Here is a 50,712-nt window from a genome sequence, read left to right as displayed (position 1 = left end):
TGCAGCAGCTTGTCAATGAGCACCGTGGCCATGAAGCGAATGTCTAATTTTTTAGAAGGGGGCGAAATCGTAGAAAAGCGGTTCGGCTTGCCGTAATCAAATTGATTCGATTGAGATCAAGTTAAATTGCTGATTCGGACAGCGGTGGCTGCGAAGCCCGCTTTGACATAGGGAATGAATAAAAAAGTTCGATCGATAAGGACGCCGCGAAGAAAAAGAATAATTGCGGCGGTGACTCCATTATCACACGTGATTGCTCGCATTCAAAGAATTCACCTGTTTTGACAGGCGTGGTATCAAAAACGCGATCCGGCGAATTGCACTGAGGGCGGTCTGCCTACCGCTACTTGAGCGGCAAGGGGAACAACCCTACCGGGTGGATAGACCGTATGCGATCGAGCCGTCGAGCAACGCTTGCGGTCGCCGCCACCGATCCCTGACAAAACGCCCAAAATCGACTCGCGAACGAGCCGAGATGCAAGCAATCAAGAGTGATCAGAGTGATGCCAATTCCTTGGTAATGTGAGCCAGCGCGACATCCTCGAGCTCGGTCCGTTTGGCGACCCGATTGACCTCTTCAAATGTCGTCACGCCGCGGATTACCTTCAGCATGCCATCGGCGTAAAGTGTTGACATACCGTTTCTTATGGCGGCGTTACGCAGCTCCAACGTGCTCGCACCTTTGAACATCAATTCGCGTAACTTCGAGTTCACCAACATCAGTTCGTAGATACCAATTCGGCCGCGGTATCCGCTGCGTCCACAGAACGAACATCCCTTCCCTTTGGTGAACTCGGCCTGCTTGATCATCTCCGGTGGCAGCATCGAATCCGCCAGCACACTTTCGGTCGGTTGGTACCGCACCTTGCAGCGGGGGCAAATCGTCCGCACCAACCGCTGAGCCAAGACCGCGATCACACTACTCGCCACCATATAGCCTGGTACACCGATGTCCACCATTCGTGATATCGCACTGGGCGCATCGTTCGTATGCAGGGTACTGAAAACCAGGTGTCCAGTAAGACTAGCCTCGATTCCTGTCGCCGCAGTCTCATGATCCCGCATCTCACCAACCAGGATGATATTGGGAGCCTGACGCAACATCGCACGGATAATGCGAGCAAAATCGAGCCCAATGTTGTGCTTCACTTCGACCTGATTGATCCCGGGCAAGTAGTACTCGACCGGGTCTTCGGCGGTGATCACTTTGCGGTCGGGGCGGTTCAGTGCATTGAGCGATGCGTACAGCGTGGTGGTCTTGCCGGACCCGGTCGGTCCGGTCACCAGGATAATGCCATTGGGCCGACGGATCAGCGAGTTGAAATTGCGGAAGTCGCGTTCGGAAAGACCGAGCTGGCGAACCCCCACCTTGATGTTGTCTTTGTCCAACAGCCGCATCACGCACGATTGGCCATGATTCGTCGGAATGATACTAACCCGCAAATCGAGCTGTTTGTCACCCACCGTGATCTTGATCCGCCCGTCCGTCGGCCTTCGCTTTTCCGAAATATCGATCTTCGACAAGATTTTGATACGGGCGATCACGGCTGATAGCATTCGGCGAGGCACGTTCTCGCGCTCGACCAAAACGCCGTCAATTCGATAACGGATGCGGACGCGATGTTCGAACGGTTCGACATGGATATCGCTGGCCCGCAACTGCACCGCTTCTTGGATCATCAGGTTGACCAACCGGATGACAGGAGCACTGTTGTCGTCGACGGTTTCGTCGCCGCCGGCCCCCCCGCCGTCATCGTCGCTGGTTTCGGTAAAATCGATTGCGGTATCGGTGAATTCTTGCAGCATCGAGTCAGCCGATTCCCCTTCGACCTGCCCGTAATACTGGTTGATCGCTCCGATAATGGCCGATTTAGGGGCCAGTGCGGTTTCGATCTTGCGATTCAGGATGAACCGCAGCTTTTCTACCGTCGCGAAATCGAAGGGGTCGGCGATCAAGATTCGCAGCGTCCCTTCCTCGTCGATACTGAAGGGCAAAATGGTGTTTTCACGAGCCACCGATTCGGGGATCAACTCGATCACCGTTTCGGCGATCCGTTCTTCGCGAAGGTCGACAAAGGGGATTTTGTGGAATTCGGCGAGTGCGAGTGCTACTTCTTCGGGCGTCGCATACTCCATTTGCACCAGCACGTCGCCCACATCCGCTTTCGTGGTCTGAGCCACCCCCTCGGCTTCGGTGAGTTGATCGAGGCTAATGATGCCTTTTTTAAGGAGCAAATCGGTGAATTCGCGAGTCGCTTGGCTCATGACAGATATCTCTACGCGTTTGAAGGGATCGACGTGCGATCAAGATGAGTGTGTTGCGGCGGAGTCTAAGTCGTTGTCTCCGTTAGCTATAGGATACCAAGACAAGCCCACAAAAACACGACGAACTTGGACCAAGCGGCAGCGAAGTTTGTAATTAACGCCGCGCATCGAGGGTCCTCACGTTTGCAACATCCAGCCATGAGGTCGAGGACGCGTGGGGCGTCCTGATTTTCATGAGGTTGCTGCGCGAACGCGCTAGCCCAATGCGACTTGCTGAGAGGCAGCGGTGCGGCGCAAGCCGCCCGGTTGCCGCGAAAGAAACGTTCGACATTTACCGGGTGGCTCGCGCCGCTCCGCTATAAAAACACCCGCTCAAGGCGAAAGCAGATGACATTGAGGCTTGCGCCGCTACCAAAGTAAACGGCATCGCGTGCTAGCCGCCCATGGCGACACCGATCGCCATGATTCCAATGATGCCCATGATCACCAACCCATTAAAGACGAGTCCAAGAATGGCAAAGATTCGCGAGCGGTTAGGTTGACACAGCCCGGCTACCCCCAAACCGATCCCAAGCAGGTTCAGGCCAATGACTCCGAAAATACAGAGTCCCACGATGATCGCAATCGGCGATTCTTCGTTAATGCCTTCCGGGCTGGAGGCCTCGGCAAACCCGGCTACCAAAATGATTGTGAAGGCCCCAATGCCGACCAGGATCGACATGATGAACGAGGCAATCCCAAAGCCTGACTGTTTTTTGCCTTGCGGAACGTCACCTGCAAAGGGGGGGCCGCCCTGTCGTTGCGGTGGCGAGTAGGGGGATGTTGGGGGTGGATTGCCGGTATCGAAACTCACAGTGCGTCGCCTTCTGCGCATTTAAGGTTGTTTTGTTCTCGCCGAACAAGTGCGGCTCATTCTAATGGCGATCCAAACCAATTGCCACTTGCCTGGACCGGCGGGCCAGTTGGGGATGATCGTTTTGTCGACGGAGCGAGTTTTCAGCTTGCGATTGCGATCGAAAAACAAAGCGGACGCACTCGGAGCAACGAAATTGGAGAGCGTCGAAGGTGGCGAGCAGCAAACAATTCCCCGACGCACGCTTCCCCTGCTGGCGGTGAAACGTCAAAATACAAAATGGTGGCGTCGCCACTCCGTGGCGGAACGGTTCATCTCTTTTTATCCCCTTTGTTTGAAATCGGCAAATCCGATTCAGGATCGCACGACACCATGCCACAACTATCACCTACGGGGAACGAAATCGTCCAACGACTAAGTCAGCGTCACGGACTCTCCTCGGACGCCGTCACGCACATGTTAATTGCCATTCATAACGGCAATGGATCGATGGCTCAGTTTAATCATCCCGAATTTGGCGGTTGCGGCCAGTGGATGCGGGGCGGGATGACGATGGTTAGCGATCTGTTTAACTATCAACTGAAGTCTCGCGTTGAAAACATCTGTAACGACATCGCCAACGAATTGGCGAACCACCAAACCTCGCCTTTCCAAGGGTCGTTCCAAAGTCAAAGCCAAGGAGGCCAAAGCCAAGGCACAGGGAACACACAATCACAAGCCTCTGGTGGGATGGGCGGCAACAACAGTCTGTTTGTTCCCGATCCCGATCAAAATTGGTGGCCCGAGGAACTCGGAGTGCCCAACGCGACCGGAGCACAAAACAACATTCGCTACGCCTATTTCTCGTGGAGTCGCCGACTGGCGGTAAAAACAGGCTCCGATATTTGGGTCTACGATACGCTGGATCATCAAATCGGTGGCTTTGGACAACAGCAAGGAGGGGGCAGTTCAATCACGTTCACCAGCCAGTACGGGACGGTCAACCTAGCAAGTCTGCCGGTGATCTCTCGCAACGGAGTGGCTCCAGTGCCACCGACTCCGGCAGCCCCGGCCGCGGCGCCGCCTGCCAACGAAACGGCCCCGAACCCCATGGCAGCTCCGGCCCCGAGCGACAGCGGAAACCGTCAAGACGCCTCTGGTAACGAAGGCATTCTCGGCACGCTCGAGCGGCTTGGAGCGTTGAAAGAAAAGGGCTACATCAGTGACCAGGAATTTGAAGAGAAAAAGCGTGATCTACTGAGTCGTCTTTAAACTGCCGGCGCAGCGAAGTTCCGGCGCAGCGAAATTCCGGTATGGCGGCTGGATTGGCGTAATGGAAATCGTCAAGACGACTGTTCGATTGACGGATGCGGCCCCGAAACTTTTGACACGTTCCGCTACCGTGAAAGATGCTTCACGGCGTCGCCTACGACGCTACGCCAAATCACCGGAACGTTTTCGCGACTTTCGAGCATCATCTGCGACTTCAAACAAAAGGCCTTCGTAGGTATCGACCATCGAAGTCATACCGAATCGTTTGACGATGGAGGTGGCCGCATTGCCAAGTCGCACACGTTCGGATTCGTTTTGGATTAAGGATCGCATCGCTTCGGCGAGCGCATCGACGCTATCGTCCACCAGCAATCCGTTTTCGTTGTGCGTCACGATTTCGCATGAACCACTTTGGCACCTCATCGCGATACACGGCAATCCGGTTGCCATCGCTTCGAGCAGTGCCGAGGGGAATCCTTCGTAGCGGCTGGGCAACACAAACAGGGTGGCGATTTCATATTCAGGTGCGATCGGACGCAGCCAGCCGGGCATCGACAAACGTCGGCTGATTCCCGCTTCATCAGCTTGTCGTTGCAGCTCCTCGCGCACTGCGCCTTCACCCAAGATTTTCAGCGACCAAGCGGGTGCATCGTCCGCGATTTTTGCGAACGCTTCGATCAAACGATCGAAACCTTTTTCGGGTGCCAGACGGCCGACCCCCAAAATGATCTTATTTTCATGCTCGATATCACGGCAACGTGGTGGCGTGATCGCCGAGGGGATCACCGCAATCGGATGGGGGCTAAGGGGCGCGAGCGTATTGGCGATTGCATCGGTCAGTGCGACCACCCGCGCGGCTCGCTTGTAGGATCGTCGCCGCATCGTTTCCCAGAAGAAACCGAGCGACTGCTGGGCCGGGTCGCTGCGTTCGCTGATCACGATCGGTACCTTCATGCCGATGGTCGACAGCAGCACGTCGAGATTGGTGCGATCGCAAAACGAGAGCACGACGTCGGGTTTTTCCGTCGCAATCGTTTTGCGGATCGCCTTGTGCCGGCGATGCAGATTCATCGCTTTATCGACCCGTCCGCGGCTGGCGCGCATCACCCGCAGCGGAATTCGGCGGACCGATTCGGCAACTTCATGCCGGTCGGTGCGGGCGTCATCGAACGTGACCAGCACAACATCGTGATCGCGGGCAGACAACTGGGATGCCAAGGCTGCCATCACCCGCTCGGCGCCACCGCCACTAAGAGAATGGATAATGCAAACGATTTTCACGGATTAATCACTCTGCGGTGGTGCGGGGACGACGGTTCTTCGGTGTGTGGCGATAGTAGTGGAAACCGCGGAATTGGCGAATTGTCGGAACGAATCAGTTGAAAGGATGCTGCGGCCCGACTAGCGTAGGGATTATGCGCAAGCATAGGGTCGTACGGGGGCCCTCCATTTTTAGATCGCGAGAGTCGCAGAATTTTCGCGACAGTCCTAGCCCCCATCATGTTTAGTTGAGGTTTTCGATGAAAAGTATCGTTGTCGCTGCCGTTTTAGCCCTTGCCGCCATTGTCGCCACTTCCGAATCGGCCTCTGCGCAATACCCCGACTCCGGAGGGGTCTTTCCGTTTGGTGGTTACGGATTCTATAGCCCCTACGGCTCCTACTACGGAACATCACTACGTACCCCTCCCTACTTTGCCACCAATCCCCCCGTCTATTACGGTGCCCGTTACGCCCGGCCTTACGGAATGAGCCCCTTCGCTGCGCCGCCGATGGTCAACGCCCCGACAAGTTACCGCGGTCGATTGGAGTCTGAATTTATGACTCCTCCAGGCGCCTCGCATGGCCCGATCGGCAATCCCTGCATTTCTTATTCCGCGTCGGTCAAACCGAAAGCAAAGAAGATGGGTCCCGTGCGAGAGAATCCCTACGTCAGCGAAAACGCCGACGCCGACAAACTGGCGCAAAACTAAGACCGTCTTCGGTCCATTTCGCTCGCGGAATTCGTTGCTGGAACTCGTGTGTGAGTTTCGTCGACACCCGAACGCCGCAATGCCACGCGTCAACGCGCAGGCGTCTTATCTTAGCGATCGCGGCGTAAACCCAGCGTCATCATCAAAAAATTACGCAGCAACGGAATGCACGAAAGTCCGCGGGGTCGCGGAGTCTTCGAGCAGCACGGGGCTCGGGGGCTCCGCCACGCACACGGTTGGCCCCATTCAGGTTTTGCGCCGCGGTGCCGTTTTGAGTTGCCGTTTTGAGTTGCAGCGATCCTCGACCCCCAGCCTGCTGGGCAACTCTCATTGGTAACAACCGGAGTCGCCGGGGCGAATCATTTTTCTAAAACAGTTTCTTTTTGCTTGCCTTGCCCACGTGCGGACCGCTATATTTACGTTCGCATCGATTACCACCCATTGCACGCGAGCAGCAATGGTCGCGTCACAGGATAGCCAATTTCCTGCATGAGCCAGGGTGTCACGCCGCCCGGGGCAAGCGGCGTCGCACCCGCTTTCGAGTTCTTTGCTGCTTATCTGAAGCGAAGACTTGGCAACACAACTCTTTCCGTGGGTTGCTTAATCCACGAAGCGAGCCCCCGCGTCGGCGATGATAGTCAAAACCGCTTGGCCCTGGGGATACGGGCCTGGAAAACAAAGGGACTGGAAAACAACGGGACTGGAAAACAAAGGGAATGGGGCACGAATGACGCTACGCCAATTGATGCCTCCGTTGTTGTCGAGGACGAACACGACTACAAAACTTTAAAAACACAGCTGCTGAAATGGACGCGGTGAGATAATAAAACCCATAGAACATGTTCAGGAAGCAAATGATGGGACTGACGAGCACAACCGTGTAGAGATACAGGTAAAGTGGCACGAGTACAGCGTCTCTCTTGGCAAGATTGTATGTCAACACGAACGATCCACCGATCAAAAGTGTCACAAAGATGCTGGCAAACCCAAAGTCGAAAAACAGTGGTCCGAACAGAGTTGAGTAGATATAGGTTCGTGGCGGAACCTCTGCGGTCGCCTTCGCATCGTAGTGGATGTCGCTAAAGTAGGAGCTAAATTTTGCCACGAGCGAAAACGTAAATTTGCCATGTTGGTATTCGGCGCGATTAAAGTTTTCGATGGCAAACAGATACTCTGGGACAGCATGAACGACATACGCGTGGATAACCGACCAATCATAAAATGCGGATCGAAACGAGTCTGGCATCGCACTGTGCCTTGCGACGGATCGATAGTTGGGGCTCAGTTCTAGCAGATCGGTGAAACGCCCTGCTTCCACCGCAGCCTCCGTGGACGCCCCCTTCAGTTCGAGACGATGACTAAACATTCGTGTGGAAAATACAAAGAGCGAAAACGCCACCATCGATCCGACGAGTATCGTCCTCTTTCGCAGTCGAATTCCCGAATAATAAAAAGCCAATGCAGCAAGAATCGTGACGGAAAACACCGCTCCACGTTTGCCTAGCAGGATCGTATTCAGCGGTGCCACCAGACAGGCAAAGATGGAAAGGACGACGGCGATTTTCCACATTCGTTTCGCATGGGGCCGTGCTGAATTGTGCAGTGCTAATGAAATAATTAGCGTTGGAAACGCCAATGGATAAAGCAAGGACGCAACCAGACCTGCCATTGATGCGCTGATTTCCGCGTTCTGTTCGTAAAGCTCGTTGACATTTGATGTGACGGAAAACCCGCGAGCCACGAAGAGGTCGTAACACTTCAGAATTGTCCCAAGGAGGGCTAGCCCGATCAGTATCCAAACGCCAAGTTGCAAAAATCGTGAGTCGACGGGGATTCCAGATTCGATTCGGGACCGCTGCTTGCCTCCGTGTCGGCTAAAACGATAAAGGATCGCCGGAAGGGCAATGGCGATGACGTTTAGGAACAGGAAAAACCACGTTTGATAATCGTATTCGAGGGCGAATGCGAAGGGGCTTGTCAGGTGGAAAAAACCAAAGATGGCAGCGGAAATCAAACAGGCTGACAATGGAGTAGGCAGCTGCAAGCTCGATCCGTCGTGGGTTGCCACTTTGCTCATATCATCCTCATGCCGGTCGTCTCAACCGGGAAGTTTTGTTTCCCTATTTCTCTTTCGGCTGATCTCGGTAACGCTGCGCAATCTTGCATGCCGGATTACCTCGTATGACTGAAAATGCCTCGACGTTATTCGTGACAATCGATCCCGCCGTAATGACTGCATCGGTTCCAATCGTTAATCCCGGCCCCACGAAAGCCATACACCCCACCCACACTCCATCATGAAGAGTGATCGGAGCATTTCGGTAATTCATCGCTGGATCCCGATAATCGTGGTTACCCGCACAGATGGTTGCTCGTTGAGAAAGACAGCAGTGATTGCCAATCGCAACTGGCTCAAAGTTGATAATGCAGACTTCTTCGCCAATCCATGTGTGATCCCCAATCCTTAGCTTCCAGGGAAAATGGACGTTGACCCGAGGTTTGATATAGACATTACGTCCAACTTTTGCCCCAAACAATCGAAGACATGTAACTTTAAGATTGGAGGGCCATGGTAGCGGGGACAGAAACACAAAGCATTTCAAAACATACCAAAGGATGAATACGATCGTGCTTGCACCACGCTCGAAGTTCTTGCTTCGATCAAATTGATCGTTCCGGACTCGGCTTTCATACATCTTAGATATCTCGGCGTCTCATTTCAGATAAGCGGTGGTGACAAGCAGCGTTGGTATTGAGTCCGCGTCACGGTTGCAGATGTTTCAACAAAGCCGACTCGAGTGCGTCTAGCTGCACACACGATGTGTCCAGCCCTGTTTCGTCAAACACAATGCGGCGATCATTGATATTCACAAAGATCGCGGGACGTCCATTTAACGCGAATTCGAGGCCAAGCGTCGAAAATGCCGAAACAAAAACCAACGAATCACTGTAACGCTGGGTACGTTCGACCGTGGCGATGGTTGCAACTTTCTTGCAGCTGGCTTCTGATTCCTTTGGATGTGGGTAGACAACAAGGTCGATCTGCAACTTTTTGCAAACCTTGCTTACGATCTCCAAAATCATCCAATTCGGCGGATAGTCTTTTCCTTGAAATCCGAGAGCGACGTGAGGTGTCCCACGTGAGAGCCATCTCATTGATTTGTTTAGATCGCTCGCTTCGATCCGCACACTCGGATTGCCACTGAGGTACTTCTCAAAAACGTGCTGAAACCTTGTGTCGAGCAAGTGATAGCGATCAAAGAACAAACGTCGCTGGATTTTCTCGAGCGGACGTAGTTCCCAAGCACCATGCTGGTGCCCTGTAAAGACGTCAATAAGCTGCTTGCGACGAAGTTCGCTTAACACCGCGACATACGGCTGAAAATGCGCGGCGACATGAAACGAGCGAACTCCGTGTTGTTCCGACAAATAGGTAATGCAGGCGAGATCGAGAAGCGTCAAGCTAGCCAAAGGACATTGCGGCTTGATGCTACGGGCGAGGCGTCGATATTGACGGACGATTGCCACGACAACGGACGGCCGAATCTTCCTGAAACGAATCGACCGAGGTGACGTGCAGACGTGGAACGATCCTGGGGTGTCAAAACGGGCCAGCCGCGGATCGTGGATATAGTGGCAACAACCGGTGGGCGGGCCCCCATCGCCGGCAGGTGTATTGCACGCGAATGCTAGCGTTCTCAGAATAAACTCAGCAAACGAACGCAGGCGATGATTCTTGACATCAAGTCCCTCGCATACCTGTTCGCTTTCCTCGACGATCGTATGAAATGCGGTCGGATCCAACGGCGATGGATCCTGGCTTGATGGGTCAACGGCGTGCAAAGGTAACGCAGCAGATTCCGGAGCACTTGAAACCAAATGGAAAGCGACCAAGTTTACGACTCCTGCTTGGCAAAGCATCCCCGACACCATCGCAATAACCAACCCGATCTCGCCGTACCACAGGCAGCCAAAATAGGACACCGCAATCGTGACACTTCCCGCAACAATCGTCGCCGCGGCGAGAAATGACGTTCGCTTCAATCCACTTAGGATATTCACGCCGATCAAATAGATGCAGTGGAATAGATTAAACAGACAGAAACATCCGAGCGTCAGCTTGCTAGGAATGTACTGGACCGGTAACCGGGCGGCGCCAAAATAAAGAGACGTTGCAATAAGAAGGTAGATGACAACGATGACGGCTAAAGCGAGAGCCATACAGCGGCTAAGAATTGAGATCGCCTGGGAATACTCGCGTCGACCAAATGCTGAATTGTATTTCGGTAGTCTTGCTTCGAGCAAGGCGACGGGAAAGCCCATCAACAGCGATGCAATTGCCGAAAACAGAGTAAAGGAAGCCATTTCTTCCAAGGTTTGGCTAATCGTTCCGATCCAGCGACCGCTGGCATTAATAGCCCAAAGACCGATCAGATGCATTGACACCGGCAGAGAGTAGTGAAGCAATGAACTTAACAGTCCCGCCTCGGGTGCCGCCAACAGAATGCGTTTGATCTCTCCATGCATTGCGATTAGAAATGCGCCGAAGAGCCCACAGGCCATTGATGCTGAAATAACGATCAACGGTTCGGTAGAAGTCCACAGCAAAAATGGCAAGGAGATAAAAAAGGGCGCGAACGCGTACACGCATGCCGCGAGGGCAAAACGCACGGCTTGCCCTTTTACTCGAAGCAGCGAGAATGCGAATTCGCTCAGAATTGCGGCGAAGACGTGAAACGCAATGCAACATCTCAGCAGACTTGACCCGTGCGTCAACGGATCGTCGGGGACAGCGACCAGCAGGATGGCGAGCGTCAGCGTTAACCCAGTTCCCGCAATCGCCGTCGTGGTGAAAAGCGTCGTTCGAAACAAGGAATTGCGTTTTGCTCCTTGTGGATGATCGAACGCGAGTCGCATCGGGGCGAATACAATCCCAAGGCTCAGCAGCGGCACAAGCAGGTTGACTGCCGCCAGCAACATTCCGTAGCGAGAAAAATCCGCAGGCGAAACGAGTGCTAATAGTACCGGGATCCAAACGGCGCTGCCGAACTTTCGCAGCACTGCGGCCGAGAGAAATGCAACCGTCGAGCGAAAATCGGAGCGACCGGTGGTCGAAGTGACCGACGCGGAATGATGATTCTGCGAAGTCGATTGCACTCCTAGCGGTGCGGGTTGAACCGGCGGGCTCATCATCGGCTCTCAATCAAAACTTCACAGATTTCTCGCACGGCGCCACTGCCGCCTGGCAACGTTGCGACATAGGACGCAATTTGCCGGACCTGCTTGACTGCGTCTGCCGGGCATGCCGAAAACGCCGACCGCTGCATGATTTCGATGTCATTAAAATCATCTCCAATCATCGCGACTTGTGACGGACTCACATCGTGCTGTTCACACAACGTTGCCAAGAAATTGCTTTTGTCCATTACCCCCAAATGAATGGGGATGCCGATTTTCTTCGCTCTTGCCGCAGCGACCGATGAGTTCTCTCGGGTGACGATGGCCACTTCGATTCCTTGTTCTCGCAGCAGCGACAGTCCATGCGCATCGCGTGTATTAAATTTCTTCATTGCTTCACCGTTGGCGTCATAATACATCCCACCATCAGTCAACGTACCATCGACATCACAGACAACCAATCGAATGCCTCGGAGCACCTCGACATAATCGCCTTCAAAAGCACGGCGCCGAAGCAGTGATTCGCAAACCGCCCAGTCATCAGGTTCATCGATTTCAAACGCGGTTCGCGGCTCCATCTCAAAGACACCGATTTTGCCGCCGAGTCGGCACTGGTACTGCTCAAGAATTTCGCGACGCGTGATATAAAACGCGCCGTTTTCAACCAAAGTACCTTTCCAATCCTGGCGGCGCGGACGATGAACGGGATCGTAGTTAAGAGCTTTACCGTCTGGGCTCCAGACAAATCGCTTCTCGATAACCCCTGTTACCATGCTGTCGTAGCCATCGGAACGAAGTGTCCCAATCGCGCGATCCAAGTCGCTAGCGGTCGTCAACGGCGATGTCGCCTGGATCGTAACAACCGTCTCGAAATCTATTTTCTTGGCGAAATCGATCATTACGGATTCGGTCGATGCCGTATTGGTCGCGTATTCAGCGGGACGATCAATCACTTCGACAGGCAACTTGAAGGAGTGGACGATTTCTTTGATCTTTTCACTGTCCGTGGAAACGTAGACCCGGTCAATCAGCGAGCTTTCGCACGCAGCTTCAAGTGACCATCGGCAGAGCGGCTTGCCTGCGATGGGCTTGACGTTTTTACCAGGAATCCCCTGTGACCCACCGCGAAGCGGGATAAGTGCAACGATTGGATTAGCCATTCACTTTCCTCTTCAGCTTTTCTCGTTGAACTTTTTCAATCGGCAGAATCTCTTCGGACTTGTATGTCAAACCTTTGGCGACACTTTTTAGATTTCGTGCCAGGCGACGCATTCCGTCCGGCTCGAGACTTGCGGCATGGTCAGTTCCTCGCCATGTTCGATCCAGCGTGAAGTGCCGCTCAAATACCGTCGCGCCTAGTGCAAGCGCTGCGATATCCGCTGCAATGCCAAGGTGATGCCCCGAGAAACCCACGGCTTTGACGTTGCTTCCGTATTCTTCAATCAGTCGCTTGATTTCAAATAGCCCCAGATCTTCAAAAGGCACGGGATAACCCGAGGTGCAAGCATAAATCACCAAGTCCTTTCCACGTCCTTTCTTGTCATAGAATTCAACAATCTTCGACTCCTCTTTGCGTGTGGACATGCCCATGGAAACATGGATTTCACCGGAGAAGGAGTCGCACAAGTATCCGGCCATCTCAAAGTCGACATTACAAGCCGAAGGAACCTTTAGTAGCTGCGGTGACAGTTGCACCATCTCCTTTGCCGCGGTGAGATCCCAGACCGAGGTCGAGTATTCGACCTCAAATTTTTCGCACCACTCTTTCAATTGGCGATGCTGATCAACGTTGAACTCTAGGAATTCACGATGCTGACCATAGGTTTCCCCGTAACTGTTATGGGGATTGGGGTGAGGGCGGTCGTACTCTTGAGGTGACAATAGCTCACGGTTCGTGCGTTTTTGGAACTTGATCACATCAACCTGACAAAACACACTTGCCATCTTGATCAATTCGTGCGCGATCTCCATCTCGCCTTTGTGGTTGCATCCGACTTCTGCGATTATCATTTTGTTACCCGATTTGGATGGGGAGTCACCTAAGCAAGATCATGCGACCCATTCGCTGCCTGCCTTGTAGGGGCAAAAACTTGCCTTTGCTCAGTGAGGCAAACCAATTCGCTAGGCCCGATGCTTTACGAATTGATTCCATCACTGGCTGCATAATGGGAACATCGTCGCCAAATTACCCAACCCTCTAGCACAAATGCTAGCTATACCTGCTTTTGCACAACCGGGATGGTATCGCGTGCATGACCCGAATTTTGTAAATAACGAAAGGCTCAGGCGCAATCGCAAGAATGTGTCTAAACCGAAATTTCGGAATCCATGGATTGAACACGGTTTTCCGTCTCCAGTCCCCTTAGCCCAATTTCAATTTGCCTGCAGTTAGCACCACCGAGAAAGAAAAAAGCGATGGGTAAAAAACTATTTGACTTCGACGTTGATCAACAATGGGACTACGAGAATGGCTTCTATTTGACGAGTCACAAGAATCGAATTCCGAAGATGTTAGCACACTATGATCTTTACAAATCGATCGTAAATTTGCCGGGACACGTCGTTGAGTGTGGCGTTTTTAAGGGCGCCTCCTTCATTCGCTTTTGCAGTTTTCGTGAAGTGCTTGAAAGCCCCTTTTCTCGAAAAATCATTGGCTTCGACGCGTTTGGCGCCTTTCCGAAGCAAGAGGACGCAAACGACCAAGCGTTTGTCAACGAATTTGAGGGAGCGGCCGGAGAAGGAATCTCCGTGGATGGATTAAAGGAAGTCTTACAACACAAAGGATTCGAAAATTTCGAATTAATTAAAGGCGACTTGCTCGAGACGTTGCCTACCTATATCACCGAGCATCCCGAGCTTCGAATTTCGCTCTTACATATCGATGTGGATGTGTACAAGCCAACGGTGGCCATTCTGAAAAATCTTTTCGATCGCGTGGTGCGGGGTGGATTAATCGTGCTGGATGACTATGGCACTGTCGCGGGAGAAACCGATGCAGTCGACCAATTCCTTGCGAACAGCGACTATGTTGTTGAAAAACTTCCAATTTCGCACATCCCTTCCTTTATCAGAAAGAAGTGATTAGCAAGGAGTGCGGAATGGGATCACTTCTTGCGAGTCAGCAACGTTAACTCTCGTTCGACAAAATCAATCACGGGATCGCGTCGATACGCCTCGGATCGTTCAATTGCATTATGTTGCAATTGACCATAACGCTGCGGATCATGAGAAAGGTCGTTCAAACGATCGAGCATGTCGTCCAATTCATTCCAGTGGGAAGTAATCCCAAGGCCATACTGCCCCACTTCGGTGCCTAACGGCCCATCGGGGTCACAGACACAGAGGACAGGTGTACCTGTCGCCATACAAGGAATGAGTTTGCTTGGGATAAAGGAGGCTCCAGCGCCCGATTTCTCGGTGATCACAAAAAGGTCGGATTCAAACAACGCATGAACGAATCCAGCCTCATCGAGGAATTCGCCAAACCGGAATCGTGGATCACCGCTAGCTTCAACCCACTGCTTCAAGCTTGGCGCTTCGCCGCCGTTTCCGTGAATCGTAAACTGGAATGCGAGTTTTGATTTCGAGAGCTGCTTACAGAATTCCAGCAGCCCCTGCTTTTTTCCGATGTTCCCACCGTAGAGCAACTTGATCGGCTGCGAGACAGGGCGGTTCAATTTTGGAGCATGCGCCGCGATCACCTCGGCCATCGAAGTGTTTAGAAAGTTGGGGACAAGATGGATTGGCTGATTGCGGGTTCTCAATTCGCTCAGTCGTTGGATCATCTTCGGAGCAATAGAGCTCCACAATACCGCACGGTTGAAAAGGAATTTTTGAGCGATCTGGCTTAGACGGTTGGCAAATCGATTTTTGCTGATCCCCGCGGCCGCCGCTGCATCCGCGGGAATGTCTTGTACATTTAGCCACATCGGTTCTCGGTAGAATATCCGCCGGATTGCACCATACAGCACCGAGCTAAGCACCGGGCAATACACCATCACAGCGTCATAACGACAGAAATAGAACAGACTACGCATCAAGCTCAATGTGAAGGACAACTCGAACATCACACGAGGGATAAACTTCGAGGGGTTGGTGGGGATATACATCCCAAAACGAACGACACGCACGCCGTTGATCGTTTCCGTCGTGGTTCGCCAAGGTTTCGCTCCCGATTTATTTTTCCATTCGGGATAGTAGGGATAGGTGCTGAACACCGTCACATCATGCCCCCGCTCGACAAGCCCGTAACACATGTCGGAAAAAACCGAGGCACCACCTCCGCGGTCGGGATGAAACAGATTAGTAACAACTAAAATCTTCACGAGGCACTCCGTTGCGGTCAGGTCATTGAATCAGCAGTGAATAAGCTAGCGTGTAGCTCGTTCATCTCGGCTCGGGGTGAATCTTAAATACGAATCAAAGAATCGAAACGACGCGGACAGGTTGTCCGATCCGATGACGTCCTCCACCGCGATGAGAGAATTCTCGATCCCCAATCGAAATGCCGCCATCGGGAACGCATTCCCCGTCGGGCATGATCGAATGGTCATTTCGTTCGCCCCGAAAAAATGCGGAAGCGACAAATCAGTACGCACCCTCGTTTTTCAGAACCACACTTGGGGTTCGTGCCAGGATCCATATATCAAGCCACAGTGACCAATTTTTGGCATAGTACTCGACAAGCATCACCCGCGTTTGAAACGTTACATCATTGCGACCCGCGACTTGCCAAAGTCCGGTCAGCCCCGGAGTCATATGTGTGTACTCAAAGAACTTGGTGTTGTAACGGACGATTTCATCCGCTGGCATAGGACGCGGCCCGACGAGGCTCATCTCGCCGACCAGAACGTTCCAAAGTTGCGGTAACTCGTCAAGACTCCAGCGCCGCATGGCCGAACCGATGTAGGGCACGATGCGAGGATCATTTTTTATCTTTTTGGTTTCGTTCCACTCGGCTTGCAATTCCGGATGAGCTCTCAAGTGTTCGTCAAGCACATGGCTGGCGTTGGGTATCATCGTGCGGAATTTCCACATTTTGAATCGGATCCCATGTTGTCCGACGCGTGGATCCCCGTAAAAAATCGGACCTGGCGAGGCGATTTTAATCGCCATCGCGATGATCGCGCCGGGGATCAGCAGCAGCAAGAACAATGGCACACAAATGGCCAAATCAAACAAACGCTTTGTAACCCGCGGCATGAATCGAGGTAACGGGCGATTGATTCGTGTAATCAGGCTACCGGGAACGGGCGAGCGTTCCCCACTTAAGATCGCCGATTGCAAATTGCCGAAGACGACCACCGAAGGAAACGTGAAAATTAAACGCTCGGTCAATCGGACACGCGTGTCACTCGAAGTCAGGACGACGACGGGAGTATGGTGATTGCGAGCAATCTCAACGATGTCGTAGCTGTTGATCACGGTACGCAAGTCAGCTTTGGCTGCAACGTCGGGCTCAATGTAGTCGGTGGCAATCGCGACCGGTCGATACCCACACGTTGGATGTGATTTAAGTCGGCGAAATGTTTGCTGCGAAGATTCGGCATCCCCCACAATCAACGCGCGCATGCCCCACCAAGTCCGACGAGCAAGATAACGACGGGCAACATTACGGCTGAGCGGCAAAAAGAATGCAGTCATCATCACGCCAATCAGAAACATGATGAATTCCACCCTTGGCAATTGCCCTAGCATTGCATTGAGTGCCGCTAACGATACAAAACTGAAAATGGTGGAGCGAACTAAACCACGGAGTTCGGCGATCTGACTGTCCCCCACCCCCGGATACATCTGGTGAATGGACATAAACAAAAATTGCAACAACAGGATCGCTGGCAATTGATTCCACGTGCCTGGGTGAAGCGGCCGCTGTAGAAACAGGTCAACGATATAAGCTGCACCGACGAGGCAGAATCCGGTCACCAGCAGGTCGACAATCAGCAAGGGTAACCCCGTCAGAAACGCCTGGGTTGAATAGGCGACACTCAGACGACGGCTAGGTCGGCAAGCCGTATGCTCCGAAAGGATTTCTTCCACGCTCGCCAGATTTGCGTCATCCGCTTCTTCCGACGAAACGATAGCGGCGACGGCCATTGGGCCGAGCAAGCGTGCGGTCGTTTCAAATCGTGTGGACAATGAAAACACTCTGCTTTGGGTTTGCGTCGAGTCGACGAGGCTAATAAGTATGGCTTTGCCGCACGATCGTGCGAACAAAAGATTGGCGTCGGCAAACTAAAAACTACTCGCTTTTAAACTTGAAACGGTTTCCACCAATCTTGCCGATTGTTCCGATTTTCGGGCCGGTTTTTCCGGAGTAACCGAATACTCGTGGTAGTACCCGACATAGCTATATTCCTCGCTTGAATAACCGTTGGAGTAACCGTAGGTTCCCTGGCCGTTCTTCTCCGTTGCATTGATGATCAACGCCGTTGGGCAAACATCGATTTCTTGCAAAATGCGAACGGCACGTTCAACGGGACGTCGACCATTTTTCCGAATTCGTACGGTCAACATCACCGCGTCCACGATCGGGGCAATAATCGCCGGGTCCGCCACCGCTAACAGGGGCGGAGCATCAACCAAGACCACATCAAATTGCCGTTCACAGTCGGCAAGCAGCTTCGATAACTGGCTTGATTCGAGCAGTTCGGCAGGGCTGTGAGTTCGTGCACCATGCGGCATGATCATCAAATTCGGTACTTCCGATGCATGAAAGCAATCCTGCAAATCCGACGTCTCAAGCAACGCATCGCTTAAACCTGGGCTGGCCTCAAGTCCAAACAGCCCACCGATCACCGGCCGCCGCATGTCCGCATCGATTAGCAATACCTTCTTGCCTGCTTGGGCGAACGAAATTGCCAGGTTAGAGATCGTCGTTGACTTTCCGTCTCCTGGATGAGGACTAGTCATCATTAACTTCGTTGCACCCGAGGCGCGGGTTTTCACCATCATCGATGTCCGAGCCACACGATACAATTCCGACTCCGCAGAACGTGGCGTGTGAAATGCGACCAACGAAGGGTCGAGCTTCGTTTCCTGGCTCAGTTCCTTCTTCACTCTCTTCAGGTCAATACGAGGAATGTGAGCGATTGCAGGAGCCCCAAGCGTGTATTCCAAATCGTGCGCGTCTCGGAATGTTGCGTCAAACAGCTCGGAAGCGACCGCCAGCGACCCTCCAAAAAACAACCCAAGAATCCCCCCCAGTGCAACGACAATCGGGATCTTTGGCCAGGCTGCCTCTTTTTCGATTTCGGGACTCGCAAGCAGATCGGTGGAAAATCCAGCGTAGGAACCGGATAGATTAATTTCTTGCAAACGACGGATCACTTCGTCATAGCGTGCTTGGGCTCGATTCAGCTGCGCCTTTAACGCGCTGCCTTTCAGAAAATCCGCTTCGACCCCTTTAGCAAGCCGCAGTTCGTTGGCGGAATCGGCAATCAGAATCTGCTCGCGTTTTTCCAACTCGGCAATGTCGTGCTCAAGTAGCATCGAGTAGGTCGTTAACATCTCCTTGGGATCAAGTTTACGTCCCTGCTTCGCGGTTGCTGTGGGTGCGTTGGCAGTGATGAATTCTTGAATGACCTGGATCTCTTTCTGAGTGGCAGCAACCAAAGGATGATTGGGACCAAAATCTTCCGCCAAGGTTCGTTCAGTTTGTAAAAGCGACAACAGACGTGTGTACTGAGCTCGGGCCGCTTCCTCGCGAGCAGGTTGCTCGGCTTGGAATTCCTCACTCTGAGCTTCCCCACGCGTGACATCCAAAAACAACTGCAGTCGCTCGACTTCCTTTTGACTTAGCAACGCTAGATGTGCGGTATCGTTGGACTCAAGCAACTCGGGACGATTCAAATAGGTCCGAATCAATTCAAGGCGTGATGTTTGCTGAGCCAGATTCGAGCGAACTTCATTAAGCTCTTTTTCGAGATTCTCTAAGCGATCCCTGTGGATGTCGCGAACCGTGTCACCTTCAAGTAAAACGGGTACCGAACTAATAAATGCACGGTACTCTTCGTCAGCTTGCGCCAATTCAACTTCGTGCGTCTTGCGAGCCGCTTCGATCAATTCGATGGCTTCTTCACCGCTGTTCTCACCGTGAGATTCAACATAGCTCCGATAGCTTTCGTACACCGCTTGCAGAACCTTTGCTGCATCCTCGGCCTTCGGATCACTGTAAGTCGCTCGGATCACCATCGCGTCGCGAGCCGAACCTTTGCCACCACGCTGCACATCAAGATTGTCGAGCAGGTGATCAATCGGATGAGTGTTCTTTTTGATTGCTTTTTGGAACGAGTCCAATTTTCCCAAACCGTTCTTTTCGATCGCCTCGGCGAGATTGCGACGGCTGGTAAATAACTGCATATGGGTCGCGAGTTGGTCCGTTGCAATCGCATCACCACTGGCCGCAGCGGAGGACGCGGTTCCGCTGGATGTCATCTCCGAGGAACGCTGCCCCACCAAGACCTCGACCTTCGATTCATAGACCTTGGTCGCTGTAAATTGGTACAGTAGCGAGAGGATGATGCCAAAACCAAATCCAAATGCGATCAACGCCCAACGTCGACGAATCACACCGATCAGATCCAAATCAAATTGAGTATCTTCACTTGAGCTGGTTACGTCTTTTGCCATCAGTGGGACCCGATTCAATCACAAAAAAAGAAGGAATGTTGACACCACATGAGCCAATACAAACGCGAGGCTTGCAATCTCATGTTTTGCGCACATCCTTGTTTCTCGGCGGATCCGTATCCCACTGAAGAGTGTCTCCTAATCTTTTCATCTTTTGCGAATTGTGCAGAATGTGCACATCGTTCGCTCTGAACGCATTAGGTCGCTATGAAAGCATTAGGAAAAGATTCGACAGCACGCATCCCCCCTAAGTTCCCCAAAACACCACTTTCCTGTCTTTTCGGGTTCAGCGGACCAATCAACCGCCACACGGTGGGGGGGGGCGTGCTACCAAAGCGAGCGAGTGGGGCGGGTGCCCAAAAGAAAGGGGCCAAGAGAAAGGGGGGCCAGATGAAGCGAGACTGAAGAACGGAGAACGAAGCTTCTCGCGGCTCAGAGGTATCGAAGTGCCAAATTCCAGCTGCCGCTTGGGGCATAATCCCCCAAACTGAAACGGCAAAATTGGGACGAAATGGATAACACGCCCCCGGCTCGCCCCCCCTCAGCGAAAGCCCCCATAATCGCAAACGACCGCTCCAACAGCCCAGGCTGCTTCGAAATCCCGGCGAGTGTCACGGCAGAATGCCACTTCCATACGCTCACCCGGGCGGAACAAGATCACGAAACGAATTCAGTGGACTGATTTTCGAGCGTCCGCTTCGATCCGCTTTTTGATCGCCTCGATCGTTTTCTCGGATCGTTCGGTCGCGGGCTCCAGTGCTCGCAAGAGTGTCGCTTGGTCGAGCGCTTCTTTGAGCTGATCGTCGTGATAAAGCGCTCGGCAATGATAGTAACGATAGTCGAGGTTGTGCGGCTGTAATCGTAAGGCGAGGCTCCAGTACGTGGCAGCTTCCCCCCAATTTTTACCCGACTCTTCCACTCTTGCAGACAATTCCATTTTCTCGGCTTCATCGCGACTTGAATCACTTTGGATTCGCATCAGCACCTGGTCGCGAAGCCGCCGAAGCGTGTGCTGGTTGACGGTGAAATCACCTGCCTCGCTGACGAATCGTACCGCTAGATCATTTCGTTCGGCTGGGATGATTTCATTCAAAAACTCTTCCAGTGACAATTTGCGACCGGCAAGCTGAAGCACCGCTGGGTAATAGTCGTCGCCAAACTTCAGTGATCGACGCCACTGATCAACCATGTTGTCTCGGTTACCTGCGAAATACGCCACCATTCCTCCGGCATACTGCAGACCGCGACTGCTATGGGAAAGTTTTGCAATCCTCTCTTCCCACATTGCAGTGTCTCGCTGCAGCAACGGTGTCAGCATGGCGCACGACAGATAGGTATTTGGGCTAAGCGGATTAAATTGAAGTGTGTTTTCTTGGTCCGCTATTGCCAAGGCCAACGAATCACGCAGTTTTGGATCGACAAGTACGTTATGAATCAACCCGTCGCGATCGGATTGCGTAAGCGAGTAAAGGCTTTGAAATAGATTGTCCAACGATGTTTGACTCCACGTTAGCGAAGATTCGTCGGCCGACGATTTTGCTAACAATCCAAGACGGTACTCGGCGAGATGCCAAAGACTACGCCGGCGATAGAGTTCCCACCTTTTCGGATCACGCTCGATCGCATCGGAGAGTAGCAGCAGGTTGAAATCGATTTCTTCAGGACTCGGTTCGTAATCTTCGGACGAAAACTGAGTATTTGCTAAGGCATTTTCCGTCTGCAGTTTCTTGTCAGTCGCAATAAAAGCGAACAGCACCACAACCGAACTGACAAAACACCAAGTTAACGGACGATTGGATACTTGCAGCATCCGGTCACGCAGCGGAGTCGATGCTAAGTCGCCAAGTTTTGATTCCGATACTTTCTGAGCGCTAAGTTGCCCGGATCGTCGATGCAGCACCTTGCTCAGTGAAAGGTCACGCGTGTAGACCGCAGCCATACATCCCAGCAAGATCGCTTGCGTAAACATGACTCCCGGAATCAACACAACAAAGTCGACAAAACTCTGGGTCACGATCGATGCCAGACTAAAAAGCCCAATAATTCCCCAGCTAAAATGTTCCTGGCTTGCCGATTTTCGAATCAGAAAAATGGCGGATCTTCCGAGCAGTAAGATCACAACTGCTATCGCGATGACCCCAAAAACACCTGTTTCGACCAGGATTTCTAAGTATTGGTTGTGCGCTTCGCGGAACCACTGCTCGGTGTCGTTTTCCTGCTGGGGCAGGTGTGCGTATCCAAACGTTCCCAATCCGCTTCCAAATGGCAAGTGGGCGATTGCGGTGTCGATTCCGTCTCGCCAGTGAGTGAACCGTGCATCGGTCGAGACTTGGTCGATGTTCAAACGTTGCGACTGTTTTGCAAGTTCATTTCGAAGGCCGGTCAAGGCAATCAAACCGATGCAGCAACCTGCAATGAACACGGCTGCGAATAATGTCTTGCCAGAAAAACGAGACGGTACCGTTATGAAGAGCGCTAGCCCGGCTACCGCTCCACTGATCCATACGCCTCTCGAGGACGAGGCCAATAGCCCAGCTGCTAACAACCCGACGAAGCATAACAGCAATAGAAAACGTGGGTCCGTCCATCGAGGCCTTGGGCGATAGGAATCGATCCCTCGTGACTCACGAGTCGATTTTCGAATACCGGTAGGAGATTGACGTTGGATCCCTATCAAACCAATGATGGCTGCAAGCCCAGGGATCAGAGCGGCGGCACCCGCATTTTTGTAAACAAAGGTCGAAAACGGCAACGTGACGACGTCTTTGGTCATCCCCGGCAATAGATCGCTTGATCCAGAGGATCGTTGAACCAAGCCCCAAAACGCCAGTCCCGCCGCATTGATCGCCAAAGTCCATGCGAGAACCTTGCGAGACTCACGCGTAAAGAACAATGTTGTCGAGATTGCGAAGAATACGAATCCCAATTGCCACAGAGCCAACCGAGTATGACTCGATGAAGGGACGATACTGATCGTTGCAGAATGATTGCTCGACGCGGACGACGCGAGCTCGCCATCCCCCTGTAACGGATGGATCGCGAGCTCAAGTTGGTTGATGGCGGGTGATGAAAATTCGCGGATCACTCTTTCCGTTCCAGGCGCAATCCAATTGATGACTTCACGAGGTAGTTCAATCGTTTGTAGCATCGGAACCGTGACGCATATCACTCCGAACAGCAAAGCGGGAACGGGCAACGGTTGTTGCCGGCGAGATTTTCGCCACACAATAGCCGACATCACAAGACTCGCAGCCAGCATCGCGGCAACGTGATACCAAACAATCACATCGGTGCCACCAAAACGCCAGCACGTGTAGATGAATGCGGCGATCGTTGTCGCCCGCGCTAGATTCAAAAGCCCCCATTCCCATGCGGCAAAGTCATTGGTTAGGACTTGCCCTCGCCGCTTGCTTCCGCGAGTAGAGGAAGCGGATGTGGTTCGCATTGGCTGGATCGCGCTGGCCAACGGTTGGCGGTGCGATGAATCCGATCGCACCGAAGCGGCACGCGGTTGCGATGCGGGCGCAGAGACTCGCTGAGGCTGCACCGGGCCCTCAAGCGGCTGTGGGGGCTGATCCTTCGGCAGTGGGTCCGGGGACTGGTTCGCATCCATTGCGGCTATCAATCGGTACTAGTTTCGAGTTTCGCTGACGTGCGAAGGTGCATCCTCAACGGCAATCGACGAAATAGAGTCCATGTCAAACAGGAACCTTTCCGCTTTCGATATCGACCAATGTACGGATATTTGCGAAGCCGGAACACAGCAAACGTCAAACTAGGAATAACGAAAAAAGCCCGCTTAGTTTGAACTAAGCGGGCTTGTTGTTGTTTTCTACGGCAATCAGACGCTAACGTCGACTACAGTCCACTGGGTGAAGCGGGGGTGCCCGGTTCGTCGTCGTCAGTCGACAACGGGATAGCGATCGCAGCTGCGATTCCGCCGGCTGCAAGCAAGCCGAAGCCGCCTCCACCACCGCCGCCGCCGCCAGCTCCACCACCGCCGCCGTGGTGACCGCCGTGATGACCGCCAAAGTGATGACCGCCATCTCCGGCAAATCCGCCGTCGACGAATCCACCGTCGACAAATCCGCCATCGATGAAGCCGCCGTCAACGAAACCACCATCAACCGGGGGGCCGGCAATGTCACCCACCGGATAAAGGGCCAGCAATTCGTCGCTGCACTTCAAGTTGCGGCGAATCTCGAATAGCTCGTCGCGGACTTGCAACAAGTTCGCTTCCTCGTGGGTCCCTGCATCCAAAAGACGGTCAACGGAGACGATTGCCTCGTTGACGCGAATCAGCTTTTGTTCGCAGGTATTCTCTTCGCTCGCTACGAATTCATTCAAATCCGAAACCAATTGGCCCACGTCCAGCGAGCCTTCCGCTGCAACAACCTCAGCCTCAGCAGCCATAAAGGCATGCGCTGGAGCTGTCACGGCACCGCACAGCAAGGCAGCCGCCGAAAGTGTGAAAATCCTCGTGAAACGCATCGTTTAAGCCCTAACTATTAAGTTGTTCGATTCCATGGGTTCGCAATATTGGATCGCCTAACGCCACCCCGGCTCGATCTCTGCAATATTTAATCTTCATCAGAGTTTATCTGCGGATTGCAAAGAAACAATAAAAAAAACTGCCTACATTCCAAAAACCACCCATTTTACCTGTCCGGTAAAGTCATGTAGGGCTGGATTGTGAGGGTTGTAGCGGCGTTTCTGCAGGGGAAATCGGTGGGAGCCAGCGACAAATGCTAACGACTTCTTCGCGTAGCGGGTGGTTTGGTAGCAGTGCGGCGCAAGCCGCCCGTTAAATTTCAAACGTTTTACTCGCTGCAACCGGGCGGCTTGCGCCCCACCGCTCGTTAAGTAGACGGCATTGGTTTCGCGGCGTGCTGCAGCCACCGTGGATCATATTCGACGATCTCGTCCCTCCGGGCGTCCCTGCTTCCTGCTCCCTTTTGCTCTGGCACCACTACATTGGTACCCCTGTTTTCAGATCATCTCTTTCCTAATTCATCGAGCCCAGCACCGCAGGTGGTGCGTGGATCACCACAGGAACTAGCGAAAATAATTTGCTGCGGCGGTATTCGCGTCACAATATGAACGACCTGAATCGATCCTCCCTTAAAATGCTGTGTTGAGTGCTTTTGGCAATTACCTAGAATGCACAAGTGGACCGATTGCTAAACTAGCACGCTACGGTTCGCTTCGTCGCACAGTTTGCCTCATCCTGTCCGTTTCCATCTTTGTGATTCGATAACGCAAATGTCCCATAAACCTTCGGCTCCCCCAACCACTGCCGCCCCTTTGGATAGTTCTCGCGAAGCGGTCATGGCTCGCTTGAAAGCGACGCTGTTGCAAGAGAAGAAAGAACTCGAAGTCGACAAAATCTTCCGTGCCCTCGTCAAGCTCGAGGGGTCCGACTTGCACCTGAAAACGGGGCAACCGCCGATGGTGCGTGTTCGAGGCGAACTAAAACCGCTCAACCGGCCGCCGATCGAGAACGAGGAAATGGTCGATCTGCTGATGCCGATGATGGATGACCGAAACCTCTTGATCTTTGAACAAGAGGGCGGTGCCGACTTTTCGTATCAATGCGAAGTGGACGGCGTTCGCTGGCGATTTCGTATCAATATGCTCAAGGCACTCGGCAGCATCGGTTTAGTCGCTCGCCGGATCAGCAACTGGATTCCCGACTTCAAAGGATTGTTCCTTCCCGATTCGGTCGAACAGCTATGTCACTTCGAGCAGGGTATGATTTTGATCGCCGGTGTGACGGGGTCGGGAAAAAGTACGACGATCGGCTCGATGCTGAACTATATCAACAGCATCTATCGGAAGCACATTCTGACGCTGGAAGATCCGATCGAATTTATGTTCACCGAAGACAAGTGTTTGATCAACCAACGTGAAATCGGACAAGACGTCAAGGATTTTTCGATTGGGATGAAACACGCCGTACGTGAAGACCCCGACATTATTTTGGTGGGCGAGCTTCGTGACGAAGAGACCTTTATGACAGCGATCCACGCGGCAGAAACCGGTCACTTGGTGTTTGGGACGATCCACGCCGCAAGTGCGTCGACAACGATTGGTCGTATCTTGGACTTGTTCCCCGAGGAAATGCATAACGCCATCCGCTCGGCTATCGCGTTCAATATGAAAGGGATCATTTCGCAAAAATTGCTCAAGAGTATTCGCCCGGGCGTGCCCCGGGTTCCGACCGTCGAGGTGATGACGTTCAGCCCGATGATTCGAAAGCTCGTGCTCGAAGGGCATGACAACAAACTTCCCGACGCGATACGCATTGGAGCCGAAGATGGCATGCAAGACTTTACCATGAGTTTGAAACAGTTAATTGATGATGAATTGATTGACCGTCCAACCGCGTTTGCCGTTGCGCCGAATAAAGAGTCCTTAAAGATGGCCCTCAAAGGCATTGATGTTAAGGCACCGGGGATTTTGTAAGACCCGCAGTCTGTTTTTCAGCCGCCGGTCATATCACGGGGGCCCATGTTGATCGCGACACCGCAACGGTGGTCGCTCGTCTTTTTTCCGCAAAACCAACGCGTTACTTCGCTCGGTTACCCTTTCCCACTTTTTGACTTCAAACTTTTCTCATGGCTGAACCAGAAGCTCCGATCCAACTTTGGCAAACAGTTGCACCTGTTGAGTTCGTTCCCAAAGTCAAGGATCGCACCGAGGCGCAGGCGCTTCTGATCTCGACTCGTCAAGGCGCGGGCTACCACATCGCCGGCGGGCAATTGGCGCACGCGATCCGCTCGCGAGCGACACATCTCTTGATGGATTTTTCGCAAGCCGCTTGCGCAATTCGTTATCAAATCGATGGAAATTGGGAGCAGTTGCCACCGCTGGATCGCGAGACGGGCGACGCGATGTTGTACGCGCTCAAACAGTTGTGCTTGTTGAATCCCGCGGATCGGCGTAGTGCTCAATCAGGCAAACTGAACCTAAAAGTCGTCAAAGAAAAATTCACGCTGACGCTGCAATCGCAAGGCGTTCCCACAGGCGAACGTGTGCTAGCGCGGATCGAATCGGAGAAAGTTCCCTTTGAAAAACTCGCCGATCTTGGCATGCGTGACAAGATGTTTGCGACGCTTAAGCAGAAACTCGATTCGAGTGGCAACATGGTGTTGGTCACCGCGCCCAAAGGCGAGGGGCTGACGACGACATGGGTGGTCACGGTCAATGCCGCGGATCGGCTGATTCGAGATTTCCAATCGTTCGAAGAACAATCGCGGCCTGAACCAGACATCATCAACGTGAACCCCAACTTCTACGGAGGCGATACGGGGTTAACGATGAGCGACATGGTCAGCAAAATTATCTTGCGAGAGCCTGACGTGCTGATGTTTCCCGATATGCCCGATGAAAAATCATTGGCGATCGCGGCTCACCATGTCGAAAACACCGAAAAAAGCTTGATGACGCGAATGAACGCATCCTCGGCGATGGAAGGCTACGTTCAATTTGTCGCGAAACACAAAGATTCGTCCAAAGAGGTCGCGAAGCTGACCAACGCCGTGCTGTGCCAACGCTTGGCGCGGCGATTGTGCGACAATTGCAAAGTCGGTTTTGAGCCGCCCCCGCAACTATTGGCTCAACTCGGGATCCCGCCAGGGCGGGTTGCCTTGTTGTATCAACCCTTTGTGCCACCGCCAATCGAACAGCAGGTGGACGAGCAGGGACGTCCCGCACCGATCACCCCTTGCCATGTTTGCGAAGGACGCGGTTACCTGGGGCGAATCGCGATCTTCGAACTGCTGATCCCCGGCGATCAATTGAAAGCCGCGGTGTTGAAAACGCGGGACATCGGTCAATTGAACAAGATTGCCAAGTCCGAAGGACATCGCGGTATGCAGGCCGAAGCAGTACTGACCGTCGCTCGCGGGCTGACCAGCCTGGATGAACTGAAACGCGTGTTCGCCAAACGTTAGCCAAGCTCCTTCGGCGGCTTAGCCTGCAATCCACTGCCATCTACTTTGGTAGCGTTCGCGGCCCAAGCCGTCCGGTTGCAGCGAGTAGAACGTTCGAAATTGACCGGGCGGCTCGCGCCGCTCTGCTCTAAAAACCGGGCGAAAGCAAATGACACTGCTTAGCGACCACCCTTGATCGGATCTATTTCTGCACCCGTGATAATCCGCCATCGACACCTATCACTTGGCCAGTAATCCAGCTGCTGTCGCCGGAGAGCAGGAATGTGGCCATCGACGCGCTATCGTTGACGTGGCCGATCCGGCCGAGCGGATAAACCGCAGCCATCGCTTCACGCTTGGATTCACTCGAGAGCAGGCGTTCGCTGAGCGGAGTGTCGGTGAGGGCGGGGGCGATACAGTTGACGCGAATATGCGGTGCCAGCTCGGCGGCCCAGCAGCGTGCGACCCCTTCGATCGCCCCTTTGGCTGCCGAAACCGCTGTATGCATGGCCAATCCACGACTCACCGCCACGGTGCTAAACAGAACCACGCTCGATGACTCTGCGGCCTTCAGCGCGGGTAATGCCCGCTGCATCATTCGCATCGCCCCGACAACGTTCAGCTCAAAATCATCGCGCATCGATTCCGGCTTGGTCATCCGCAGCGGCGATAACCCGATCGAGCCAACGCAATAGGCCATTCCATCGATTTGCTCGGGCAGCTCGATGGTGTCGATCGAGTCGGTCGTCACATCCGCGACGCAATGCGTCATTCGCGTCGCGAGTGCGGGATCAAGACTGTCGAGTTGCCCGCGAGTTCGCGAGACGACGACCACCGATCCGCCGCCGCGAAGCAACCGCTCGGTGATCCCGAAGCCGATGCCATGGCTGCCGCCGAGGACGAGAAACGACTTAATGTTCATTGGACCGAATCTAAAAAAAGGGACGTTCTGAGGAGTCTCTTTTTCACTGTAGCCCGATGGCAACAGCCCAATCCCATCTACGTTTGGTAGCGTTCGCGGCGCAAGCCGCCCGGTTGCAGCGAACAAATCGTTCGAAATTTACCGAACCAGGCCTCGTGCCGCTCGCTAGATAAACCATCTGGTATCGCAGCGGGACTGCCAACGACGACAATGAGCTCAATTTGCCTCGTCTGGCGTGCGGAGCCCCTCGAGCAGTTGGGCCAAGTTTCGCGGGTTTTGCCCGAGATCCCCTTTGCCAACTCGTGATTGACTCGACGCGTTCATACGTGTTCCCTGGCCACCGATGCCCGAGACAAATTTGACGTGGATGTCATCGACAAAGCGAAACAGGAGCGTGGTACGGGTGATTTTGTACTCGATCGTCCCGTCGGACTCGGTTTTCGATTGGACCTCCCAGCGGGGCGTGGCCGCGACCCAGCGGTGCAACCGAGAATCCAACAAGACCACCGAGTCGGGAAAATCGGCGTCGATCGCTGCCGAATTCTCAGTGAAATCGCGACTCCAGTTGTCAATCCGCATCAATCCCGCCACGATAAAGACGAACACGATCGTGATCACCACGGCCAACGTTCCGAGCATCTTTCGTTTTCCCCATTTCTTATTCAACACCGAGCCCCTTGGATATGCCTGAAAGCCGTTCCCTATTCGCCGATGCCGAAGAGGATAACCTTAAATTGGCTCAACCGCTCGCCGCTCGAATGCGTCCGGAAACGCTGAGCGAGTTTATCGGTCAGCACCAAATCCTGGGCAATGGAAAATTGCTGCGCCGAATGATTGACGCACGGCGACTCGGATCCATCATTCTTTACGGCCCCCCCGGAACCGGCAAGACGACGCTCGCCCATTTGTTGGCCCGCGAAACCGGCAGCAAATTGCGGATGGTCAGTGCCGTCACCAGCGGGGTCAAAGAACTTCGCGAAGTGCTCGCCTGGGCACGTGACATCGTTTCCACCGGGGGGGCACGACCAATTTTGTTCGTTGATGAAATCCATCGCTTCAGCAAGAGCCAGCAAGATGCATTGTTGCCGGACGTCGAAGAAGGGATCGTCGCGTTGATTGGTGCCACCACCAGCAATCCGTACTTCGCTGTCAACAGCGCTCTGCTGTCGCGAAGTCAATTGTTTGGGCTCGAGGCGTTGACCCCCGAAGAGATTCGTACGCTCATCGAACGAGCGCTGCGTGACCATCAACGTGGGCTCGGCGATTTAAAACCGCAAGTCGACGAGGACGCGATTGAGTACCTCAGTCAAGCGTGTGAAGGGGACGCTCGACGTGCTCTATCGACTTTAGAGATCGCGGTGCGCAGTAGCGGCAAGAAGGACCCTAAGGTCACTCGCGAAACGATCGTCGAATCGATCGGCAGCCGGTTGAGTGGCTACGATGCCACGGGCGATGACCACTATAACTTGGCCAGCGCCTTGATCAAAAGCATTCGTGGCAGTGATGTCGACGCCAGTGTGTACTGGTTGGCTCGACTGCTCGAAGGCGGCGAAGACATTCGTTTTCTGTGTCGCCGTTTAGTGATTCTCGCAAGCGAAGATATCGGCAATGCGGATCCAGCGGCGCTTACGATCGCGGTATCCGCGATGCAAGCGTGTGAGTTCGTCGGGCTTCCCGAGAGCCAATTGACGCTCAGCCAAACCGTCGCGTATTTGGCACTTGCGCCGAAGAGCAATGCAGCGACCGTTGCGATCAGTGCCGCCCGCAAAGACGTGCGTGAAAAGCAGGTTATTCCTGTGCCAAAGCATTTGCGCGACGCGCACTACGGCGGCGCCAAATCGATGGGTCACGGCGAGGGCTATCAGTACAGCCACAATGCCGAGGGCGGCATCGCAGAACAAGATTACCTCGGAGTCGATCGGACCTACTACGAACCCGTTGACCGTGGTTTTGAACAAACGCTAAGAACGCGAATGGAAGAGATTCGCAAACGTTTGGGAAAGTAAGAAAAGCTTAAGCAAGAAAGAAAAAAAGTTGGGTAGGATAGGCTTCCAGACTGTCGCAAAAAAAACACCGACCGACTCGAAGTCTAATCTACCCATCCTTGCGTCGGATGACGCACTTGCATCGGATGACGCATCGGATTCGCAATGCGAATCGTTACCTAGCTCTTTGCAGCGGCCGAGCGAAGTTCTTCGAGTTCCACGGTCAAGCGGTGGCGAAGGGGGCTTTCCGCACGAAGTTCGTCTTCGAGCAGCTCTTCGGCTTTGTCAAAATTTTCGTCGCTACGGTTGGGATCGTTCATCAATGTGCGAAACATTTTCTCGATCGTCGCTTCAGTAAGCAATGCAGTCTCCTGGTTCGAGGGGGGGATGGGCGAGCTGGAGATGTTTAGCGGAAACACGCCCGATCGAATTTCCTAAAGGCCAATTCCAAACATCGTCGCCGTCTACTGATTCTAAGCGACATGATTCACGTCGCAAGGGCAAACTCGATGTTAGAGCATTCCAAGACGCTTGTCGAGAAAAATACCGGTTGCCCTGTGCCCCGCCTCACGTAATCACGCCCCAGACGACACGCTATTGCTGCCGATTACCGGCCCGCCGCGACCACTTGACGATCAAAACCGAGTTCTGACAAATGAGCTGCCGTCCGCGCGACCGTAAAACGAATCTGCTCTTCGGTGTGTTCCGACGTGATAAAGAACCGCAGTCGCGCCGCTGACTCGTCCACCGCGGGATACAAGATCGGTTGCACGTTGATCCCGTCTCCTTTGAGTCGATGCGACAAACGCAGCGCCACCATCGAATTGCCAGTGATGATCGGAACGACGGGTGTCCCCCCGCTATCGCCGGTGTCCAACCCAGCTTCCTTACAAAGTGACAGAAACAATTCACTCCGTTTGCGAAGCGTTTCAACGCGTTCAGGTTCGTCAGCGAGCGTTTGCAGTGACGCTAGCGCCGCGGCAACCTGGGCCGGCGGCATTCCAACGCTGAATACAAATCCCGGTGCGGTGTATTTCAGCAGTTCGATCAGCGCGTGACTGCCGGCGATATAACCCCCACACGATGCAGCCGACTTGCTCAGCGTGCCCATCCAGATATCGACATCGCGCGCGTCCATTTGGAAATGTTCGGCGATCCCATGCCCTGATTCGCCCATCGTGCCAAAGCTATGCGCCTCGTCGACCATCAACATCGCGCGATGCTTTTTCTTGACTTCGACAAATTTTGGCACGTCGGCAAAATCGCCGTCCATGCTATAGACACCTTCGATCACAATTAGCACCCGGCGATACTGCGATCGCATCTCGGTCAACATCCGATCAAGCGCTTCGAAATCATTGTGGGGAAACGGTCGACGTCTCGCGCCCGACAACAACGCTCCTTGCACAATACTGTTATGAGCCAACGAGTCGTGCAGAATCAAGTCACCCGAACCAACCAAATGCCCAATCGTGGTTTCGTTGGTGGCATGGCCGCCGACCATCAAAATCGACGCGTCCACGCCGACCCATTTCGCAATCGCATTTTCCAGTTCGCGATGAATCGGTTTTTCCCCCGAAACCAACCGGCTTGCTGAGACGCTTGTCCCGTATCGACGCACCGCTTCGGCCGCCGCTTCGGTGACACGGGGATGCCCGCTCAGACCCAAGTAGTTGTAGCTAGCAAAGCTTATGTACTCCTTGCCATCGATAACGGTGATATCACGAACGATGCCATCGTGAACCGTAAAGTAAGGATTCGGGACCCCCGTCATCTGCATTTGCTGCATCGTCGTTTTCAACCGCCGGTACTCGGCGAACTGAGAGACGTCGTCTTCCGGTTCGACAGCCGAGACAGCATTCGCGTAGCTGCCAAAGCCGCTGCCGGAGGTTGCCGCGGGCTGGAATTCACCATTGTCCAAAAACGCCACCGCACGAAATTCGCCGCCGGGCGGCAGATACCGCTGGATCGCCAATGCGGTTTGGCCGACCGTTTCGATTTCATCGAGTACTTGCTCGGGAAACCGTCCGCCAAACGTGCGTTCGAGGTTGCGTGCGATTTCGAGCCGCTCGAGACTGTCCAGACCGAGATCCAAAACGATATTCGTGTCCAAGTCCAACACCCGTGCTCGCTCGCCGGCGACTTGGCGAATGTGTTGCTTGATCGCTTCGGCGACCGAGTCGTTGACGTCGCTGAGATCGATCTTGCCCGTTCTGCCGCCCGCCGCAGCGGCTTGCATCATTGGTTGCAAGTCACCATCGTTGTGCGTCGTTTCCTCTTCCCAACGCACCCATTTCGCGATCATCTTCATGTCGCCATCGCGGACCGCATGCAAACAAGCATGCCGCTGGATCTTACCGCTACTGGTTTTAGGAACGCTGCTGTTGCGAACCAAATAAACCGCGTCGGGGGGCAATTCGTGATCCGCGGTGACGGCGCGGCGGATCGCTTGCAAGTGAGCGTCCCAATCCAAGTCACGCAAACGGACCGTTTCCGCGACAATCACTAATTGCTCGCGGCCCTCGTATTCCATGGCAAACGCGGCAACCGATCCCGCTTGCACCGCATCGCTGGCTCGCTCGACCGTTTCCTCGATGTCTTGCGGATAACGATTCACGCCGCGGACAATGATCATGTCCTTAAGACGGCCCGAAACATAGAGTTGGTCGTTGTGCAAGAAACCGAGGTCGCCTGAACGCAAAAATGGACCTTCTTGGTCAGCGGTTCGCGCAAAGAACGTCTGCTCGGTCGCATCGCCACGCTGGTAATATCCCTGCCCCACCGAAGGGCTTTGAATCCAGATCTCGCCGATCTCGTCGTCCGCCATCGGCATGCGAGTCTCTGGGTCAACGATCAACACGGTTTCTTCGGGAAGGACGCGGCCACAACCGACTAACCGACGCGCCGCATCGTCATCTTTATCGACCACTTTGACCTTCTTGGCATCCAACGCACTGCCGCTGAACGTCGTCACAACCGGACGCGTTTCAATCGGGCCGCCAGTGACAAGCAAGGTGGTTTCCGCCATGCCATAACAGGGCAAAAACGCTTCGCGACGGAAACCGAACTTCTCAAAACGCTTCGAGAATGCGTCGATCGTCGAGACGCGAATCGGCTCGGCGCCGTTAAATGCGATTTCCCATTTCGATAGATCGACCCCTTCCATCTCTTCGTCCGCGATTTTGTCGACGCACAATTGGAAGGCGAAATTGGGACCTCCGCTAATCGTCACCCCATATTTGGAAATCCCCTGCAACCATCTCGCCGGACGTTGCAAAAAGGTCATCGGGCTCATCAACACGTCGCGACGTCCGATGAACATTGGCATCAAAATGCCCCCCACCAATCCCATATCGTGATAGGTCGGCAACCACGACATCCCGATCACATCGGCATCAGGTTCAAACGCTTGCAGAATCAATTCGCTATTGGCGATCAAGTTGCCCTGCGTCAGCATCACCCCCTTAGGCGATCCGGTCGATCCCGATGTGTACTGCAACACACCAAGCGAGTCACGATTGATCTTTGGCATTCGCCACTTGTCCGCCAAACGGCAAGCCGGATCATCGGTCCCGAGCAACTGTAAACCGACAAGGTCGTCGTGCTTCTGGTCGCCCGAAAGCTGTTCCACGATCGCCTTGGTCGACAATGCCCAACGTGTATCCGCGTCGACGACAATCGATCGGATTCGCGATGCCTTACGATTGCGACGCGGTGGGTAGGCGGGAACCGCGATAGCGCCGGCAGCATGACACGCAAAAAAACCAATCACAAATTCGAGACAGGGTGGATACAGCAGCAAGATGCGGTCACCGCTGCGAATCCGACAACGATCCTGCAAATATCCCGCTAGCGCACGAACCTCTTCCCACAATTGCGAATACGTGATCGTTTGCTCGGATGATTCGACATCCGTAAACAAAAACGCAGGCTCATGAGGTCGATGCTCGGCCCAGAACCTTAGAATCGAGATGTAGTGATCTCTCGGTGGCGATTGTTTGCCAAAGAATTCTTTTAGGTCCACTTGCGCATTACCGCCAAGAAGGTTCATGGTTGGTTAAGACGACCTCGGGATTGGGGCCGCGCTGCTTAATATCTCCCCTGACGAGGGGTTCCCTGCTTTGGGAGGTTCAAGTTTTTACAAACTAGCAATTTGAGCATACTCAAAACATCCCTCTAGAATAGCGAACGTCGACTCGCCGGAATGCTTGCATTAGGGTTTTCCAGTCTAATCCGCCCCAATACGAGTTTAAAACCCATGGGAAGTGGCGGTAACCGTCACATTCGCTCTCCTAGTAACCTTTTTGAACGAATTTGACAACGAATTTGACTTCGCGGAGATCACATTCCTGCCTGCCCCACTGGCGGGGTATGCACCGCTATCACGGGGCGCGTTCGCGGCGACAGACGATCCGGTTGCGGCGCGTAAGCGGTGCAAAAAACACAGCAGCCAAACCGAGCGGAATCGCGACAGTCCGCCCCCCCCTGTCATTTATTGAGCGTTCCCACGATTTCGGCGACGCTGGAGGCACCGATTTCCGCTAACGCGGCGGGCAACTGATCGATTAAGCGAGTCGAGACGGTAGGATCATAGTAATTGGCGGTGCCGATTTGGACCGCACTCGCACCGGTCACCAAAAACTGCATCACGTCGTCGATCGAAGCAATCCCGCCAATCCCGATAATCGGAATCTTGACGGCCGACGCGACCTGATGAACGCATCGCAGCGCGATCGGTTTAATTGCAGGTCCACTCAGCCCGCCCATGCCATTGCCGAGCATTGGTTTGCGAGTTCGCCAATTGACCGCCATTCCCAGCACGGTGTTGATCAAACAGACCGCGTCGGCGCCACCGTCGGCTGCGGCTTGCGCGATATCCGCGATCCGCGTCACATTGGGGGTTAATTTTGCCAAGATAGGAACGTTGCAAGCCTCGCGAGCGGCTTTGACTACACCAAGGCAGGATTGGGCGTTGGTACCAAAATCGATCCCGCCGCTGACGTTGGGGCACGACAAATTCAATTCGATTGCAGCGACCCCTGCGGAGTTTCCGACGCGTTCGGCCAACGAAACAAAATCGTCTTGCGTCCGCCCCGCCACGCTGACGACGATCGAAGTCCCGATTTCTTTTAGATAGGGCAGATGGTTTTCTAGAAACGCGTCCACGCCATCGTTGTCCAGCCCGATCGCGTTGAGAAGTCCGGCCGAGGTTTCGACCGTTCGCCACGGTGCGTTGCCGATGCGTGGTTCGGCAGTGATCGTTTTGGGCAGCACCGCGCCGAGTCGCGGCACATCGACGATGCCCTCCATTTCACGCGCGTAACCGAAGGTTCCCGAGGCGACCATGATCGGGTTTTTCAGCGTCAAACGGCCGAGGGTCGTGCTTATGTCCATCATTTGTTTTCCGGTGATTGCGGTTTCTCGGCTGGCTGCGGTTTTGCGGCGCGATGCGTCAGTTGCTCGCTAATGTGTCGTACTAATTCGTCAGCCACAAAGTCTTTGTCGCCATGAATCGCGGCAATGACGTTGCCGCGGGCGTCGAGTAGTTCCACGTCGTTTTGATTCGAATCGATCGCTTGCGGGCCATTGCTGACCATCAAATCACAATGTTTTGATTCCAGTTTGACCGTGGCGCGGAAACGCCGATCTTCGGTTTCCAGGGCAAATCCGACCACCCATTGGTCGTCCCGTTTGCGTTGCCCAAGCGTGGCGACCACATCGGCGGTTTCAATCAATTCCAACCGCAGCGGTTCGCCTGTTTTGGCAATCTTTTGGGACGACACCAACCGTGGCATGTAATCGCAGGGGGCGGCTGCCCCGATCGCTCCGTCGCACGAATTAAATGCCTCGACGGCTGCCGCCAACATCTCGTCGGTCGTGACGACCGGAATCACCGTTGCCGCCGCCGGATACTCGACGCTGACGGGCCCCGAAACGACCACCACATCGTGGCCGGCATCGATCGCCGCTTTGGTCAACGCAGCCCCCATCCGACCGCTCGACGCATTGGTTAAATAGCGAACGGGATCAAGATATTGCCGGGTCGGGCCAGAGGTAATCAGGATGCGGGCCACAGAATCAAGCTGCTCTCTAAGATGTTTTTTTGACGGTCTGAGTGATGATTTCGTTGACGTCTTTTTCCGTCAATTCCATCTTCACGGCCGCGAGGGCAAACAACCGTTTTTCGGCTTCGGCAAGCGTGCCGTCGGCCGCCATCATGCGAATTAGTTCCTGCATCAACTCGCGACGCTGCTCCATTTCGATCGGCAGCTCTAAGCTGGCTTCGTCCCCCAACCCGAACTCGATTGCCTTTTGCAAATCGTATTCGTCCAAACCGAGGTCAACGCAGCGGTCCGCGACAAGATTAATCTCGCGTTCGCCAAGCGACCCGTCCGCAAACGCCATCACGACGAGGTTGCGGAGCAGTTGACGGCGTTTTTTCAGAATTTCTTCGTTCATGACGAGAATGTTACCCGCGGAAACGAGGGGGAACAAGTCGCGGAGCCTGCAACGGAATGGCAAGATCACCGTCGGCTGCAGCGAATCGCAAGGCCGGGGGTTCATGCCGTCGACTTTGGCACTGACCGGGTGGAGGTTATCGCGGAGCGGCGCGGGGCCCGCCTAGTTTCGTTTGAACGTTTTACTCGCCTGCGACCGGGCGGGCCCCGCGCCGCTACCGCTACCCAAAGTCGGGTGAGATCATTCACCAAGAGCGGGCAAGAGAATTGATTGGCTGAGACCTAGAAAAACGCGTGGCCGCAATCGCAAATCTTTTTACGAACATGCGATTCGTTCGAGCACTTCGGACACTTCTTTTTCGACCAAGACGACTCTTTCGGCGTTTCCGCATCCAATTTGCGCTGAGCCTTCAATTCTTCGGTTCGCGCCGCGTCCGCCTGCAGGACCGCACATTGAGGATGGATCCCCCCCTTGGAATAGGCACGCTTGCCACAAATGGGACAGACATTGCCATTGGCTTGGGTTGCCGAGGTGGTCGTTTTGTTCCCGCTCATTTTGCGCTACTTTTCGTTTTGCGAGCAACGTGGCCTCATTATTAATGAGCGTCCAAGCTCGTCAAAAAGTGCAACCAGGAAGCACATGGTAGACAGTCACGACGTCCAATGCGGTGGCACGTCGCCCACGCAATCGATGCGTTTGGCAGGAAAAATGTCGAAACGGGTGAGCGTGATCGTGAAAACGACTTGCCAAACCACGTCTCGCTCAACCCCTGCGGGTGAACCTTATCCTACGCGAAGTGTGCCCAAAAGTCCACTTCGCAGCGGTGTAACCCCTCGCCATCAAGCTGAATCGCGCTCGCGAAGCAGCGTGGTAACCTCAATTCAGCGGCTCAATCCGATCCGCAGTGCGGCTTCTGGTTTGTTACATTTCAGTGTACCTGTGTCGATCGGGCGGAGGACTTTTCAGCGTTTTGTGATTCTCAGCTACCGCCGACAGGGCAATTGCAGCTCCGTTGCAATTGCCCGGTCGGCGGCGAGGTCATTCACCCTAAAACGCCAAAATCGGACCACTGTCATTATTTGGTTGCTTTCGATTGCCTTGTCCGGCTAGAATGCTAACCTTCCCCCCCTTACAAGCACCGCCCCCCTCCTGCTGTGCGTTGCTTCCTTCCTTACCATCCTACCGCTGGTCGATTGACTCATGATGTTGTCAATACTTGGGCCAAAATCTGGCCCCCGCAAACCGGGTACTCCAAAATTTCGACATCCCGGTCAATATTGCGACGGGGTTCCTCGTCGCGGATTCTTGAAGATCGGCGCTTTAGCGATGGGAGGCGTCGGGTTTACTTTGGCCGATTTGATGCGAGCCGAAGCTGCCACCGGCCAATCCAATTCGCATAAAGCCGTCATCAATATCTTTCTTGCGGGCGGCGCCCCACACCAAGACATGTGGGATATCAAACGCGATGCCCCCAGTGAAGTACGAGGCGAATTTCAGGCCATCAAGACCAACGTGCCTGGGATCGAAATTTGCGAAGTTTTCCCAAAGTTGGCAGGGTTGATGGACAAGGCTGCCATCATCCGCAGCCTGGTCGGCTGCAGCGGCGGGCACGACGCCGTGCAGTGCATGTCGGGTTGGCGGCCCAATGATTTAAAAAGTATTGGGGGGCGACCAGCGGTCGGAGCCGCCGTATCCAAATTACTCGGTCCCGTCGATGCTTCGGTGCCTCCGAATATCGGTTTGGCGGCGCCAACTAGACACGTGCCTTGGTCTGACTCCGGCACAAGCGGTTTCCTCGGCGCCGCCTACGCGCCGTTTAAACCCGACGGGCCTGGGATGAAAAACATGACGCTCGGAGGCATCACGTTGGATCGGCTGGCCGACCGACGAAAATTGCTTTCCGAAATCGATACGCTTCGGCGTGATATTGATGTCACCGGAACGATGGCCGGGATGGACGCGTTTGGCCAACGAGCACTCGATGTGCTTACCAGCAGCAAGTTGGTCGACGCCCTCGATCTGACAAAAGAAGATCCTAAAGTGGTCGAGCGTTATGGCGATGGAAAGCCCTACCAATTCCAGTACGACGGATCACCGACCGTCAATGACCAATTGTTGATCGCGCGACGTTTGGTCGAAGCCGGTGCTCGTGTGGTCAGTTTGAGCTATGGGCGGTGGGATTCGCACAGCAAGAATTTTGACCTCGTCCGTGATCATGGATCCAAGCTTGATCAATGCCTCAGTGCTCTGATCCAAGATTTAGACGAACGTGGCATGCTCGATGACGTCACCGTGGTCGTGTGGGGCGAATTTGGTCGCACCCCGAAAATTAATGCCAACGCAGGGCGAGATCACTGGACCCAAGTCAATTCGGCCTTCTTAGCTGGCGGCGGAATGCGGACCGGGCAAGTGATCGGAGCCACAAACCGCTTGGGCGAAGAACCCAGCGAACGTCCCGTCCACATGCAAGAAGTCGTGGCGACGATGTATCGCAACCTGGGGCTCGATACCTCGTCGACAACCTTGATCGACCCCACGGGACGCCCCCAATTCTTGGTCGACCACGACCCAATTGGCGAGTTGGTGTAATGCTGTATTCCAATTGCCGTGGTGCGGTTGCATGCCAACCAAGGACCGCCGGGCCATTAAGTGGCGGGATAACACGTCGTAGAAGCCATCAAGACTTTCGTGAATCGCCGAACAGCTCGAAACTCTTGACGAGTTCCGCTACTTCAGAAATCGTTTCGAAGATCCTCACCGGGAAACCTCGGAATGCTTTTGCAATGCATGCCCCTTTGCCAAATAGATCAATCTCCCCAACTGTGATGATGCTCACCGCTCGATGGCTTGTTGCCTTTGCGATTGGTTTCGCGGTTACCGATTCGTTCGCGGCGAACACGCTTACCATCGATAACGCCGATGCCGACCGCCTGATCGTTGGACGTGATGCTCGAATCCAATTGATCGTATCACGACACGTTGGCGATTCCTCACTCACGGCAATCGAAGATGCCACGTCGGAGGTAACGTATGAGGTCGAGCCAAATGGAATAGCGTCGGTCGATCCTGGGGGGTTGGTGATTCCGATCGCCGACGGCCACGCGACCATCAAGGCAGAGGGATCCGATGGCGAGACGGCAACCGCCGTCATCAAGGTCAGCGGAATGAACGAAGATCAACCGGTTAGCTTTCCAAGCCAAATCGTTCCGATCTTTACCAAGCTGGGCTGCAATGGTGGCGGGTGCCATGGCAAGGCTGCGGGCCAAAACGGATTCAAACTCTCACTGCTTGGCTTCGAACCTCGCGAGGATTACGGGCACTTAGTAGAGGAATCGCGTGGTCGCCGAATCTCACCCGCAATTCCCGAACGTAGTTTATTGTTACTGAAGTCGATTAACGCTTCGCCGCATGGTGGCGGACAACGAATGGAAGTCGACAGTCACGAATATCGCTTGATGCGACGCTGGATCGCTCAAGGTGCGAAGTATGGAGATGGCAATGACCCCACCGTGACATCGATCGAAGTTTTGCCATCGCACCGACGTCTGTTGCCCGGGGCATTCCAGCAGCTATCGGTCGTCGCAAACTATTCCGACGGCACGCGCGAAGACGTCACTCGCGCCGCTGTGTATGAGACCAACGATACCGAAATGGCCGATGTCGATGCAAAAGGACGTGTCCAATTGAATTCGCTCGTCGGCGATGTCGCCGTGATGGCACGTTACCAAGGAAACGTGACGGTGTTTCGTGCGGACATTCCCCAGCAACTCGAAACATCCCCCGAGTCGCTGACCCCCGAACCGGCGAACTTGGTTGATACGCATGTGTTCGCAAAACTGCAATCACTTGGCATTCCCGCGTCACCGATGTGCGAGGACGCCACGTTCTTGCGGCGAGCCACCTTGGATATCACCGGTCGCTTACCAACGCTGGCCGAAACACGCAGCTTTCTCGAAGACTCATCGGCGGAAAAACGTCCGACGCTTGTCGATAGGTTGCTACACAGTTCGGATCATGCCAATTATTTTGCTGGCAAGTGGAATACGATCCTTCGCAACAAACGGCAACGAGGGGAATTGCAATTTGCAACTGTCGCCTTTTACCAATGGATTCGCGACAGTATTGCAGAGAACAAACCGTACGATCAATTTGTCCGCGAAATCATCACGGCATCCGGAAGTGTTGCGAACCATCCGCCCGTGGCTTGGTACCAACAGGTTGCCGACACAAGCAGCCGAGTCGAAGACGCTGCCCAGCTATTCCTAGGGCAACGTGTTGCCTGCGCCCGATGTCACCATCACCCCTACGAAAAGTGGAGCCAAGCGGACTACGCAAAATTGTCAGCCTTTTTTGTGACCGTCTCGAAAAAAGGAGGTGGCGAGCCACTCGAACCCGACTTCTTTGCTCGTGTCGGTGCTGCGACCTCGCCTCATCCCAAAAATGGTCAGGCGTTACCCGCGGCGGGCCTCGATGCAGAACCCGCTGCGATCGCTGCGACCGAGGATGCTCGGTTTGTTTTGGCCGACTGGATGACCAATCCGTCGAATCCCTTTTTTGCCAAATCACTGGTCAACCGCTACTGGAAACACTTTATGGGGCGAGGTTTGATCGAACCCGAAGACGATATGCGGATCACCAACCCGCCGTCCAACCCGGAGCTGCTGGACGCATTGGCCGCGGAATTTGTGGATTCGGGTTACGACCTAAAATCTCTGGTCCGTTCGATTGTGTTGTCTAAAACGTACTGGTTTAGCAGCGATCCCGTTCCAGGAAACTTGGGCGATCGACGCAGCTATTCGCGTTATTACCCGAAGCGAATGCACGCCGAAGTGCTACTGGATGCCGTCGATGACGTCACCGGGAACCAGACCGCGTTTGCCGGGATGCCTGCGGGGACGAGAGCCGTAGAGCTACCCGACACACAATTTACGTCGTACTTTTTAAGCGTTTTCGGCATGCCCGCTGGCGATACCGCGTGCGAGTGCGAACGGTCACAAGAAGCCAACTTGGCGCAAAGCCTGCATCTGATCAACTCCGATGAAATGCAGGGAAAATTAGCAGCGGATTCAGCTCTCGCTGCAAGACTAGCCGCAGACACCGAATCCGACGATCAACAACAGCTAAGCGAGTTGTATCTGATCGCGTTCAGCCGGCCTGCGACCTCGACTGAAATGGAAACGATGCTCCGCTATCTCGATCAGAAAGACAATCGTCGACAAGCGTACGAGGACATCCTTTGGTCGCTGATCAACTCAAAAGAATTCCTCTTCAACCACTAAATATCCCCACTCCCCACTCCCCACTTCTCCCCACGCTATGCAACTTCCTCTCCGCATTGCATTTCTCTGCATCGGCATGACCTCCGTCACGCACGCTCAGTTCCTAGCGATCGAGTTGCGTACGGTCCGACCGGCAACGGCAACCGTGGGCCAGACAAGCGAGGTCTTCGTGACGGGGGACCGGATGGACGAGGTGGATCAGCTGTTGTTTTCACATCCTGGGATCACAGCGACGCTGCAATCGGCGTCGAAATCGTCGCCACATCCGTTGCTTTCACCAATACCCAACTACGGTCATTTTGACGTCGCGATCGCGGACGATGTTCCACCGGGGCGTTATGAAGTGCGTGCGATTGGCCGGCACGGTGTATCCAATCCACGTGCCTTTTGGGTCAGCCGATTGGCTGTCGTTAATGCCTCCGCCAGTCATGACTTTGATGCGGCCACTCCGCTTCCCACCGACCAGTGGCACAGTGCGTCGTCGTCGGGGGCATCGATTGATTTTTATGCGGTCGAGCTCAAAGAAGCTCAGGCTCGGGTCGAGTATCGGTCTCAAACAATCGACTCGCCGATGATCGGCCAATTGAGACTCTATAATGCCGCTGGCGACGTGGTTGCATCGGCACGCGGCGCGGATGGTTTTGATCCCATGTTGCGTCTTGAGGATCAACCGCCCGGCAGGTATGTCCTTGCCGTGAATGAATATTTGTATCGCAGCGGCGGCGAGTACCATTACCAAATAGCGTTACAATCCAATCCAACCAGCGAAGCCACCGGCGATGGCGTGTCTGGCGTGGTCCTGGGACCGGAAAGTGCCGCAGCCCGCGACATCGAACCGGCGTCGCCGCCAATGTTTGCTTCGAGTGGCGGGGCCGAACGCATCGAATTGCCATATCAGGCGACGTGGTGGTTTGCTGCACCTGGCGATGAGAACACTTTCGAGTTTGATGCGACTCAGGGCGAAACCGTGGCGATCGAGGTGATTTCGCAGCGACTTGGTGAACCAACCGACGCACGCGTGATCGTGGATCGGATCCAGCGTGATGATGCGGGAGTGGCTTCCTATCACGAAGTCGCACGTTCCGATGATAGCCATCCGGTTAGTGACTCGGTGATCTCACTGAGCACGAAAGACGCTTCACTGTTATTCACCGCTCCGGCGACGGCGACGTACCGATTGACCGTCCGTGACTTAGACATCGGCACGTCACTTCGCGTGCAGCAACGATTTGTGCTACGGGTCGCCAAGCCCGATCCCGGTTTCACGCTTGTTGCGTCTCGCGTTTATCCCAACAAAGACGTCAAACTAGCTCGTCCCCATGGTTCCAAATTGTTTCGTGGGGGTGCAGAACTCGTTCGTATTTTTGCGATCCGGCGTGACGGATGGACGGGGCCGATCGAAATCACGGCCGAGAATTTGCCCGCGGGGATTCATTGCAAACCAGCCACCATTGCCGCGAATCAAACGCAAACCGATCTCACGCTGACAGCAACCGACGATGCCATTACCACTGTGGCACCGCTAGACATCGTCGGCCACAGTATCGATCATGCGATCAGTGAAACGGCGGTTCCCGCGACACTGCAATTCGCAAAAGGTGGGGGACGTGATTACGTTCGCTCTCGGATTGCATCCGATCTTGTCGTGGCGGTGTCCGAGCACGAAATTTCGCCGATCACGATCCGGTTCGATGATGCCAAAATCCCCGACGTGAAGGCTGGCGAACCGTTGCCGTTGGCAATTCAGGTAACACGTCGCGAAGGCGGCAATGACGTCTGTGTGCTTCGGCCACTTTCATTGCCAGCGGGTGTGACCATCGCCCAGGTGACCGTGCCCGCAGATAAAAGTGACGGCGCTGCGACGATCAAAACCGCTGCCAACACTGCCGTAGGAACGTATTCGTTCGCAATGTTGGCGGAAACAAAAGTAAAAATTCGGCCCAACCCACAGGCCTTGGTTGCGGCACAACAGGCACGTGCGACCCTGCAAACACTTCATGATGATCCCGCTCAAGCAGCCAACCTCGATGCGATCAAAGCTGCGATCGTGGAAGCCGATAAACGGATCGAGCTGGCCAAAAAGTCGCAAGCCGAACAAACGTTGACCGTCTTTATTCCCAGCAACCACGTAACATTTCGCGTGGTTTCGCCCTGATCGGCAGCACGACGAACAGCAACATTTGTCTGTATCTCAACATACCGTTGACGATCGTAATCTCTCGATTCAACGGTATCACGCTGGTTGACCACGCTACAGCGAATGTCCAAGTTTGACGTTTTGCAGTGATCCTATCGAAGTTGTAGCGGCGCAACCATCACGGCTCCCTCATGTCTTGCTACTGTACAGCTGCATCCCTCACCACGGCCGAGCAACGTGCCTTCGCAAATTAGGATGAGGCGACGTGACATTGTTGAAAACGATCGACAGTGGATTTGCGGTTCTACCGCCGGGAACTAGTCTGTGGAAAGAGACACACCAACTTGGCACCCCACTGCTTTCGAGCGTGCATTCTTCAACCCGGTGATGAACGACGATGATGGAACAGGAAACCGAGACGACGCGCTCGATCACCGACTGGGACCGGTTTCTGGCGGACCAACGACCTGACATTGGCCACAAACAATACTCGTGGTGGATTGACTTTTTGAAGCTCCGCGGCTGGAACGGTTTTGGGTTTGCGGCCAGCGACGATGACAAACTTTGTGGGGGTGCGAACGTTTTGATGAAATCGTTTGCGCCCAACAAGTGCTTCTACTACGTGCCTCACGGCCCCGTGCTGCCCAACGATCAAACGGATGCAGCGGATCTGTTCGACGCGATGATGGAATATATTGACGATCACCGCAAGCATTCGTCGTATGTTGTCAGTCACCTCAGAATCGAGCCGCGGTGGTTAGACCAACCGAAATTCGTAAAAGGATTCCAGCGATCAATCCATTGGCACGAACCACGAAACACGTTGTGCGTCGATTTGACGATGTCCGAAGACGCCATCCTGAAACAAATGAAGACCAAGGGAAGGTATAATATTCGCGTCGCCCGCCGACACAACGTCTCCGTCGTCCAAGACAATTCCGCTGCGGGGCTCGCCGACTTCCTGCGTCTCTACGAGGAAACCGTCACCCGGCAAGACATCTCGCGGCACTCGAAGCAATACTTTGACGAACTCGCGGCCACCCTATTTCCCTATCGACGCGGAGACATTTTCTTTGCCGAATATCAAGGCACACGACTGGCAACGGCGTTAATCTTGTACGCCGGTGACACCGCAACCTACAAATATGGTGGAACGCAGCTTACGCATCGCAACGTGATGGCACCCTATCTGCTTCATTTTGAAGCAATGTTGCGAGCCAAAAGGTTGGGCTACAAGTGGTACGACTTTTATGGGGTTTCGCCCATCAACGCCCCCGAGGACGAATGGGCCAATTTCAGTTCGTTCAAGCGAAAGTTTGGGGGGCGTGAGCTAAGTTTCGTTCCGTCGCTCGATTTCGTCTTTGATCGTGACGCATATGAAGAATACCGCTTGCTGAAAAAATCTTGATCCGACTGGCTTCGAATGGCGCACCGAAGGATCTGCCAATGAAGACAGGGCTTCGGAACATAGTCGCGTTGCAACCCCTCACACCGTCGCATGCATTCCTCTAAGTGGCTGCTCTAGCCCATTCAATCGATACGACCGTTATAGCTTCATGGTCAGACGTCGATTCCCCCCCACATTTGTTTTGTCATCCGGACCAGGCTCTGCGAACTGACGTACAAATTGGTATCTCCCCATTGCTCAGTGATTATCCGGGGCTCGCTGCTTGATGGGGTTTGCGATCGATCGCTTTATCGATCAACCCATTTATAATCTCGGGACATCGACCTGTGCGTAACAGAAGAGAACGAAACAGAGGCGGAACGGCGATGGTGGAATTGGCGGTCTGTATGCCAGTCCTGTTTCTGATCGTCTTCGCCTCGATCGAAGCCTGTAACATGATCGCGATGAAACAAGTCATCTGTGAATCAGCCTACGAGGGCGCTCTGATTGCGTTAAAACCCGATTCAACAGAGTCGGATGTTCTGAACCGAATCAATACAACGCTCGCGTCTCGTGGCGTCACGCCATCGGATGTCTTAGTCCAAGGAGAGGCAGGTGCCGCCTACGCGACACTGGCTCGCGGTGATACGGTCACCGTCACAATCCAAGCCGCCACCAACGGAAACATCGTTGGGCCTCAGCTGTTCGGCTTTGCACAATCCTTGTCCAGTAGTTTGACCGCGATCAAGCAATAACTCACGGAATTGCAATGAAATATCCAATTACAAATTCCTGGAACGTGTTGCCCCATTGTCGCCGGGGCGCGACCGCGGTGGTCTTTGTGATCATGCTGCCGGTGTTGATGTTGTTGCTGGGGTTCTCGGTGGACCTCGCCTACATGCAATTGTCACGAGCCGAACTACGCGCAGCAACCGACTTGGCCGCCAAGGCAGCATCGTCAGAATTGGCGGAAACCGGTGATACCGCACGTGCGATCGCCAAAGGAAAACTAATTGCCAGCGCGAACAAAGTTGCTGGAGAAGGGCTGACCCTTGAAGACGCCGACTTTGTCTTCGGCAATACCGTCCGATCCACGACGGGCAAATGGTCGTTCACGGCAAGTGGTTCGCCCATGAACGCGGTTCAAGTCAACGGCCGCCGCACCTCCGCAGCACCCGATGGCGAAGTTGATCTGTTTTTTTCCAGTCTGCTCAACGGCGACGGCTTTCAAACGACCGCTGCTGCAACCGCCGGTTTTATCAATGCTGATATTTGCCTGGTACTGGACCGATCCAGTTCGATGAAACTGGCGGTTTCGAATACGGCAACAGGAATGGGGGGTGGCGACCCTCGCTCGTGTGATATTCCGTGGGCGGACAGTCGATGGATCGCACTGGATGACGCCATCAAAATTTTCCTAGCCAAGATGAACGATACGCTTGCGGAAGAGCAAGTTGCGATCGTGACCTATGCCAGCAACTACACGGCCTGTGGTGTGACAAACCACAACGTCACGCTCGATCAACCCCTGACTGCCGACTTTACCAGCATCACAACGGCGATGGAAAACTTGAACACCACCGTGTGGGGCGGCAACACAGAAACAAGCCAAGGCATGTCGCTCGCGAGATCGGAACTGAACGGATCCGGCGCTCGCGCCACTGCAGAAAAGATCATGGTCGTGCTGACCGATGGAGCCTATACCAACGGTGTCCATCCCGCAGATGTCGCGGCTCTAGCTGCAGCGGACCGTATCAAAGTACACACCATCACATTCGGCGCTTGTCCCTCCAACGTGATCATGGACATGCAGGATACCGCGGTCGCCGGAGGTGGGTACCATTTTCACGCCCCCGACGCTGCGACACTGAATGATGCGTTTAGCAAAATCGCAGGTTCGATCTCGATCCTTACCCAGTAAAATTCTCGACACCCCCACATCACATCATGACCCGATCGAGAAAACCACATCGCGGAGCCGTGACAGTCGAATTCGCTGTCGCCTTCCCCGTACTGCTGCTGTTCACGTTCGCCGGAATCGAGTTCTCACGAGTGAACATGATTCGCAACACTGTGATCAACGCGGCATACGAAGGGGCTCGAAAAGGAATTGTGCCGGGAGCAACTGCAGCCGAATGTGAGCAAGCCGCGACCGATCTTTTGGATTTCGTTGACATCAGCGGTGGGTCAGCAGAAGTCACTCCCAGCACGATCCAATCCGACACGGAATCGGTCACCGTTACCGTCACCGTCCCCATCACGTCCGCTAACTCGTTCATCACGCCGAAGTATTTCATGGGGCGGACCATCACCATCAGCGTCACGCTTCCCCGCGAAGCAACCTTCTAAGTACCTTCGCAACCGTTGCTGGCGTAGCGAAACTTGCGTGAGCGTTTCACCCTATTCGGCGATTCCAAAACGGATCACCGAACGAGAATCAATGAAAGACCGACACGGCGCGCACGCCGTCAATCGGCAACAGTCGGCCCTTTCTTGTCGCAGTGACCGAGGGGGGACTGTGCAGCAAATCACGCCAGAAAGATTGGTGCAACAGAAAGATTTGAAAACCAGATCAAAGGGATAGGATTTATTGCGGTCACCCACAGCAAAGCGGCATCAGCCTGTCACCTAGTCGCAACGCGACGAAATGTAGTACCCACGGACGTGAGTCGGTCGAACAACTCCATACAACCGAAGGTTGGACAGGAAGGTGGAGGGGGCAGGAAAATATTTAGTCAACGATGCTTGGCTACTCTCTCCGTCGTAAACGGCCTACACCCGAGATTCAGCGAGAGGTTAAACGATGGTAGGATAAAAAATGGCGAGGACGTGAGCGTCCAAACCCAAGCGAGAATCGTCATCGCAGTCTCATTTTTCTGTCGCACCAATTTTTCTGTCTATCACCAAATTCGATCCGCGATAATCGGACACGAGTGACGCTGTGCAATCAGGCCGTAAACACAAAGAGTCAGGGACAGACGAATGGGGGACAGGCGAATAAAGCGGTGCCGAGACCAAGCCTACCATTCAGCGAGTAGCGGCAGCGATCGACGCGTTATTCAACGAAAACTGCGAATGGCGACCAATTACAGGCAAAAAAATGGTTGGCAAAAAAATGAAGGCAGAAAAACTGGGGACTTTCTTTCCGGCTCTCCAATTTTTCTGTCGCACCACTTCTTTCTGTCTATCCACTATCAGAGCAATCAGCGAACGAAATTCTGGGGGATCCCCACACGCGGCATTGATCCGAAGATTCCGGAATCGGCTTGTTCTGACGTAAAAAAATCGCTCACACCGCATGAAACGACAGAAATATTGGTGCGCCAGAAAAATTTTAAAAGCAGATCAACGGGATAGGAATTATTGGGGTCACCCAAGCTGAGCGGCGTCAACCTGTCACCTAGTCGCAACGCGACGAAATGTAGTAGCCACGGACGTGAGTCCGTGGAACACCATAACAGAAAAGCAAAAGTCGCAACGCGACGGTAGGTGTTGTTTTTTCCGACCCAATCCCGCGCACTATCGGTGCAGTAAAAGGTTTAAAGATGAACGGATAAAAAATGATGACGAGGTGAGCGTCCGAGTCCAATCGCGGTTCACCATAGCAGTCTCATTTTTCTGTCGCACCAATCTTTCTGTCTATTCACTATCAGAGCGATCAGCGACCGAATTTCTGGGTGATCCCCGCACGCGGCATTGATCCGAAGAATCCGGAATCGGTTTGCTCTAACGTGACAGAATCGCTCACACCGCGAGCGATGACAGGGTCAAACACCGCGACTCGGCAACAGGGAGTGCATCGAATTGTTCGCCGTCAATTCGATCCGAAAAGGATTGGGACTAGGCAAGTGGATCGTACAAAGAAACGTTTATCACGGCAAGAATAATCCCCAGCATCAAGAACCAGAAATTGCGACCGGTGGCGTCCCGCTCGCAGTCGCAGTTGTGGTAAAAACGCCAGAACACGATAGGTGTAACCGCCGTCGGCAATGCAGCGAGCAGCAGCGGCAGCGTGAATCGTATTATTGTTGAATCGGGACCAAACCGAGCAAGCGAGCAGTATCCGTGGCAAGTGAGTTGCCACCCCGTATCGCCGACCGACGAAAAGAACAACGACCACAAGCACAATGAAGAAAAAATGTGAACCATACAAACCATCCACCGCCAATCGGGATGAACGGTATTACTATCGTGGTCAGTGAATTCTACTGACGGTGGCGTTTCATAGGGATTTGTAGTTCTCATCGGTGTTCCAAGTCGATGAACCGTGGCGTTCACCTGGCACGTGCATATGATTTACCATTCCTAAACCGAGCGATCCAACCGGCTCGATCGTCACATTCACGATGGTCTCCGGAGATGTAAACGCATCCTCATGCGAACGCGTGGGTTGCGGTTATAGAAGTAAACAACGCAATCGCGAGGTTTGATGTAGGGTGTATCACTTCGGTCTCCATTTCA

General features: G+C 54.0%; 36 protein-coding genes. 14 read left to right on the top strand and 22 right to left on the bottom strand.

The window, feature by feature from the left end:
• Positions 1–495: 495 nt before the first annotated feature.
• A complete protein-coding gene (locus ABX962_RS01350; protein ID WP_372715895.1) occupies positions 496–2,265 on the bottom strand; it encodes a GspE/PulE family protein in 1,770 nt (589 codons plus the stop codon).
• Positions 2,266–2,698: 433 nt separating this feature from the next.
• Complete coding sequence (locus tag ABX962_RS01345; RefSeq protein WP_372715893.1) at positions 2,699–3,118, bottom strand: hypothetical protein; 420 nt, start codon at positions 3,116–3,118, stop codon at positions 2,699–2,701.
• Positions 3,119–3,490: 372 nt separating this feature from the next.
• On the opposite strand from ABX962_RS01345, the gene ABX962_RS01340 reads away from it, so the two are divergent.
• Entirely contained in the window at positions 3,491–4,369 is an 879-nt protein-coding gene (locus ABX962_RS01340; protein WP_372715891.1) for an SHOCT domain-containing protein, read from the top strand.
• 162 nt (positions 4,370–4,531) lie between these two features.
• On the opposite strand, the gene ABX962_RS01335 is transcribed toward ABX962_RS01340, so the two are convergent.
• Positions 4,532–5,650: a glycosyltransferase family 4 protein gene (locus tag ABX962_RS01335; RefSeq protein ID WP_372715889.1), complete on the bottom strand. Its 1,119-nt coding sequence runs from the start codon at positions 5,648–5,650 to the stop codon at positions 4,532–4,534.
• Between the two features lie 239 nt (positions 5,651–5,889).
• Between ABX962_RS01335 and ABX962_RS01330 the strand changes: the two genes are divergently transcribed.
• Positions 5,890–6,339, top strand: a complete 450-nt coding sequence (locus tag ABX962_RS01330; RefSeq protein ID WP_372715887.1) for a hypothetical protein — start codon at positions 5,890–5,892, stop codon at positions 6,337–6,339.
• Between the two features lie 733 nt (positions 6,340–7,072).
• Here ABX962_RS01330 and ABX962_RS01325 read toward each other — a convergent pair.
• The 5 genes from ABX962_RS01325 to ABX962_RS01305 all read right to left on the bottom strand — a co-directional run bounded on the left by ABX962_RS01325 (position 7,073) and on the right by ABX962_RS01305 (position 13,461).
• Positions 7,073–8,383, bottom strand: a complete 1,311-nt coding sequence (locus tag ABX962_RS01325; protein WP_372715885.1) for a hypothetical protein — start codon at positions 8,381–8,383, stop codon at positions 7,073–7,075.
• A gap of 76 nt (positions 8,384–8,459) precedes the next feature.
• Positions 8,460–9,035: a WcaF family extracellular polysaccharide biosynthesis acetyltransferase gene (locus ABX962_RS01320; RefSeq protein WP_372715884.1), complete on the bottom strand. Its 576-nt coding sequence runs from the start codon at positions 9,033–9,035 to the stop codon at positions 8,460–8,462.
• Between the two features lie 67 nt (positions 9,036–9,102).
• Positions 9,103–11,532, bottom strand: a complete 2,430-nt coding sequence (locus ABX962_RS01315; protein WP_372715882.1) for a lipopolysaccharide biosynthesis protein — start codon at positions 11,530–11,532, stop codon at positions 9,103–9,105.
• Positions 11,529–12,677: an HAD-IIIA family hydrolase gene (locus ABX962_RS01310; RefSeq protein WP_372715880.1), complete on the bottom strand. Its 1,149-nt coding sequence runs from the start codon at positions 12,675–12,677 to the stop codon at positions 11,529–11,531. The genes ABX962_RS01315 and ABX962_RS01310 overlap by 4 nt, the downstream gene beginning before the upstream one ends.
• Entirely contained in the window at positions 12,670–13,461 is a 792-nt protein-coding gene (locus tag ABX962_RS01305; RefSeq protein WP_372715899.1) for an N-acetylneuraminate synthase family protein, read from the bottom strand. The genes ABX962_RS01310 and ABX962_RS01305 overlap by 8 nt, the downstream gene beginning before the upstream one ends.
• A 471-nt stretch (positions 13,462–13,932) precedes the next feature.
• Here ABX962_RS01305 and ABX962_RS01300 point away from each other — a divergent pair, with 471 nt between their 5' ends.
• On the top strand, positions 13,933–14,598 hold the full coding sequence (locus tag ABX962_RS01300) for a TylF/MycF/NovP-related O-methyltransferase (RefSeq protein ID WP_372715878.1): 666 nt from the start codon (positions 13,933–13,935) through the stop codon (positions 14,596–14,598).
• Positions 14,599–14,621: 23 nt separating this feature from the next.
• Here ABX962_RS01300 and ABX962_RS01295 read toward each other — a convergent pair whose 3' ends face one another.
• The 5 genes from ABX962_RS01295 to ABX962_RS01275 all read right to left on the bottom strand — a co-directional run bounded on the left by ABX962_RS01295 (position 14,622) and on the right by ABX962_RS01275 (position 24,561).
• Positions 14,622–15,842 (bottom strand): glycosyltransferase family 4 protein, encoded by a 1,221-nt coding sequence (locus tag ABX962_RS01295; RefSeq protein ID WP_372715876.1) that lies wholly within the window; start codon positions 15,840–15,842, stop codon positions 14,622–14,624.
• 262 nt (positions 15,843–16,104) lie between these two features.
• A complete protein-coding gene (locus tag ABX962_RS01290; protein ID WP_372715874.1) occupies positions 16,105–17,655 on the bottom strand; it encodes an exopolysaccharide biosynthesis polyprenyl glycosylphosphotransferase in 1,551 nt (516 codons plus the stop codon).
• 96 nt (positions 17,656–17,751) lie between these two features.
• Entirely contained in the window at positions 17,752–20,148 is a 2,397-nt protein-coding gene (locus ABX962_RS01285; RefSeq protein WP_372715872.1) for a polysaccharide biosynthesis tyrosine autokinase, read from the bottom strand.
• Positions 20,149–20,818: 670 nt separating this feature from the next.
• Positions 20,819–23,761, bottom strand: coding sequence for an O-antigen ligase family protein (locus tag ABX962_RS01280; protein WP_372715870.1), 2,943 nt, complete (start codon positions 23,759–23,761; stop codon positions 20,819–20,821).
• A 245-nt stretch (positions 23,762–24,006) separates the two neighbouring features.
• Entirely contained in the window at positions 24,007–24,561 is a 555-nt protein-coding gene (locus ABX962_RS01275) for a hypothetical protein (RefSeq protein ID WP_372715868.1), read from the bottom strand.
• 849 nt (positions 24,562–25,410) lie between these two features.
• Between ABX962_RS01275 and ABX962_RS01270 the strand changes: the two genes are divergently transcribed.
• Complete coding sequence (locus ABX962_RS01270; protein ID WP_339942777.1) at positions 25,411–26,613, top strand: PilT/PilU family type 4a pilus ATPase; 1,203 nt, start codon at positions 25,411–25,413, stop codon at positions 26,611–26,613.
• A gap of 152 nt (positions 26,614–26,765) precedes the next feature.
• A complete protein-coding gene (locus ABX962_RS01265) occupies positions 26,766–28,103 on the top strand; it encodes an ATPase, T2SS/T4P/T4SS family (protein ID WP_372715866.1) in 1,338 nt (445 codons plus the stop codon).
• 181 nt (positions 28,104–28,284) lie between these two features.
• Here ABX962_RS01265 and ABX962_RS01260 read toward each other — a convergent pair whose 3' ends face one another.
• Together ABX962_RS01260 and ABX962_RS01255 are read right to left on the bottom strand one after the other, a co-directional pair.
• Complete coding sequence (locus tag ABX962_RS01260; protein WP_372715865.1) at positions 28,285–29,004, bottom strand: SDR family NAD(P)-dependent oxidoreductase; 720 nt, start codon at positions 29,002–29,004, stop codon at positions 28,285–28,287.
• Between the two features lie 216 nt (positions 29,005–29,220).
• Positions 29,221–29,670 (bottom strand): DUF1499 domain-containing protein, encoded by a 450-nt coding sequence (locus ABX962_RS01255; RefSeq protein WP_372715863.1) that lies wholly within the window; start codon positions 29,668–29,670, stop codon positions 29,221–29,223.
• Between the two features lie 17 nt (positions 29,671–29,687).
• Between ABX962_RS01255 and ABX962_RS01250 the strand changes: the two genes are divergently transcribed.
• A complete protein-coding gene (locus ABX962_RS01250) occupies positions 29,688–31,010 on the top strand; it encodes a replication-associated recombination protein A (RefSeq protein ID WP_372715861.1) in 1,323 nt (440 codons plus the stop codon).
• Between the two features lie 158 nt (positions 31,011–31,168).
• On the opposite strand, the gene ABX962_RS01245 is transcribed toward ABX962_RS01250, so the two are convergent.
• From ABX962_RS01245 to ABX962_RS01220, 6 genes are all read right to left on the bottom strand, one after another.
• On the bottom strand, positions 31,169–31,351 hold the full coding sequence (locus ABX962_RS01245; protein ID WP_008691839.1) for a hypothetical protein: 183 nt from the start codon (positions 31,349–31,351) through the stop codon (positions 31,169–31,171).
• A gap of 245 nt (positions 31,352–31,596) precedes the next feature.
• Complete coding sequence (locus tag ABX962_RS01240) at positions 31,597–35,040, bottom strand: aminotransferase class I/II-fold pyridoxal phosphate-dependent enzyme (protein ID WP_372715859.1); 3,444 nt, start codon at positions 35,038–35,040, stop codon at positions 31,597–31,599.
• A 437-nt stretch (positions 35,041–35,477) separates the two neighbouring features.
• Positions 35,478–36,383, bottom strand: a complete 906-nt coding sequence (locus tag ABX962_RS01235) for a dihydroorotate dehydrogenase (protein ID WP_372715897.1) — start codon at positions 36,381–36,383, stop codon at positions 35,478–35,480.
• The gene (locus ABX962_RS01230) at positions 36,383–37,063 is read right to left on the bottom strand and encodes a phosphopantothenoylcysteine decarboxylase (protein WP_372715857.1); all 681 of its coding nucleotides are present in this window, start codon (positions 37,061–37,063) and stop codon (positions 36,383–36,385) included. The genes ABX962_RS01235 and ABX962_RS01230 overlap by 1 nt, the downstream gene beginning before the upstream one ends.
• Positions 37,064–37,079: 16 nt before the next feature.
• On the bottom strand, positions 37,080–37,448 hold the full coding sequence (locus tag ABX962_RS01225; RefSeq protein ID WP_372715855.1) for a TerB family tellurite resistance protein: 369 nt from the start codon (positions 37,446–37,448) through the stop codon (positions 37,080–37,082).
• Between the two features lie 281 nt (positions 37,449–37,729).
• Positions 37,730–38,002 (bottom strand): hypothetical protein, encoded by a 273-nt coding sequence (locus ABX962_RS01220; protein WP_339942793.1) that lies wholly within the window; start codon positions 38,000–38,002, stop codon positions 37,730–37,732.
• 751 nt (positions 38,003–38,753) lie between these two features.
• Here ABX962_RS01220 and ABX962_RS01215 point away from each other — a divergent pair.
• The 8 genes from ABX962_RS01215 to ABX962_RS01180 all read left to right on the top strand — a co-directional run bounded on the left by ABX962_RS01215 (position 38,754) and on the right by ABX962_RS01180 (position 49,608).
• Complete coding sequence (locus ABX962_RS01215; RefSeq protein ID WP_372715853.1) at positions 38,754–40,037, top strand: DUF1501 domain-containing protein; 1,284 nt, start codon at positions 38,754–38,756, stop codon at positions 40,035–40,037.
• A gap of 236 nt (positions 40,038–40,273) precedes the next feature.
• Entirely contained in the window at positions 40,274–42,727 is a 2,454-nt protein-coding gene (locus ABX962_RS01210) for a DUF1553 domain-containing protein (protein WP_372715851.1), read from the top strand.
• A 37-nt stretch (positions 42,728–42,764) separates the two neighbouring features.
• On the top strand, positions 42,765–44,882 hold the full coding sequence (locus ABX962_RS01205; protein WP_372715849.1) for a hypothetical protein: 2,118 nt from the start codon (positions 42,765–42,767) through the stop codon (positions 44,880–44,882).
• 379 nt (positions 44,883–45,261) lie between these two features.
• Complete coding sequence (locus ABX962_RS01200; protein WP_372715847.1) at positions 45,262–46,272, top strand: lipid II:glycine glycyltransferase FemX; 1,011 nt, start codon at positions 45,262–45,264, stop codon at positions 46,270–46,272.
• 326 nt (positions 46,273–46,598) lie between these two features.
• Positions 46,599–47,006, top strand: coding sequence for a TadE/TadG family type IV pilus assembly protein (locus ABX962_RS01195; protein ID WP_372715845.1), 408 nt, complete (start codon positions 46,599–46,601; stop codon positions 47,004–47,006).
• A 14-nt stretch (positions 47,007–47,020) separates the two neighbouring features.
• Positions 47,021–48,172 carry a VWA domain-containing protein gene (locus ABX962_RS01190; RefSeq protein ID WP_372715843.1) on the top strand — a complete coding sequence of 384 codons (1,152 nt, stop codon included), beginning with the start codon at positions 47,021–47,023 and terminating at the stop codon, positions 48,170–48,172.
• Between the two features lie 26 nt (positions 48,173–48,198).
• Positions 48,199–48,600, top strand: a complete 402-nt coding sequence (locus ABX962_RS01185; RefSeq protein WP_372715841.1) for a TadE/TadG family type IV pilus assembly protein — start codon at positions 48,199–48,201, stop codon at positions 48,598–48,600.
• Positions 48,601–49,326: 726 nt separating this feature from the next.
• Positions 49,327–49,608: a hypothetical protein gene (locus ABX962_RS01180; RefSeq protein ID WP_372715839.1), complete on the top strand. Its 282-nt coding sequence runs from the start codon at positions 49,327–49,329 to the stop codon at positions 49,606–49,608.
• A 483-nt stretch (positions 49,609–50,091) separates the two neighbouring features.
• On the opposite strand, the gene ABX962_RS01175 is transcribed toward ABX962_RS01180, so the two are convergent.
• Positions 50,092–50,496, bottom strand: coding sequence for a hypothetical protein (locus tag ABX962_RS01175; RefSeq protein WP_372715837.1), 405 nt, complete (start codon positions 50,494–50,496; stop codon positions 50,092–50,094).
• Positions 50,497–50,712: the final 216 nt, after the last annotated feature.

This window comes from Novipirellula sp., from assembly GCF_041583735.1.
Classification (GTDB): domain Bacteria; phylum Planctomycetota; class Planctomycetia; order Pirellulales; family Pirellulaceae; genus Novipirellula.
The sequence above is the reverse complement of the archived record's forward strand: the minus strand, read 5'-3'. Positions and strand labels throughout refer to the sequence as shown.

Coding starts and splice junctions, on each gene's coding strand:
- ABX962_RS01320 (WP_372715884.1), bottom strand. CDS start 9,035: ATGTATGAAAGCCGAGTCCGGAACGATCAATTTGATCGAAGCAAGAAC.
- ABX962_RS01225 (WP_372715855.1), bottom strand. CDS start 37,448: ATGAACGAAGAAATTCTGAAAAAACGCCGTCAACTGCTCCGCAACCTC.
- ABX962_RS01250 (WP_372715861.1), top strand. CDS start 29,688: ATGCCTGAAAGCCGTTCCCTATTCGCCGATGCCGAAGAGGATAACCTT.
- ABX962_RS01260 (WP_372715865.1), bottom strand. CDS start 29,004: ATGAACATTAAGTCGTTTCTCGTCCTCGGCGGCAGCCATGGCATCGGC.
- ABX962_RS01350 (WP_372715895.1), bottom strand. CDS start 2,265: ATGAGCCAAGCGACTCGCGAATTCACCGATTTGCTCCTTAAAAAAGGC.
- ABX962_RS01210 (WP_372715851.1), top strand. CDS start 40,274: ATGATGCTCACCGCTCGATGGCTTGTTGCCTTTGCGATTGGTTTCGCG.
- ABX962_RS01235 (WP_372715897.1), bottom strand. CDS start 36,383: ATGGACATAAGCACGACCCTCGGCCGTTTGACGCTGAAAAACCCGATC.
- ABX962_RS01330 (WP_372715887.1), top strand. CDS start 5,890: ATGAAAAGTATCGTTGTCGCTGCCGTTTTAGCCCTTGCCGCCATTGTC.
- ABX962_RS01190 (WP_372715843.1), top strand. CDS start 47,021: ATGAAATATCCAATTACAAATTCCTGGAACGTGTTGCCCCATTGTCGC.
- ABX962_RS01275 (WP_372715868.1), bottom strand. CDS start 24,561: ATGGCTGCTGAGGCTGAGGTTGTTGCAGCGGAAGGCTCGCTGGACGTG.
- ABX962_RS01220 (WP_339942793.1), bottom strand. CDS start 38,002: ATGAGCGGGAACAAAACGACCACCTCGGCAACCCAAGCCAATGGCAAT.
- ABX962_RS01285 (WP_372715872.1), bottom strand. CDS start 20,148: ATGGCAAAAGACGTAACCAGCTCAAGTGAAGATACTCAATTTGATTTG.
- ABX962_RS01305 (WP_372715899.1), bottom strand. CDS start 13,461: ATGGCAAGTGTGTTTTGTCAGGTTGATGTGATCAAGTTCCAAAAACGC.
- ABX962_RS01200 (WP_372715847.1), top strand. CDS start 45,262: ATGATGGAACAGGAAACCGAGACGACGCGCTCGATCACCGACTGGGAC.
- ABX962_RS01300 (WP_372715878.1), top strand. CDS start 13,933: ATGGGTAAAAAACTATTTGACTTCGACGTTGATCAACAATGGGACTAC.
- ABX962_RS01310 (WP_372715880.1), bottom strand. CDS start 12,677: ATGGCTAATCCAATCGTTGCACTTATCCCGCTTCGCGGTGGGTCACAG.
- ABX962_RS01175 (WP_372715837.1), bottom strand. CDS start 50,496: ATGAGAACTACAAATCCCTATGAAACGCCACCGTCAGTAGAATTCACT.
- ABX962_RS01280 (WP_372715870.1), bottom strand. CDS start 23,761: ATGGATGCGAACCAGTCCCCGGACCCACTGCCGAAGGATCAGCCCCCA.
- ABX962_RS01265 (WP_372715866.1), top strand. CDS start 26,766: ATGGCTGAACCAGAAGCTCCGATCCAACTTTGGCAAACAGTTGCACCT.
- ABX962_RS01185 (WP_372715841.1), top strand. CDS start 48,199: ATGACCCGATCGAGAAAACCACATCGCGGAGCCGTGACAGTCGAATTC.
- ABX962_RS01205 (WP_372715849.1), top strand. CDS start 42,765: ATGCAACTTCCTCTCCGCATTGCATTTCTCTGCATCGGCATGACCTCC.
- ABX962_RS01340 (WP_372715891.1), top strand. CDS start 3,491: ATGCCACAACTATCACCTACGGGGAACGAAATCGTCCAACGACTAAGT.
- ABX962_RS01180 (WP_372715839.1), top strand. CDS start 49,327: ATGGCGACCAATTACAGGCAAAAAAATGGTTGGCAAAAAAATGAAGGC.
- ABX962_RS01315 (WP_372715882.1), bottom strand. CDS start 11,532: ATGATGAGCCCGCCGGTTCAACCCGCACCGCTAGGAGTGCAATCGACT.
- ABX962_RS01240 (WP_372715859.1), bottom strand. CDS start 35,040: ATGAACCTTCTTGGCGGTAATGCGCAAGTGGACCTAAAAGAATTCTTT.
- ABX962_RS01270 (WP_339942777.1), top strand. CDS start 25,411: ATGTCCCATAAACCTTCGGCTCCCCCAACCACTGCCGCCCCTTTGGAT.